The organism is uncultured Mucilaginibacter sp. (genome assembly GCF_903893715.1).
Taxonomy (GTDB): Bacteria; Bacteroidota; Bacteroidia; order Sphingobacteriales; family Sphingobacteriaceae; genus Mucilaginibacter.
In genome coordinates this window covers 1-43,157 of the sequence record NZ_CAITNG010000152.1, presented here as the reverse complement: position 1 = coordinate 43,157, position 43,157 = coordinate 1, and the positions used below count along the sequence as shown (strand labels likewise).

Here is a 43,157-nt window from a genome sequence, read left to right as displayed (position 1 = left end):
GGGCAGCTGATGGAGATGCCCAAGATTCAGGCTTATTTAAAGGAGCGCACGGCGCAAGCGGCGCAAAAACTGCAGGTGAGCCATGAAACGCTTTTGGGCGAATTGATGAAAGTCGCTTTTGCCAATATGGGCGATTATTTTGGGGATGATGGTCGCGTGAAGGCCATGCAGGATATAGTTGATGATAAAAAGAGCGCGATATGGAGTTTGAAGGTGAGCGAGGGGAAATATGGCACTACGGTACAACTACGGCTACACAACAAACTGGCGTCATTGGAAAAGATTGCCAAGCACATTAAATTTTACGAGGTGGAGCAAAAAAAGCCAGAACCACAGGAAGCCGTTTATGTGGATAAGGAAGACCTGAACGAGGATGACCGCTTTGAGGATGACAGCATTGACGCGTTGGATAAGGATCTGTACGATAAAAAGGTGAAGCTTGAAACACTGCAAAGAGAATTGTATTTAAAAGAAAGGGCTCTGAAGGAACGGGAGGCGGATTTGGCGACAAGGGAAACGACTGTTCGGGCCGCCTTGACAAATGCTACGGCGGCTGAAACGGCTAAACCGGTTGAAGTTGTTAAAAGCGCGGTGGCCGAGACCCCTAAACCTGCGCCGGGGCCTTATGATAAACCGGTAGCCGGTGCTGAAAAACCAGTCAATGTGAACTCCAATAAATTTAACGAGCCTATTGGTTACCGCCTGGAGCAGCAGCGAAATTTGAGCCGTGCAAAGCCGGAGAAGTATTATTTTGGGTGGAAGTTGTGATTTATTGGGTCATTGGTCATTGGGTCATTAAGTCATTGGATAGTGGGTTACTTGTCGCTTGGTTACCTGTTTGGTGGGGACAGATGGTTCATTGGTTCAATTGTTCATTAGTTCATTGGTCCTGTCTGGGGGTTATTTGGTGGGTGGGTTACCTGTCGGCGGGGACACGAGCGGGACGCTCGCGCCAGCGGAAGAAAAGCGAAAGAAAAAAATTGAAAACACCCATAAATACCGATAAGGTTGGTCATTGGGTCATTAGTCATTGTTAATTTGCACATGCGCACATTTACTCATCCGCACATTGAACGAATACCCATAAATACCCATATTTAACCCAACGCTGCTATGAAAAGAGCTTTATCTGAAACTATAGCCCATAGAAACGCTAACCGTTCGGTTGCGGAGGGTTGTGGTGTTTGAGAAGTAGAGGTTGGCCAGGCCCAAATCGTAACCGGCATCGAAGGCTATCTTTTTATTCAGTTGGATGCCGGCCAAAAAGTTGAGACCGTAATCGGGGTTTTGATAGCCGGGTTGGAGGTTAGCCGTATTGTTGTCGAACGTAATGCGGTTGGATGTGCCCGGATACGTTACGCGCGCATAAATGCCGGTGGCAAGATATGGGCCCAGGCCAAAGTGTACTGTGGTTTTGGGGCCAAGTTTACGCTTATAGAGTATGTCGACCGGGAGTTCGATATAGTCGAGTGTGTAATAGGCATTGTAGGTAGCCGTAGTGAAAGGGTCCGGGATATTGACGCGTTCGCCTTTGGTGGTGAAGAAAAGACCGGGTTGCAGGGTAAATTTGTCGAAATCGATAGCAGCGACGCCGCCGATGTTGAAGCCGACAATAGTTGAATTGTTGACATCGAAAAGTGCATTGCCCGTTTGTTGGGTAGATAGGTTGATGCCGCCTTTTACGGCAAAATGCACGATCTGCGAAAAACCGGTTGCAGCGAAGGGAAAGAGAATGATGGAAAGTAAGATTTTTTTCATGAGGTAGGTTTGAGGGGACAATTTAGTGAATTTTGGACATATTGGTTTATTGGCTCTTTTGGTCATTGTGTCATTGGTCATTAGTCATTGATCTGGATAGAGCTAAAATAATAGGATGCAACAGGTGCATTTTTTAATAAAAATTTAACAATTTGATAAAACCGGGAATTTTTGACTCGTGCATAACCGCTATTTTTTGTAGCGGTTGTGGATTTTGGTAAATGTTAATATCGGGACTAACCGGAACATAAATTGCTTATTTATAAAATTATGGAAGATTATTTTAAACAAATACTGTTGATAAAGCTGCAAATACGGTTGATAACCTGTTTATAAAAACAGTCATTTTTTTCTTGTGAAATCGCAAATATCACCCTACATTTAAATCAACAAGAACGAAGTACTTGGCAGCCTGGCAGATGACCGGCACTTAAATCGGGGGAGTCTTCTGACGAACTAAAGAAGAAGGAAAGGGAATCAAGCCGCATCGAAAACGAAAGAAATCCGAAAGGAAAGAAACTCAAATAAACGATCGGTGCCGACAAAGGTGTTACAGGCAGCATTCCAAAAGCCCCTCGGGGTGGCGAAGTGTTGCAGGTAAGAGGCCGCAGGTGGCAAAGTCCGCAAGGGCAGCGAAACACCGGGTCATGGTCAGCTACGGAGAACTTGATGCCACTGTGATGCTACGGCAAAGCAGCGGTTGGAAAACGGGAGATCAAATCGAAAGAGGCGGCTTCCGTTTTCTGTTTTTATACACATTCCTCATCCGTTATGATGTTTTGTTCGGGCAGTTTGAAACTAATTTTCTATTTTTAACCCGGTAATGAAAGAGGTTAAAAGCAAAGCCAACGGCAGGAGCAAAATATTTGTATTGGACACATCGGTCATTTTATACGACCATGATGCATTCCGCAACTTCCAGGAACATGATGTGGCCATCCCCATCCAGGTTTTAGAGGAACTGGACAACATGAAGAACGGGAACGAGACCCGTAACTTTGAAGCGCGAGGCTTTATCAGGCTGATGGATGAGTTTTCGAAAAACAACCTCATCAGCCACTGGCTACCGCTTGAAGGCGCCAACAAGGGGCATTTTAAAGTAGTGCTCGACAAAAAAACCGATACCGATGCCGAGGATATTTTTGGCAGCGACAAGGTTGACAACCGAATACTGAACGCGGCGTTGAGCTTACAGCACGATAACCCCGACAAGAAGGTTATCCTGGTATCGAAAGATATCTGTTTGCGGCTAAAGGCAAAAGCTTTGAACCTGCACGCTGAGGATTACGAAACGGGCAAGATAAAGAACCTCGAGCAACTGTATACGGGAAAGGCTATCATCAATAAGGTGCCCGATACCTTGCTGACCGAGTTTACCAAAAATGGTGTTTTAAGTGCCGATGTGCTACCCGGCGAACTGCAGAACAACCACTTTTATATTTTGCATGGCAAGCGCAAGTCGTTGCCGGCGTTTTATAACGGGCAGAGCAGGCAGTTGGAAGAGGTGGTTGAGCAGCCGGTGTTCAATATCAGTCCGAAGAACATAGAGCAGTCTTTCGCGATCCATGCTTTGCTGAACCCTAATATTAAACTGGTGAGCATACAGGGCAACGCGGGAACGGGCAAAACTTTATTGGCATTGGCCAGTGCTTTGGAGCAGCGCAAAAACTTCAGGCAGATATATGTAACGCGGCCAATTGTGCCGTTGAGTAATAAAGACATCGGCTTTTTACCGGGCGATGTAAAATCGAAGATTGACCCTTACATGGCCCCTATTTGGGATAACCTGAAGTTTATAAAGGACCAGTTTGGCGATGATGAGAAGATGCAGGGCAAGATAGATGAACTGGTTACCAACGATAAAATATCGATAGCACCGCTGGCTTTTATCCGCGGACGTACTTTGACAAAAATATTCTTTATTGTAGACGAGGCGCAGAACTTGACCCCGCACGAGATAAAGACCATCATATCGCGCGCAGGCGAGAACAGCAAGTTTGTTTTCACCGGCGATATATACCAGATAGACACGCCCTACCTGGACGCGGAAAGCAATGGCCTCTCCTACCTGATAGACAAAGCGAAGAGCCATCCGCTTTATGCGCACATCACCCTGCAAAAAGGTGAGCGCAGTGAGTTGGCCAATTTGGCTACCGAGTTGCTTTAGATAGAGTCAGGAATCAAGAACCGAGAATCAAGAAAGGGTGACCTGCCTTAAACCAAGATGGCGTCGGTTATCTTGGCGATATCGCCGCTCACTTTCGTGATGAACCCGAGTTGTTCTTTTAGCAGGTGCGAATCCATGGTGGCCTCGGGCGATGGGATGACGGTTACCGGCATTGCGCCCAATTTGGGAATTTCGGGGATATCGTTGTGCACCTTTTTTACGGTCTCGTTCAGGATGTTGATGGCCCGCTTGATGAGCTTTACATTTTCGGGATGGACGTGGTCGACAGGTTTGTTTAACAGCGTAGACGCCACCGTGCCGATATAAGAAGTGAGGATATGGTTGAGCACGACGAACTTGTGCAATTCTTTAAGGTGTTGCTGGCGTTTTTTGGGTTCGGATGTCATCCGCTCGAAAGCTGCCGAAAGGTTGGCTGATTTTACATAGATATCTTTACGGGCCAGTTTGTATTCGGTGGTATTGATGTTCTTACCCGACAGGGTTTCGGCAACTTTTAGCAGATAGTTGATATTGGCCACCAAAACGTCGCTCAGATTTTTGCGAATTTGGTCGAACTCCCAAGTGGGGAAAATAAAGTAGCTGGAAATAAATGCGGCTGCCGACCCGACGGCGGTATCCAGAATGCGTTCTTCAACCACGTTGCCAATGCCCAGAAACCTGAACAGGATGAGGACATAGGGTGTCATCAAAAAGACGCTAACCACATAGTTTACGCGTTGAAAGCTGTACGCACCTACCATACACACCGTGAGTATGATGAACAAGGCGGTGCTGTCTTTTACGAGATAGAGCGTGAGGAGCCCCAATACGCCACCGCCGATGGTACCTATGAGGCGTTGATAGTTGCGTTGTTTGGTAAGGCTGAAACCGGGTTTCAGGATAACGATGATGGTGAGCAATATCCAATAGCTGTGATGCCCTTGTGTGATGGTTTTTGCGGCAATGAAGCCGACGAGGCAAACAAAGGCCACCCTGATGGAGTGTTTAAAGATGGATGAACTGAGCGACAGGTTGTCGAGATATATCTGTGGGTCGTACTCCTGATGGTTGACGAAGCGGGAATACTCTACATCGTTTTTGGCATCTGTCAGTTCGACCGACTTGGAATCGTGGTAGTTGTAGATATTGATAACCTGTTGGTTAAGGTTGCGGATGTTGATGAGGATTTTTTTAAGCACCAGGGTACTTACCTCTTTATTGGCGTCGGCAATGGCATCAATTTTTGTTTTGAGGCGCTCAAGTTCAGGGTTAAGATCGGTTAGGTGCAGGTAACGGGTATTGGATTGTATGGCGAAGGCGATATTGTCCAACTCATCGGCCACATGTTCAATAGCTTTGCCCATTTGTTCGAGGATGCCTGTTTTTTCGAAACGTTGATGCAAGGCTTGATAGTCGTAGTGAGTGGCCATCATCGCCTCGAACATGTCAACCTCGTCGACAAAAGCGAGGATGAGCAAGCGGCCGGTATGGGTAGATTCTTTGACCATCATGCGGCTTTTGAACAAAAGTTCGCGCACGGCATCCTGGTTTTGGCTCACGTGTATTTGCTGCGATATCAGCTTGTGGTAGTTTTCGTCGATATCTGCCCCGGGCCTGTAAAAATCGGCTTTTATCCGGAGGAATTTGGCGACGTCCATGAGGTTTTCGCCAAGGGCCTGTTGTGCCGCGCGGTAAGGCCTGATGCTGAAGAAAGCAATGCTCAGCAACATATACCATACCCCGCCGGCCAAAATGGTTGCGCTGTAACCTAACACCTGCGTTGGCAAAAGGGCTTTGTCCATCATCAGTATCATGATGAGCAAACAGGCGGTGCCAACTGATGCCGCCCTGTTGCCATAAACAGTGAACATCGAAAAGATGAAAGCGAACGTCACGATTTCGGTACCCAAGGTGAATACGTTCATCCGGGCGAAGCCTGTAACTATCGCCACAACAAACATCAGCAGGTTGCACACCAGCATGCCGTTGCGTTTGTGATAAACGGGCCCGGGGTTGTCTGAACCGCTAACGCAAAGTGCACCTAATGAGAGGGTAAGGCCGGTTTCTAAATGGCCAAACCGGGCAAAAACGAGCGAAGGCAATAAAACGCCAAAGGTTATGCGCAGGCCATCAGAAAAATATTGGCTGTAAAAAAAGTTCTGAATGTTGCGCCCTTGTTTTTTCATATGTAATGATTGTACGAAGATATAACATCTTAGGTACCCGAAAAAAATATCAATTGATGGTAAAATCGATAAAAAGTATATTAATTTGGTAGCATTTATAAATAAAGCATTAAAATTTCAATCGTTTTAACTATTTTCAGCCTTTGTTACAAAAAGTGCAAAAAACAGACCCGATTACAGTCAAACTACTATCAGCTATATGACATCAGTTTTAAAACTCAGCCAAAAAGAAACCGCCTTTAATCAGGAAGTAGTTACCCGTTTTGAGTTGTATAACAGTCTGTTTTTGACCCTGCCCTTTTATCAGGTTAAAGACACCGGTATATTGTTGCCTTTTTTCAGTTCGCACTGCGAGCAAGGTGCGGCTGAAGAACTTTCGCCCGTAGCGATAATAAGAGGCTTTTTTGAAAAGTATGTACCCGATATAGACCGTGAAGAACGTTTGAACCGTTTGTTCCGCTTCATACAATATATTGAACGTCAGGTGGTATTGTTCGACTCAATTGAAGATGCTGCTTTTAGTAAATTAGGCTATACTGAAGATGGTGGTACGGTTAAAGGGTTGGTACAGCAAGCTACCGCCCGCGACCAGGTGCGCGCCAGCATCAGCGAAAAGCTGCAAAAATTCTCGCTGCGATTGGTATTGACCGCCCACCCTACTCAGTTCTACCCGGGTCCGGTATTAGGTATCATGACCGACCTTAGCGAGGCTTTGAAGCATGATGATATTAACTCGGTAAACCTGCTTTTACAGCAATTGGGCAAAACGCCGTTTTTCAATAAAACGTCGCCAACGCCGGTGGACGAGGCCGTTAGCCTTGCCTGGTTTTTAGAGAACATATTTTACTATGCCGCGGGTTCTATCCAAACCAGTTTGGACGAAGAATTTGACCTGCCTGAAGATGCCGGACACCAGACTATTGAGCTTGGTTTTTGGCCGGGCGGCGATAGGGACGGCAACCCGAATGTAACCGTTCAAAGTACAGAGGCTGTTGCGGCGCATTTGCGCAAAGCGCTTTTCAGATGCTATTACCGTGAGTTCAGGACGTTAAAAAAACGAATCACTTTCCGTGGAGTGAACCAAGCCATGAGTGCGCTCGAAAAAGTATTCTACCACAACGCGTATAATGATAACCCTAAACCTACCAATCAGCAAGCCGAAATTTTAGGCCACCTGTTTACGGTAAAGGAGGTTTTAACTAACGATAACTATTCTTTATTTGTTGAATTGGTCGACAGCTTAATACGTAAGGTGAGGTTATTTGGCTGTTATTTTGCTACGCTTGATATCAGGCAGGATAGCCGTATACTACGTAGCGTGCATAAATATTGCTTTGAAAAAGACCCCGAAGGTACCTTAGGCCAGCCAGGCTATTTTACACTTCATGAAGAAAACAAGCTAAAAGCTATACAGTTTACCGAAATCGACTTTAAGCCATCGGATGATGCCGATAGCATGGTAAAAGATACGTTGGGTACCATTCGGCTGATGAAAGAGATACAACAGGCCAGCGGCGAAAAAGCATGTCAGCGCTTTATCATCAGCAATTGCCAACAAGCATCGGATATTTTGCAGTTGATGAACCTCTTCCTATGGTCGGGATGGAAAAAAGAGACGCTGAGCGTTGATTTTATGCCCCTATTCGAGACGGTGAACGACCTCACGGTTGCTGCCAAAGTAATGGAGCGCCTGTACACTCATCCGTTCTACAAAGAACACCTGCAAAGGCGCAGAAACAAGCAAACTATTATGCTGGGCTTTTCGGACAGTACCAAAGACGGCGGCTATTTGATGGCCAATTGGTCGATATACAAAGCCAAGGTCGAGTTGACTGCCAAAGCGCTGGAATACGGTATCAGCCTGGCATTTTTCGATGGTCGCGGTGGCCCGCCTGCACGTGGCGGCGGCAAAACGCACCGCTTTTACTCGTCGATGGGAAAAGAAATTGCCAATGACCATATCCAGCTGACTGTACAAGGCCAAACCGTTAGTTCGCAATACGGTTCGTTGGATACCGCCCGCTTCAATATGGAGCAACTCATCAATGCGGGCATTGTATCAGCCTTAAACCCTGACACCAACGACCTGATTGATGACGCGCACAAAAGCCTCATCTCTAAAATGGCCGAAATAAGCCATGGCGCCTTCATGGAATTGCGCGAGCATCCCTTGTTTCTGCAATACCTTGAAAAGATGAGCCCGTTAAAGCTCCTCTCCAACATCAACATCAGTAGTCGCCCCACTAAGCGTAACGCCGGCACGGAATTGAAGCTCGAAGACCTTCGTGCCATCAGCTTTGTAACCTCCTGGAGCCAGTTAAAACAGAATATACCCGGTTTTTATGGTGTGGGCACCGCTTTACAGCATATGAAGGATGCCGGAAGCTGGGAAGGCTTAAAGGAACTGTATCGTGTATCGGGCTTTTTTAAGACCATGATTGACAACTGTATGATGTCGATGTCGAAGTCCGACTTCCGCATTACAGCTTATCTGGTCAACGACCCAACTTTTGGCGTGTTTTGGACTAAGTTAAAAGCCGAATTTGAACTCACCCGCGAGTTGCTGCTGTCGTTAACCGACAGCGACGTGCTAATGCAGGAATACCCGGTAGAACGCAAATCCATCGCCATACGCGAGAAGGTGGTATTGCCATTGGTAATACTCCAACATTTTGCCTTACAGCAATTGAATACCCTGCCACCCGACGACAAGTTCTACGCGGTATATAACAAGCTGGTTGTGAGGACTGTATACGGAATAGTGAATGCTGGCCGAAATCTGGCTTAAGCCAAAACCCCTTAAAAACGAAAACGGAAGCCGCATCTTTCGAGTTGAACTTCCGTTTCTTCTTCGCGGCTTGCCATAGCTCCCCGGAAGTTACCAAGTTTTGTGTGCTTAACCCAGATTCGATCCTGCTCTGTCCTTTCGGTCTTCGCGATCCGGCAATCATGCCTCCTTCTTTCACTGCTTTGCCCCATAGAGTGCTGCAATGTTTCCGTAGTGCCCTTATCGGCTATCTCATTTTTTGTAGGTGGCCTCACGGCTCCTGTTTCTTGTTCGATTTTGAATATCTTCTTTTGCTCCTTAGTTCGTCCGAAGACTCCCCCGATTCAATTTCTGATTTTCTTGCCAGGCTGTTAAAGTACGTCGTTCTTGATAATTCTAAGGTAGTGATTATATCCTTACCGTCAAGAAAAAAACGACTCGATTTATGAACCGGTTGTTAACACAAAAACTATAGTTATTAACAGCCTTTGTTAATAACTATAGGCCACAGCGCTCAAAAATCGGTCTTTTATCCCTTCAGCAAGAGCTTATCAACATCTATAAAAATCCACAATAGAATTGGTGATTTGAACGTTTTCGCTTGGTGTAAATTCTTGTTTTGAAAAAAAGTACTTGAAATTATTTCAAGCCGCCCCTTTTTCTACTTAAGACGCTACCACTTCCTCCAACTTCTTTCCCGGCCTGCCATTCTTAAACGCTTCCCTTGGTTTCAGGCCCAACAGTTCAAGCATGGCCATATCATCGCTAAAGCTTGGGTTGGGTGTGGTCAGCAGCTTCTCACCGGCAAATATCGAGTTGGCACCCGCCATAAAGCAAAATGCCTGCTCAACCGTGCTCATTTCGGTACGGCCGGCAGAAAGGCGTACTACCGATTTCGGCATAACTATCTTAGTCGTCGCTATCATCCGCACCATATCCCATATCGAAACACGGGGCTGATCCGCCAAAGGCGTTCCCTTTACAGGGACCAAGGCGTTGATGGGCACCGATTCCGGGTGTTGTGGCAGGTTTGATAAGGTTTTGAGCATCGATATGCGGTCGGCATCCGTTTCGCCTAAGCCAATGATACCGCCACTGCATACGGTGATATGCGCTTTGCGCACGTGTTCCAGGGTTTGCAAGCGTTCATCATAACTGCGGGTAGTGATAATGCGTTTATAATCTTCTTCCGATGTATCCAAATTGTGGTTATAGGCATATAAACCTGCATCAGCTAAACGCTGTGCCTGGCTTTCGGTTAGCATACCCAGGGTACAGCAAACCTCCATCTCCATTTCGTTAACGGCCTTTACCATATCAATCACTTTGTCGAAATCACGGTTATCGCGAACTTCGCGCCAAGCGGCACCCATGCACAGGCGCGATGCTCCACCGGCCTTCGCTTTTTGCGCTGCCGCAACTACCACTTCTTTGGGCATCATGGCATGTACGTCAACACCTGTGTTGTAACGGGCGGCTTGCGGGCAATATGCACAGTCTTCAGGGCAGCCGCCGGTCTTTATCGATATCAGCGAACTGATTTGCACCTCGGCATAATCTTTGTTTTCGCGGTGTATGGTTGCCGCGCGATAAACCAGGTCTAATAAAGGGCTATAGTATATTTCAGAAATTTCTTCGGTGGTCCAGTTGTGTCTAACTTCGGTCATGGTATAAAATTATGTAGCCTCAAAAATATAAAAAAAACTATGTTTCAATGTGCAAATGAGTAAATGTGCGTATGTGCTGATAAGGTAACGGCAAATTATAAACGCTATGGGTAATTATGGGTATATTTAGTTTTGTTTTTTCTTTCATCCTTGCTCCTTGTTCTTTTATCGGCAAATCAAGGCAACAGTTTCCATTCAATATCCGGGTGTTTCTCGCTCCCCGATTGTCTTGTTAAATTGGTCTTAAGTTTCGTAAAATCGTCAAAAAAGCCACAATTGCGCAAATAAAACAGGTTACCCTTTACCCCGCCGCTATAATCTTTACGGTAATTGATGTTGGCCGTGGCATCCCCTGTAAAAACAGCATCGGTTACCGGGAACCATTTACCCGAATCATCCACCATCCACTCATTGCCAAAAAACACCTTACGCGTAACATTGCCCATTTCGGGCTCAAAGTTCTCCAAAAAGGAGTGCAGGCCTTTTAAATAGGTTACTGTTTGCGGCCGCCTAAAGCTCGCCATTGGTTGCCAGGCACTTTCGGCTTTCTCTTTAAAATAGGCTGTAAATATCGTCGTCCTGGTAGCTGCATCAGGTTCGGCGTGCATCAAAAAGCAATAGGTTTTACCTGCTTTCCAGGGATACACCAGGTAGCTTTGTCCGCCCGACCCTTCGCCCCCAAACTCGCCCGAATGCACCAGGGCGCCCTTGGTCAGCATTTTTATTTTGAGACTGTCCGGCACTTTGTTTTTGTCGTCCGTACTAAACGGGCTCCACACCGAAAACAGCAGGCGCCGCTCGGTTGCCGAATTGACCTGCATCCCAAAATACCCAACCGAAAACCCATCGGCCATAAAATAAGAGCCGATTACGTCATCGCCCGGTTTTACCGTAACCTCGTTATAAAACCACTCCACCTTGCCCGTTGTGCCGGCCGGCACCTTATAGCTTAAATGCACCGAAGGCCCCCTGTGCCCCCAATAGTAATAATTACCCTCATTATTTTTTACGTACGCCGCGCCTTTTAATAAGGCCGTACCGCTCAATACAAAATCCGACACATCTGCAAAAACAGTACCTGTTTTAAATAGCCCCACCAATTTAAGCCGCCGGTAACCGGGTTGAACGACGGCAATCTTACCAAAATTAACAACCGTAGTATCCTTGCCCCTTACTGTTTTTATAAACCGCTGTTTACCTGCTATCAGCATCAGTTTACTTTGGCCATCGGGCACCAATAACCTTACCGATATATCTAAACTACCCGCAGCCTGCAGGTAAACATAAACACTCAACGTATCCCCTTTTGCCGACCAGCCGCTCAAACCCTTATCACCAATTACCGCCCTCGCGCCCTTGTTGAGCCAGCCATTGCCGCCAACAGGTACTTTAATAGCGCTATCGGGCTTTAAAACCGTTTCAGCTGACGCGTGCGCAGCAAACAAGAGTACAAGTATGAAACTGATTGACGCTTTAACCGATTTCCTTAACATCACTATGGGTATTTATGGGTGTTGATTGAATGTGCGAATGAGTAAATGTGCTCCCGATAGCTATCGGGATGCAAATTAAAAATGAATTAATGATCAATGACTCAATCACGAAATACATGGGTATTTATGGGTGTTGTATTAATGTGCGTATTTGTAAATGTGCAAATTAAAAATGACTTAATGCCTCGATGACCTAATGGCAAAAAATATGGGTAAATATGGGTGTTTCATTTTTTTCTTAATTCTCGGTTCTTGATTCTAAAATAACGCTTTACGCTCCGCTCCTTGCGCTCTGCGCCATTCCATACAATATAGCGAAAAATTTCCGCAAATAAAAATCCCGAATAGCAATTCGTGAATTTTTAACTATGTTTAACATAAATAACAATTTATGAAAAAGTACTTCTTACTAGCCATCTTACTTTTCGCCAATATCAGTTTGAAAGCGCAAAATACAGTTGCCATAACCGATACAAATGCTGTGTATACCGCCGTTGAGGTTCAACCTGTACCGACCAATGGCAGCGCAGCGTTTTACAAATACATTACCGACCATATCCAATACCCTGCAAGAGAAAAAGCGGACCATGTGCAAGGCAAGGTAATCATGCAAGTTGTCGTTGAAAGAGATGGCAGCCTGACGGATATTAAAGTAGTGCGCACGCCTGCCGAAGCGTTGGGCATAGAAGCTGTACGGGTAGTAAAGGCAGCCGGAAACTGGACACCCGGTACACAAGGCGGCATAAAACGGCGTGTGCAATATTTTATCCCGGTAAATTTTGTTTTATGATAGGATGAAAAAGTGTCTACTATTTTTGTTTTTTACCGGCATTTTGACCAGTACCCAAGCCCAATTGGCCATTATCAATGACCCCGACGGTTTTGTAAATGTAAGAAAAGGCAAAGGAGCAAATACCGAAATAGTTGACAAATTATATGAAAACCAAATATTTTCATACGACAGTGAAAGCATAAAAGACTTGTGGGTGAAAGTTCTCTTCGAAAACACTTGTTTTACAGATTATACTACCGGTAACATAAAAAAAGTAGGCAGTGCACCCTATGCACCCACTGAAGGTTACATTTACAGTAACAGGTTTATTCCGATTGAAAACCTGCCACATATAGATAAGGCGATAAATCACCGTCAGGTATCTATAAATAAAGTTATCATTAAAAACGACTCCCTGTTACTAACTTTAACAACTAAGGCCTTTATCGTTAAAGAGCATAAGATAACCAAAAGCGGTTCATGTTCAAATTGCGATGCGGGTATTGCAAAAATAGATGGCAGGCAGTTTTATGGTACAGACGAGAATATGCCACATAACGAATTAAGTGGCATATCTCTAAAAATACACGGACAGGTTGTCGACATACCGCCGTATAGCTACAACGACTTGTTTGAACCAAATATAAATAGTATGAATGTTTACTTTGATAAAAAGGGGAATATATACCTATATATGAGTCAAAATAGTGATGGAGCGGGTTCTTACAGCGCAGTTTGGCTGATAAAAAATCGAAAATTGGTCAGCCGTTATATCGACATCTCAAACGATTAAATGCCCCTCACCGCTTCCACTCGCTCAACGTCGTTTCTTCCTTCGCATCGGTCGGGCTTTCAAAATCAATCTTATAACCATCAGGGTCGGTAAAAGCGCATACCCACATACCGTTGCCTACAAAGGGTTCTTTAGGGTTTAGTCCTTTTGCAAGAGCATCATCATAAATGGCCAGCGCATCGGCACATTGAAAACAAACCGATACGCCTTCGCCCTTTTTGCCTAAAGGTTTAAAGCCGATAACGTGCTCCTGCAGCATAATGGCCGCCCCACCTATCGCCAGCCAGCACCAGGCCAGTTTGCCGTTGTTTATCCATTTGTTTTGCATCTCAAAACCCAGCCCATCCACGTAAAAACGCAGCGAAGCCTGTATATCGGCCACCATAAAAAAGGGTACGGCCTGCTTTACATTGCTGTTCATGATGTTTGTTTTTGTTGGATTAAAATTAGGTATTCAATATGATATTTTACATCCTGCGCTCGTTTGTAACGAGTGCTTATTATAGTTTAACGTTTTCAACGCCCCCTAATTTGTCGTAATCCACCCTTTTTTTTAAATCTATATTTCAATAAGTTTGTGCAATTAAACACCAATAACATGCGAAGATTAGTTTCATTTATGCACGTCTCGCTCGACGGGCGTACCAATAGCGCCACAGGCGGCCTCGAATGGGTAAACATCAGCGATGAATTGTTCGAATACTCCGAAAAGCAAAGCGCACAGTCAGACCTGGCCCTGTACGGCCACGGCACCTTCCAAATTATGGATGCTTACTGGCCCACCGCTGCCGACGCGCCCGATGCCAGCAAGCACGCTATCAACCATGCCGCATGGTACAAAACGGTCGATAAAGTCATCATATCCACAACGCTGCCCCCTTCCAACGACCCTAAAAAGACCGTTGTTAGCACCGACGTGCCGGCCTATATCAACAAACTAAAACAACAGCCCGGTGCCGATATCGTCATGTTTGGCAGCCCAACGCTTGTCCGCTCGCTAATGCAAGATAATTTGATCGACGATTATTGGTTGTTTTACAACCCCATCATCCTCGGTGTGGGCACTCCTCTTTTCGGGGATTTAAAAACGTCCATCAAGCTTAAATTGGCCGAAAGCGTAATGTTAAAAAACGGAGTGGTGGGTATGCACTATGTAAAGGAATAAGTCTAAAGAACCGGGTGGTCCTTCATTCATCTTCAGGTTAAAACAAAGAGGCTCGACAACTTTTAAAAAAGTTGTCGAGCCTTTAAATTATATATTAACTATTTGTCCGTTGAAACAACAATTACATCCTCGTCATGGTAATAACAGCGGTAGCTGCATCGGCCTGATAGGTTACACCATTGATGGTATAAGTTAACAAACCTGTAGCCGAAACACCTGAGCCGGTAAGCGTTACGGTATTATTGCTATTGGTAAAATTGGTTTGAAAGGTTTGTGTATACCCTTGGGCCGTCATGCTCAGGGTGGTGTTATTGTTCGACGAAAGAAAAGTGCCATCTGTTTCGGTATAGTTATTTGCTATAACATAGGTGTAATTGGCCAATACGCCGGTACTGCGAAACTCAACATAGTTATTGGTGTTAACCGGGATGCTTTTTTGAGCAACTTGCGCACCCGAAACAAATAAAGTAACCACTTCCGATTGTTGTTTCCAATCGCCCACTATCGGGTTGGCCGGATCGGGTTGAGTTAATACTATAGTGCCTTTATCGCACCCTGCAATAAGTACCGCGAAGAGCAATACTAATGGTAATAATCTTTTCATATCAATTGTTTAATTTTAAATAGGGTTTTAAATGGCTTGTTATACGGTATGATAAACGATATTGTTTCAACTACTATTCAGAAGCACGTTCCGGGTCATTTGCATCACGATAGCTATCGGGACACATTTAAACCTTTGCACATCCAGTGCAATCGTTCCCGTTAATAATTACGGTTAATCATGACAGTTATTCATTTCGCATTATTTACTTTTAGCGCCGTAAACCAATTATTTATACAAAATGCAATTGAATAAAAGCTCTTATCCGGCCTACAAAACATTCCCCGAAAAGGTATTACAATTTGGCGAAGGCAACTTTTTACGCTGCTTTGTCGACTGGATGTTTAACGAATTGAATAAAAAAGCCAACTTTAACGGCTCGGTAGTGGTAGTGCAGGCCATCCCTCAGGGTATGGTTGATATGCTGAACGAACAAGACGGTTTGTACACCCTTTACATGCGCGGTCTTAAAAACGGTAAAGCCGAAAGCACCCACGAAACCATCAACGTCATCAGCCGTGGTATTAAAGTATACGAGCAATATGCTGAGTATTTAAAAACTGCCGAAAACCCCGATATGCGCTATGTCATATCGAATACCACAGAATCGGGTATTGCTTACGATGACACTGACCTGCCAACAGCTACCCCGCCAAACTCGTTCCCGGCAAAACTGGCTGTTTGGTTAAAGCACCGCTACGATACCTTTAAAGGCGATGCATCAAAAGGTATGCACATTATCCCTTGCGAGCTGATCGAGAAGAATGCCGATAACTTAAAACGCATTATACTACAATTGTCAGAAAAATGGGGTTACGAAGCCGCTTTTGTAAACTGGTTAAACACAGCATGTACCTGGAGCAATACTTTGGTGGATAGGATCGTTCCCGGCTACCCACGCGAGCGCATGCCCGAAATTACTGCCGAATTAGGCTATACTGATAATCAGGTAGTTGAAGGTGAGCACTTCCACCTTTGGGTGATTGAAGCGCCTGAAAGTCTGCAAAAAGAACTGCCCTTCCCATCTATTGGTCTCAATGTGTTATACGTTAAGGATGTTACGCCTTACCGCACACGTAAAGTAAGGATACTGAACGGCGTACACACTACGCTGGTACCTGTTGCTTACCTTTACGGGATAGATACCGTGCGCGAAGCAGTAGAACACCCTGTAGTGGGTAAATTTATCAAAGCGGCAACGTTCGATGAGATATGCCCAACTTTAGATCTTCCTGACGAAGAATTACAGCAGTTTGCTGCCGAAGTAATGGACCGTTTCCGTAATCCATACATCAAACACTTGCTCATGAGTATTTCATTAAACTCATGGTCAAAGTTCGAAACCCGTGTATTACCGTCGGTTTTAGAGTATATCAAACGCAAAGGCACTATTCCGCAACATTTGGCGTTCTCTTTGGCATCAACCATCGCTTTCTACAAAGGCAAACGCGGCGAAGAAACCATCGCCCTGAACGACGACCCTACCCTCTTGGCTTTAATGAAAGATACCTGGGCAAAAGCCGATGGTAGCGATGCTTCGTTAAAAACCGTTGTAACCGATATTTTAGGTTTGGAAAAGAACTGGAAAATGGACCTGAACAAAGTTGCAGGCTTAACCGATGCGGTTACCAGACACCTCATCAATATTGAAAAATTTGGCATGCAAAAAGCCATCGAAATGATATAAGTAAAAAGAATGAAAGAACTCATTAAAATCAATTCGCGCGACAACGTTGTTATTGCTTTAAGAAACTTCACGGCAGGCGAAACTATCAACGTTGACGGCAAAAACATCGTTTTGTTGAACGATGTGGAAAAAGGCCATAAAATAGCCCTAACTGATATTGCCGAAGGCGGCGATATCACCAAATACGGCTATCCTATTGGTAAAGCTACTCAAGCCATCAAAACCGGCGAGCACGTACACGTACACAACGTACGCACCAAACTGGGCGAAGTATTTGATTACAGCTACAACCCGCATTTTGCCGAATTGCCGCATAAGGATAAACACCTTACCTTTAACGGCTACCGCCGTAAAAATGGCGAAGTGGGCATCCGTAACGAAATCTGGATTGTACCGACCGTAGGTTGCGTTAACGGTATTGCTGAACAAATTATCCGTGAGTTTAAAGCCGAGGTTAACCCTACCGGTATTGATGGCATGGAAGTGTTTAAACACAACTACGGCTGCTCACAACTGGGCGACGACCACGTAAACACCCGCCAAATTTTAGGCGATATTGCCATGCACCCCAATGCCGGCGGCGTATTGGTATTAGGTTTAGGTTGCGAAAACAACAAAATCGACGAGTTTGCCGACTCACTGGGCGATTTCGACCGCAGCCGCATCAAATTCATGTCAACCCAAAAGGTACAGGATGAAGTGAGCGACGCTATTGCCTTGCTAAAAGAGATTTATGCTGAGGTAAGCAAGGACGTACGCGAACCTGTTTCGCTATCCGAACTGAAAGTGGGCTTAAAATGCGGTGGCTCCGATGGTTTATCGGGTATTACAGCCAACCCATTGGTAGGTTATTTTTCCGATTTCCTGATCAGCCAGGGCGGTACTACCACTTTGACTGAAGTACCTGAAATGTTTGGTGCCGAAACCATCCTGATGGACCGTTGCATCAGCCCCGAAGTGTTCGACAAAACAGTACACCTTATCAACGATTTCAAACAATACTTCATCGACCTTAAACAACCCATCTACGAAAACCCTTCACCGGGTAACAAGGCAGGCGGTATCACTACCTTGGAAGATAAATCGTTAGGATGTACCCAAAAAGGCGGTATTGCCACTGTGGTAGATGTACTAAAATACGGCGAACGCCTGCATACCAAAGGTTTAAACTTGTTAAGCTCGCCGGGTAACGACCTGGTATCTACCACAGCTTTAGGGGCATCGGGTTGCCACATGGTATTGTTTACCACTGGCCGCGGTACACCCTTCGGTAGCTTTATCCCTACCTTAAAGATATCGACCAACTCCGAGTTGGCTAAGAACAAACCCCACTGGATAGACTATAATGCAGGCCCTTTGGCTGAAGACAAAACTTTCGACGAAGGCTTGGAAGAATTGGTCGACAAGATCATCCGTATTGCCAACGGCGAAAAAGCCAATCACGAGCGCGCCGGCTTCCGCGAAATCGCGATATTTAAAAGCGGTGTAACATTATAAAGGGTTTCAATCCTAAACCATTTTTTTTAGGGGCTGTTCCGTTTGGAACGGCCTCTTTTGTTAGTTATAAACATTTAAAATCCGACACAAAAAAAAATATTTACCTCTGAAATGCCTGGCTATAGATATGACAGCGGATGACTATATAACTAAAAAACATTAAACTTGTTCTTTCGTTTCAATCTTAGTATCAGCCAATATGAAAACACAACACGTTATAACCGGCCATGCCGATGAGAAAGTTTGGAAAGAGATTGGCCTCGACCTTAGCAAAGAAGAAAACCAATTTGAATACGATATTGTTATCGACAAAAACCACCATAAAGTCAATCTTGATATAGAAATTGATATTGGGGGTGGTTTTGAGAGCGGCTATTCATCAACCGTATTTGCAGCGCAACTGCCCGAAACAGATTTTAAGTTTGCCATGCACGAGGAGCATTTTATTGATGAAGTAGGCAAGTTTTTTGGTATGGAAGATGTTGTTATCGGCTATCCGGAGCTCGACAAGCACCTCATCATTAAAACCAACGACGCGGCTAAGATGAAATACCTTTTTAGCAATCCCAAGGCCCGGGCCGTATTCGAAAAGTTGACGAACTTTCATTTTGGTGTGGTAAAACGCCATATTATTCACGTCGAGCTCAAAATGCCCTGCCTCGAGTTGTTTATAGACGAAGCCATTACCGACCCGCCAACCTTAAAAAAGCTGTACGACGCCTTTTACAGTATCCTTGTTCATATTTAAATTAAATATCGAATATCGAACGCCGAAGTATTTCAAAATTCAGCATTCATTATTGGGTGTTCGATATTAAATTCTCTTCTCCTCCTTTAGTTGGCCGAAGGGGCTATTTAATCCACCCATTCGCTTTCATCCAATCCTGCGCACGGTCAATCCAATGGCCGGTATTGGTATCGTTAATGCCAAAGCCATGCCCGCCTTTGGGGTAAATATGCATTTCGGCAGGTATGCCGTTCTTTAACAGGGCCTGGTAAAACACAATACTGTTTTGCACTTTAACCGTACGGTCATCTTCGGCATGCACTATAAATGTTGGGGGCGTTTGTTTGGTAACCTGCAAATTGGCCGAGTACTCCCGCTGCAATTCGGGCGAAGGGTTTGGCCCAAGTAAATTATCCCTCGAGCCTTTGTGCATCAGGCTATCGCTCAAATCCATTACCGGATAGCCCAATATCATAAAACTGGGCCGCAGGTTGGTGTTTTCTTTGTTTTCGATAACGGGCTTGTTAAAATGTGTCCCCGCAGTTGATGCCAAATGCCCGCCAGCCGAAAAGCCTATTATCCCAACTTTAGCCGTATCAACCCCCCATTCCGCTGCGCGCATCCGTACTATTTTGATGGCGGTTTGCGCATCTTGTAAAGGGCCAATTGTTTTGTTTACCATATAGGCGTCGCTAGGTATCCGGTATTTCAATATAAAAGCCGCAACGCCCATTTTGTTAAACGCTGCTGCAATTTCGGTACCTTCATGGGTGTACGATGTATAGGTGTATCCCCCTCCGGGGCATATAATAACCGCTGTTCCATTGGCAATCTCTTTTGCGGGCAACCGCACCTCAAGTGTAGGTACCGATGTTTTAGCATTGCGCACATTGCCCCCTTTATCAACCGTTTTTACCTCCGGGTCGGGCACGTCAATCGAGTTGGGTATTTTTCCGCTGTAAAGCGGGATAACAGTTTGCGCAGTAGCGCTAAATATAGCGGTCGACATAAATGCAAATGCGATAATATAGTTTTTCATCGGGTTATAAAATTGGTGCTGCAAGCTAATTATTAAACCCCCAATTCGCAAATTTATGGCTTCAAAATATCCTTGTCGCGACTTAATGTACAGGCACATTACCTTTGCCGGCTTCCACATTATTTTTAATGTTACGCCTGCCAATCAATAAAATAAACAGGCCAAGTATGGATGATATGGTCATCACCGCAGCCAGCGGGACTAAGGAATAGCTTTTGGATATACCCTGCACCATCGTAGCCAACGAGCCGATACCCAACTGGATGGCCCCCATCAGTGCCGAAGCACTACCGGCGTTTTTGGCAAAGGGTGCTATGCTTAGTGCTGATGCATTCGAACTGATAAAGCCCAAACAGCATAAAAACAAAAACACAAAGGCTACCACCGTAGTCAGGTTCAAAAAACCACTTACCGCCAACAACACAAACACGATACCCGAAATTACCTGTACCGATAAGGCGGCAACAATGAGTTGTGCGCTGCTGTATTTACGCAAAGCCAGTGTATTAAACTGACTTGAAACCACAAACGCACCTGCCAGCAACGCAAACAGCAAGCTGAATTGCTGCTTGTTCAAATCAAAAATCTTCATGAATACCATGGGCGATGCGGCCACATACGCAAACAGCCCGGCAAATGCCAGGGCACCTGTAAGTGCATAGGTATAAAACTGCGGCACGGCCAATACCTTAATAAAATTGGCCATTATGGTATGCGGCTTTAACGATAGTTCGTGGTCTGGCTTGTAAGCGCTGGGCAAGCCATATATCACCGCAAAAAGTAGCAATATGGCAATGCCACCAAGTACAATAAAAACCGCGTGCCAGCCAAAAAAAGTAGTAACATAGCCGCCCACTGTCGGTGCAAGCAAAGGCGACAAGCCCACCACCAACATCAATAACGAAAATACTTTGGCATTCTCGGATATCGGGAACAAATCGCGAACCATGGCTACTGAGGTTACCGCAGCGGCGCAACTGCCCAATGCCTGCAACAGCCTTAACGCCACCAATTGATTGAGCGAAACCACAAATAAACACCCAAGCGATGCCACAATATAAATTACCAGCCCCACATACAAAGGCTTTTTCCTACCGAACCTGTCTAATAGCGGCCCATACAACAGCTGCCCTGCTGCCAAACCTATAAAATAACTGGTGAGCGATAACGATACTTCGTTTACCGTAGTATGCAGGTCTTTAGCTATCGCCGGAAATCCCGGAAGGTACATATCGATGGAAAATGGGCCCAAGGCAGTCAATAACCCTAATATCAGTATGCGAAAAAAATATTCGGCTTTAGTCATTTATACAGCCGACCAGAAAATTGCCGGCGGCACAAAGATGTAAAATATCCGTTAGGGCCTGTCTAAAAACAAGAATTTTTACACATAACGGGCAATATACTCCTGCTTCAGTTCGGCCAGGCATTTGGCGCAAAGGCAGCCATCAAATAGTTCGCTAATGTATTGCGTTTCGTTTAAATTGAGTTGTACAGTGGTACACTGGCATTTGGTGAAGGAGTTGGCCTTACATTCAAATGTAGTTCCGCAGCGGTCGCAGGCTATAATTTCATGTTTGGGATAATGGCTCATTGAGCGTTTTGGCGTTTAGAATACTTCGCCCAAATTTACGAAAAAGCCGCGCGAATTTTGTATGCCGAAACCATAGTCAACGCAAAGATTGGTATTGGAATGTTTATTGATTTTTACACGGGCACCCAGGCCGCCGGCAGGGATAATATTGTTCAAATTATCGGATGGCGCACCGGGGGCCGGGGGGATAATATTGGTAGAATAATTTGCGGCGTTGCCAAATATTACCCCGCCCAACAAACCGTTTCGTGTTATCCCAAAGCGGTATTCGGCCTCCAGGTACAGCATGTGTTTACCCCTGAACCGGTTTATCGGGTAGCCCCGGCCGGTGTTGTTGTACATATCGGCACCGGTACTTGGCAAGTCGAGATATGGGGGTTTACCATCCAGAGTCAACCAATCGTAAGTCCACAGGGCTATCACATCATTTTTATGCTTAGTCAGCTTGAAATATTTGCGCGCATCGAGTGTCACTGTCGAGTAATCGGAGTTACTACCCAAAAACATATAATTATTTCGGAAAATTACATCCACAAAAGCACCTCCCAACGAATTTTCGGGGTTTGTGCGACTATCGTATAAAAAATTAAAGGTATAGCCCGATGAGGTGGTATTTGGCGATGAGGTTGTTTTAACGCCGGCATATATTTCATACTCCGTCAATATTGGCGTTTTATTTTTTCTTTTGGCCTGAACAATATCTTCTACAATGTTGTAATGTATATCCAGATCATAACCAATGCCCACATAAAAATTCGAAACAACCTTTCGCAGCAAGGTTTGGTATAACCTCAAATAGTTATAGGTAATTGGATCGGGCCTTTGGCTCGTGGTGGTATCGCCCAAACCGTAGGTAATATCAGGGTATTTTTCTATGCGGTAATCCGAAACAAATTTATAATTGTCGTGATCGGCCCATAGATTCGATTGCATAAAAAAAATGTTCTGGCTATGTGCATCATGCAGCGCCTGCATGTTGATTGTCGAAATGTTTGAGCTATTGTCTTTTTGTGTATTAAACGTCGCCACGCCGCTAAACCCAAACACAAAACCTGTCGATAAGGTATAACCTAACGTAGGTATCAATGCAATATTCACCCTTTTTGGCAATTTTCGTTCGTCGGGGTTTTTTACTTTGTCAAATAAACCATGAAAAATATCGATAATGTCACGTTGACGGGTAGAATCCAAAAGGAAATCAACGGAGCCACCAGAAGTTGAAGCAGTATGCCCGGAAGTAGCAGAAAACGATTCCTGTGCGGATGCGCGACCAATTAAAAGGAAGAAGAAAATCAGTAAAAATCCAACGCGCATAAATGTCTAATCAAATATAAATTTTTAAGGGAGCTTAATTAATTTGTGAGGAAAACGATCGCAAAACTATAAAAGTATTTGTAATCGTATTGTAACAAACTAATTATCTATTATCTGACTGTTTACGCACAATTTGGTTTAATGTTGCGGGGAATAATAGAGCTTTTTATAATTCGGCTCATACGGTTGACTGGTTTTTATAAGAAATTTCCTACCTTTGCACCCTCTAAATTCAAATAGTACAACGGAATGAATATCACACAGGAAAAAATCGACAGTTTAAACTCCATCGTTACCATAAAGATCCAACCCGAAGATTACCAACCCAAGGTTGACAAAGCCATTAAAGAAAATGCTAAAAAAGCAAAAATAGCCGGCTTCCGCCCGGGTATGGTCCCTCCTGCCCACATCAAAAAAATGTACGGCAAAAGCATTTTGGCAGATACCATAAACAACCTGCTGAGCGACTCACTTAACAATTACATCACCGAAAATAAAATAGAGGTTTTAGGGCAGCCATTGCCTAAAATTGATGATAACACCAACTTGAATTGGGATTTTGCTGAAAACTTTGAGTTTAACTACGAAGTGGGTTTGGCCCCCGAGTTTGAAGTAAACTTTTCATCGGCCGATAAACTGACCCAATACGAGATCAAGGTTGACGATGAAACACTTGCCGCCCGTATCAAAAACATACGCCGCAGCTATGGCAAAATGACAAATCCTGACGTATCGGCAGACGATGATGTGCTTTACAGCGAATTGAAACAACTTTCGCCGGATGGTTCTGTTTTTGAAGGTGGGATAAGCAATACCACATCGGTACGTTTGGACCAGATAAAAGACGAGAAAATAAAAAAATCGTTGATTGGCCTGAAAAAAGAAGATGTGTTAACATTCGATATCCAAAAAGCATTTGATAATGACGCCGCCAAAGTTGCCGGCCTTTTAAATATCGAAGAAGATGAAGCTGCCGACCTGAAATCAAAATTTCAGTTAACAGTGAAAAATGTAAACCGACTGGAAGAAAGCGATTTGAACCAGGAGTTCTTTGACAAGTTATTTGGAGCAGGTGTGGTTACCACCGAAGAAGAGTTTAAAGCTAAAATAACCGAAGAAGTTGAAGCGATGAGCGCCCAGGATGCTGAACGCAGATTGCAAAACGACTTATACAACTACGCTTTAAACAAAATTCAATTCGATTTACCCGATGAGTTTTTAAAACGCTGGTTAAAAGCCACCAACGAAAAACTGACCGACGAAGAATTGGACAAGGATTACGACAGTTTTGCAAAAAACCTGAAGTGGACACTGATTGAAAACAAAATCATTAAGGAAAACAGCATCGAAATAAAATACGAAGATGTGTTTGAATTAGCAAAGCAACGTTTAGATGCCCAGTTCAGGATGTACAGCCCGCAGCCGTTAGCCGAAGAGCAATTGGCGCAATACACCGTACAATACCTGCAAAACAAAGAAAATGGCAACAAAATTTTTGAAGAAGTTAAAGCAGTTAAAACTTTAGACTTTTTAAAAGGCATTGTTACCTTGGATAAAAAACAAATAAACCACGACGAGTTTTCAAAGCTAAGCGCATAGAGCAAAGCGCATAGCGTAAAGTTAAGAAAGCGCCTGTGGTATAATGTTTTGCATTGTACTTCAGGCGCTTTATCTTTATCTGAAAAAACATGAAATTTCGTTTTGAGGATTTGAAAATATGGCAAAAAGCCATTGAGGTATCAAATGAACTTTTTGACCTTGCCGACCAGTTAGAAACAAATAAACAATTCCGTTTCGCAGAACAATTCAGGTCTGCGACGTTGAGTATTTCTAACAATATAGCAGAAGGATCGGGCTCTCGGTCTGATTCTGATTTTAAAAACTTTCTTAATTTTTCACACCGGTCAACTTTCGAAGTAGTTAATATGCTTATTGTATTTGAAATACGTAAGTATATTTCACCTGCCATGTTAGAGAAGAAAAAAGAAGAGTTGGATCATTTATCAAGAATGATCATGGCTTTTTCAAAAACTTTGTGAACAAATATAAAAGGAGCGGTCGCATAATGTATTTGTAAAAATTTTACTCTTTGCACTATGCACCTTGCACTATGCCAAAAAAACACTAATTTTCACCCCAAACTAAAACGCTTTGCGCCATGCGCTTAGCACTATGCAAAAAACCCAAAGACCATGAATATTGACAAAAATGAATTTCGCAAATATGCTGTAAAGCATCACCGTATAAACAGTCTCGCTGTCGACAGTTTTATTTCACGTGTCGATAATGCACGTATACCTACCGGCATGACGCCATACATCATCGAAGAGCGCCAACTAAACGTAGCCCAAATGGACGTTTTCTCACGTCTGATGATGGATCGTATCATATTTTTAGGCGATGCCATTTATGAGAATATTGCCAACATCATCCAGGCGCAGCTATTGTTCCTGCAATCAACCGATGGTAAACGCGATATACAAATCTATATCAACTCTCCGGGTGGTTCGGTTTATGCCGGTTTGGGTATCTATGATACCATGCAATTCATCACTAACGATGTAGCCACCATCTGTACAGGTATGGCCGCCTCGATGGGTGCCGTATTGCTTTGTGCAGGTACCGCAGGTAAACGCGCCGCTTTGCCTCACGCCCGTGTTATGATACATCAGCCGTCAGGCGGCGCGCAAGGTCAGGCTTCGGATATCGAAATATCTTACCGCGAAATCACCAAGCTGAAGAAAGAGTTGTACGAAATTATAGCCGACCACAGCGGAACCAGCTACGAAAAAGTTTGGGAAGCATCAGACCGTGATTACTGGATGATTGCCGAAGAAGCAAAAGAATTTGGCATGGTTGACGAAATATTACGCGGCAACGCAAAGAAGTAATTAATAGTTAACAAATTATAACATAATAGTTAAAGGATGTAAACCTTTTGCATCCTTTAACCGTATTATGGTTAATTGTTGATTAATCATAGATTACTACCTTTTGAATTATTTTTTGTATTTTTGATACAAAGCCATTGTGATGACTAAAAACAGTAAAGACATAAAGTGTTCATTTTGTGGTGCCGGTAAGCAAGACTCGTTGATGCTGATAGCCGGTTTGGACGCTCACATTTGTGATAAATGTGTTAACCAGGCCAACGAAATATTGGCAGAAGAACTGAAGGTGCGCAAGGTAAAAAGCCCGGGCCAGGCGGGCTCTATATTAAAACCACTCGAAATAAAAACCCACCTCGATCAGTATGTTATCGGTCAGGACGATGCCAAAAAGGTACTTTCGGTAGCTGTTTACAACCACTACAAACGTCTGAACCAAAAAATCGAGAAAGACGAAGTTGAAATCGAAAAATCGAATATCATTATGGTTGGCGAAACCGGCACAGGCAAAACCTTGCTGGCCAAAACCATCGCCAAAATATTGAACGTTCCCTTTTGCATTTGTGATGCTACCGTATTAACCGAAGCCGGGTATGTAGGCGAAGATGTGGAAAGCATTTTAACCCGGCTGCTGCAAGCTGCTGATTATGATGTAGCTACCGCCGAACGTGGTATTGTTTATATCGACGAAGTAGATAAAATTGCCCGCAAAAGCGATAATCCATCCATCACCCGTGATGTATCGGGCGAAGGCGTACAACAGGCTTTATTAAAAATATTGGAAGGCACCATGGTGAACGTACCACCGCAAGGCGGTCGTAAACACCCCGACCAGAAAATGATTACGGTGAATACCAGCAATATCCTGTTCATCTGTGGCGGCGCATTTGATGGTATCGAGAAAAAGATAGCTAATCGCCTGCGCACCCAAACCGTTGGTTATAAGTTTAAAAACGAAGACCACGACGTTGACCTGAAAAACCTGTACAAATACATTACCCCTCAGGATTTAAAGGCCTTTGGCTTGATACCCGAGTTGATTGGCCGTTTACCGGTACTCACCTACCTGAACCCGCTCGACAGGGGTGCGTTAAGGAATATATTGACCGAGCCTAAAAACTCGCTGTTAAAGCAATACACCAAACTGTTTGAATACGAAGGCATCAAGTTAACTTTCGAGCCGGAAACATTGGAGTTTATTGTTGACAAAGCGATGGAATTTAAATTAGGGGCACGTGGTCTCCGCTCGATATGCGAAGCCATTATGATTGATGCTATGTTCGAGTTCCCATCTAAAAAAGATGTAAAGAGCCTTACGGTTACAATAGATTACGCTTTAGAGAAGTTTGATAAATCGGATTTGAAAAAACTAAAGGTGGCTTAACAAAATACCGTACAAATAATTAAAAGGAGCTCCGGTATTTATCGGAGCTTTTTTGTATCTATATAATTTCGTTACTTAGCATAAAGCGGGGTAACCTATAACCTAAATATCATGAACGAAGAAAAAGACGTAAACAAAGACATCCATACTACTCCCACCGATAAAAAACCAAGAGAAGTACATTCACCCATCCGCTCGGGCTTAAAAACAAAAGAAGCCATTGTGGCCAACTGGTTACCACGTTATACAGGCAGGCCGCTCGAAGATTTTTCTGACTACATCATTCTTACTAATTTCTCCAAATACCTGCAAATGTTTTCGGAGTGGAACGATAACGCGCCTATTATGGGTCTGGATAAGCCCATGCAAAGCGTTTCGGCAAATGGCATCACCATTATCAATTTCGGTATGGGCAGCGCATTAGCTGCTACGGTGATGGATCTACTCACGGCCATACACCCTAAGGCAGTTGTATTTTTAGGCAAATGTGGGGGGTTAAAGAAAAAGAATAATGTTGGCGACCTGATACTACCCATAGCTGCCATACGGGGCGAAGGTACATCGAACGATTATATGCCAGCCGAAGTACCAGCCTTGCCTTCTTTTGCCTTACAGAAGGCCATATCGACCACCATACGCGATTATGGTCGCGACTATTGGACAGGTACCTGCTACACCACCAATCGACGCGTTTGGGAACATGATAAAGAATTTAAAAAATACTTGAAAACATTGCGTGCCATGGCCATCGATATGGAAACTGCCACCATCTTTACCACCGGTTTTGCTAACAAGATACCTACAGGCGCATTGCTCCTGGTATCTGACCAACCCATGATACCCGAAGGCGTTAAAACCGCAGAAAGCGACTCGAAGGTTACCGAAAAATATGTGGAAACGCATTTACACGTCGGTATTGAATCGTTAAAGCAATTGATAAACAACGGCTTAACCGTAAAACACCTTAAATTTTAAAAAAAATATTTATTTAGCGCAGGTTTTTGTTTTAGATGACGTCAAACATCCAAACTAAACCTTATATGGCTATTGAAGGCGAAAATTCCGCGAATAACAACGAACCAAAACCGATTTCGGACCAATTGTTAAACGACATCAGGGACGGAAAAGCTCCCGAAGAAATTGTACAGGCGATACTGGATAAATACGACCGCGACCCTACCCAATTTGAACAGGATTGGGATGGCCTGATGACCCAGTTAAAAAACGCGAATCTATTGGATAACGATTAATGGTCGTTTAAAGGTAATCCCAGGCGCTGAAAGTCCTTCCAGTTTAAATACTCCGGGCCTTTGCGGTGCTCCACCATGGTGATACAGCAATCAACAGGGCAAACCAGTTGGCACAGGTTACAGCCTACACATTCTTCCTCTTTTATAGTGTATTTATTGTAGGGTTTGCCATAATCAAGATTAATGGATTGGTGCGAGGTATCTTCGCAGGCGATATAGCATAAGCCGCAATGCACACATTTATCCTGGTCGATATTGGCTACAATGTGGTAGTTAATGTCCAAGTCTTCCCAATTGGTTAAGGTTGGTACCGATTTCCCGATGAAGTCATCGAGTTTTTTGAAGCCTTTGTCATCCATCCAATAGCTCAAGCCTTCGCAAAGGTCTTCAATGATGCGGAAACCGTGTTTCATTACCGCGGTACAAACCTGTACGTTAGATGCGCCCAGCAACATAAACTCAACAGCGTCCTTCCAGGTGCTGATGCCACCAATGCCTGATACAGGAACTTTACTCGTCGTAGAGTTCTGGCTGATGGTAGCCAGCATTTTCAAAGCAATAGGCTTAACCGCAGGTCCGCAATATCCGCCAAAAGCCGTTTTACCGGCTACATTAGGGTTAGGCACAAAAGTATCCAGGTCGATACCCGTTACCGACTGTATGGTATTGATCAGCGACAAGGCGTTTGTACCCGCCTGTACCGAAGCTAAACCCGTTGGCACTACCGAATGTACGTTGGGGGTCAATTTGGTGATAACGGGGATAGTAGCCGCTTCCATTACCCATTCCACTACCATGCGGGCAATTTCAGGGTCCTGACCAACGGCTGCGCCCATGCCGCGTTCTGTCATACCGTGCGGGCAGCCAAAGTTAAGCTCCAGGCCATGCGCGCCGGTATCTTCTACCTGTTTTATCAGTTCGTGCCAGCTTTCCTTGGTATTATCCGCCATCAGCGATACCACCATGGCCCTGTCGGGAAATTCCCTTAAAACTTCTTTTATTTCGCGAAGGTTGATATACAGCGGCCTGTCAGATATCAACTCGATATTGTTAAAGCCCATTACCCGGCTGCCATGGTAATCGACCGCCGAATAGCGCGAGGATACATTTTTCACCTGAGTACCCAATGTTTTCCATACCACACCACCCCAGCCTGCCTCAAAGGCACGCAAAACGTTCAATTTTTTATCCGTTGGCGGCGCGCTGGCCAGCCAAAACGGGTTAGGCGATTTGATACCTAAAAAATCTGATGATATGTCGGCCATTTTTTAATTGCTTGGTGGTGAAGGGTTCATGGTTGATGGTTCATAGTTCATGGTAAAACCGCCCAGTCAACATTTATCTTCACTATAATTTTAATTTCCTATTGCTCTCTTACTATGAACCATGATCTATGAACCCAAATACGTTAGTATTCCTCGCGCCCCATCTTTCCCTGCTTGAACGGCATCTACTACCTCTTTGCCGCCATTAACGCAATCACCACCAGCGAAAATGCCATTAATATTGGTTACACCGTTGCTATCGGTAACTATTTTACCATACTTGTTAGCCAATTGGTTATCGGCTACCAAAGCTTCAAAAGGCATTTGCCCGGCCGCTTTGATCACCATATCCACATCGAGGGTAAATGTTTCCCCGGTATCCACCGGCGAGCGGCGGCCGCTGGCATCGGGTTCGCCCAAAACCATGCTGCTGCAAACAATTTGCTTTACGTGACCATCTTCTCCTAAAACCTCTTTCGGCGCGGCCAGCCAAACTATCCGGCAGCCATCTAACTTGGCTATATCTAATTCAACCTGGGTGCAAGGCATTTCCTCCTGTGTACGGCGGTACAACATGGTTACTTCTTTGGCACCTAAACGTTTGGCTTGTGTGGCGGCATCAATGGCCGTCATACCCATACCGATTACGGCTACTTTATCGCCAACCTTAACCTGGTCATATCCTTTGCAGCGGATATCATGGATAAAACTGATGGCATCTACTACGCCTTCCAGGTCCTCGCCGGGGATGGCTAATTGCCGCGCCAGGCCCACACCGATACTTAAATAAACCGCGTCATATTGCGCTTTTAATTCACTCAGCGACAAATTTTTACCCACTTCCTGGTTGTACTTGATGTCGATACCGCCTAAAGAAAGGATATAGTTCACTTCATCCTCGCAAAACTCAGGGGTAACTTTATAAGCGGCGATGCCATAAGTCATTAAGCCACCGCCTTTTGCTTCCTTTTCGTAAATGGTGACATCAATGCCTTCGCGGGACAATACATGCGCGCATGACAGACCCGCCGGACCGGCACCGATAACCGCTACCTTTTTGCCCGTGGACGGTTTGCGTGTAAATAGCGGCCATTTTTCTTTGATGGCAATCTCTGTAGAATAACGTTGCAGGCGGGCTATTTGTATCGGCTCTTCCTCCATCAGGTTGTACACGCAGGCGCCTTCGCACAGCTTTTCAACCGGACAAACCTTTGAGCAACCCCCACCCATAATATTGGATGTGAAGATGGTATGTGCCGAACCCTTAATATTTTCTGTAGCTATCTGTTTGATGAATTTGGGCACATCGATACTCGTCGGGCACGATTTCATGCAAGGCGCATCGTAGCAAAAAATGCAACGGTTAGCCTCCACCAGTGCCGCCGTCAGGTTTTCAAACGGCGGGTGTATATCGGCAAAGTTGGCCTCGTATTCTTCGGTTGTCAGCTTGAAATTACTAATCGACATATTTTTAAATGTGCAAATGAGAATATGTGTCCCGATAACTATCGGGATGCAAATGCCTGTCGCGCAGTTCCCTTTTTATCTTGATTCCTGATTCTTGACTCTTGATTCTATAATTCTGTTATCTTGCCGTAAGTCTCCGGCCTACGGTCGCGGAAGAATTGCCAGGTACTCCTCACCTCGTCTATCACATCCAGATCGAACTCCGATACCAGCAACTCATCCTTATCTTCCGATGCCTGCGCGAATATCTGCCCTCGTGGGTCCACAAAATACGATGAGCCATAAAATTTACCGATACTCCACGGTTTTTCTTCGCCTACACGGTTAATGCAACCCATAAAATAGCCATTGGCCGCCGCGTGGGCCGGTTGCTCCAGTTTCCACAGGTATTGCGAAAGGCCGGCTACCGTAGCCGATGGGTTGTACACGATTTCGGCACCGTTTAACCCTAAGCAACGCGCTCCTTCAGGGAAATGCCTGTCGTAACAAATATAAACGCCTACTTTGGCGTATTTGGTTTGGAAAACCGGGTAACCGAGGTTACCGGGCCTAAAAAAGAACTTTTCCCAAAAGCCATTGGTATGCGGGATATGGCTTTTTCGGTATTTGCCCAAATAAGTACCATCAGCATCAATCACTGCCGCGGTATTGTACAACACGCCCGCCTGTTCCCTTTCGTAAATGGGTACGATGATGACCATGTTGTATTTTTTGGCATAGGTGGCCATCAGGTCGGTTGTGGGGCCGGGTACAGACTCGGCCGAGGCATACCATTTGGCATCCTGACCCGGACAAAAGTACGGCGTACTGAAAATTTCCTGCAAACAAAGTATCTGTACGCCCTGCTCGCCCGCTTTTTCGATATACGGGATATGCTTCTGTATCATGGCGTCCATAATTTCCTTGATCGTTCCTTCGCCTTCCGTTTTTGGAAGGCTCATCTGTATTAAACCAGATTTGATTATTCTTGGCATCTTATTGATTTGTAGTTTTTTATGTCTTATATTATGTTCGATACTTTATTCCTCTTAATGAACTGCCCGTTACCTTTGCCCACCTTACATTCCCCGTTATCTATCACTGTTTTACCGCGCAGCAGCACTGTTTTTACTTTACCTTCAACCTCCCAGCCTTCGTAGCCTGAGTAATCCACGTTCATGTGGTGCGTTTTGGCGCTTAGTTGATGTTTAGCTTTGGGGTCGAATATCACGATATCGGCATCGCTGCCCACCATGATGGTGCCCTTACGGGGAAACATGCCGAATATTTTGGCGGCATTGGTACTGGCAACCTCCACAAACTTGTTCAGGCTGATCTTCCCTTTCGCCACCCCTTCCGAATACAGCAGTTCGATGCGGTTTTCAATAGCAGGGTGCCCGTTTGGTATCTTACTGAAATCATCCTTACCCATCAGCTTCTGCTCCCACATAAAGGGGCAATGGTCGGTAGCCACCACCTGTAGCGTGCCCTGGTTTATGCCGCCCCAAAGCGAGGTTTGGTCCTTTTTTTGGCGTAACGGCGGGCTCATCACCCATTTAGCGCCTTCAAAATCCTTTTCGTACAGCGAGGCATCCAATAGGAGATATTGTATACAGGTTTCGGCCAGCACCCGATAATTGCGTTTGCCCGCATCGCGCACGGCGTTTAAAGCACCCTCACACGTTAAGTGAACAATATACGCCGGACATCCTGTATACTGCGCCATTTGCGCGAAACGGTTGGAAGCCTCGGCCTCGGTAACTTCGGGTTGCGATAGATAGTGGTAAAGCGGCGCCATTTTGCCTTCGCTGCGGTGCTTGGCTACCAAAAAGTCTATCATATCGCCATTGGTGGCATGCGCCGTAACCATACCGCCCTGTTTTTTCACTTCCTGCATCAGGCCGACCATCTGGCGGTCGTCGACCATCAATGCGCCCTTATAAGCCATAAATGTTTTGAACGAGGTTATCCCCTCATCTTCGACCATTTGTTTGATCTCGGCTTTTGTATCGTTGTTAAAATCGGTAACTGCCATGTGGAAGCTGTAATCGCCCACGGCATTGCCCGTAGCGCGCGATTGCCAATCGGTTAAAGCTTCTTTTAAACTATGCCCCTGGGTTTGCAAAACAAAGTCGATAACGGTAGTGGTACCGCCATATAATGCCGCCCGGGTACCCGTTTCATAGGTATCGCTCGAGAAAGTCCCCATAAAAGGCATCTCCAAATGCACGTGCGGGTCTATTCCACCGGGAAAGACCAACATGCCTTTGGCATCAATTTCTTTATCGGCTTTTACATTCAAGTTTTTACCGATGGCCGAAATGGTTTCGCCTTCGATAAAGATATCGGCAATGGCATCGCTATCGGCGGTTACCACCCTGCCGTTCTTAATTAATACTGACATTCAACCCTCCTTCCTGTAAACCGGCTTCGGCTGTTTCACCGGATTTGCCCATCATGATGAGATAAGTCAAGCCCGAAATAAAGAACCCCGCGAACCAAGCATAATTATAAATATACACTACCCAGGGCCAAACGGCATCCTTCGGCAATACGCCGATGATGGTAAAAAAGCCCGGAGCATTAGGTAAGATACCTAATATTAAAGCAATAATAGCCAGCTTGTTAAACCCGCTGCCAAAAGTGTATCTACCGCCAAAACTGTACAGCTCTTTGATGTGTAGTTTTTGCTTGCGGATGAAATAGTAGTCGGCAATCATGATACCTCCTATAGGTCCGAGCAGACCCGAGTAGCCTACCAGCCAGGTAAAAATATAGCCCGAAGGGTCGGCAATCAATTTCCATGGAAAGATACAGATGCCGATGATACCGGTGATGTAGCCACCTGTTTTAAAGTTGATCTTCTTTGGCGACAGGTTGGCAAAATCATTTGCCGGGCTCACAATGTTGGCCGCGATATTGGTTGCCAACGTGGATAGCGCTACGGCTATCATGGCGATGCTCACCAATAGTTTACTATCGAACTTTCCGGCCAGTACAACCGGGTCCCAAATGGTTTTACCGTAGATGATGAACGTTGCCGATGTAACGACCACGCCAATGAATGAAAACAAGGTCATGGACGATGGCAGGCCGATGGCCTGGCCCCACTCCTGCGCCTTTTGGCTTTTGGCATTGCGGGTAAAATCGGGGATATTGAGCGACAAGGTGGCCCAAAAACCCACCATCCCCGTTAAGGATGGAAAAAAGTACAGCCAAAACTCACCTGTCGATTTAAATTTTGAGGGCTGGGCCAGTATCGGCCCCAAACCGTGCCCGGCAGACATCGCCCAGAATAACAGGGCCAAAGCCGCTGCCGGTAAAAAGAAAGCTTTAAATACCAGTAATTTTTTTATGCTATCCACACCTAAATACACCACATACATGTTCACCAACCAAAACAGCAGGAACATGAGCGCCGGCCCGGTTTGCAGCGACCATGACGCCGGAAATATCTGCGGAAGTGAATCGATGGATGGTATCCACAGCCTCACCATTTGATATAAAGCAAAGCCCCCTATCCAGGTTTGTATCCCAAACCAGCCGCAGGCGATAACCGCTCTCAGCATGGCCGGGATATTGGCGCCTTTCAATCCAAAACTGGCCCTCGCCAAAACGGGGAAAGGGATACCGTATTTGGCACCTGCGCGACCGTTCAATATCATGGGTATCAATACAATACTATTGCCGATAAAAATGGTAACGATAGCCTCCCACCAGTTCATGCCACCTTCAATAAGGCTGCTCGCCAGCATATAGGTTGGGATACAAAGGCTCATGCTGATCCACAGCGCGGCGTAATTCCATGTGCCCCAACTGCGCTTATCAGCGGGTATGGGTGCAAGGTCTTCGCTGTAGTATTGAACGTCCTCTATTAGTTCGGCGGTTGTTTTATTTGGCATGGATAAATTTATCAATAAACATATTCATCCGCAATAGCGATAGCCTGCGATATGATGGCCAAACCTTCGTCAACCTGTGCCTGTGTAATGCTTAACGGCGGCGCGATGAACACATAGTTCCAACGTACAAAAGCGTACATGCCTAATTCCTTGATCTTTGCGGCCACTTTGTTCATGATAGCCATTTCATCGGGTTTGGCATTGTATGGTGCCATGGGTTCTTTGGTATTGCGGTTTTTTACTAATTCGATACAACCCAACAAGCCCGTATTCCTGAAATCGCCTATGCTTGGGTGTATCTTTTTCAGTTCGTTAATGCGCATATCGATATAATGTCCCATCGCGGCGGCGTTTTCAATTAAATGCTCGTCCTCGTAAATTTTCAATACCTCTACCCCTGCCGCGCAGGTTACCGGGTGTGCCGAGTAAGTTAAACCCAGCATCAAGGGTTTATCATCAAATGTATCAGCAATTTTATCGGTTACGATGAGCGCGCCCAATGGCAAATAGCCAGCGGTAATGCCTTTGGCTGTCGCGATCATATCGGGCACTACGCCGCCATGGTTATCCACGCCAAACCATTTGCCGGTACGCCCAAAACCGCTCATTACCTCGTCGGCGATGAGCAGGATGCCATGTTTATCGCAAAGGGCGCGTATTTTTTTTAGGTAATCAGGCGGGTACTTGATACAGCCCGAGGTGCCGCTTTCGCCTTCCATTAATATGGCGGCTATGTTTTCAGGGCCTTCAAAGTCGATGACACGCTCAATATGGCTTACGCACTCGCGGTTGCAGGTGTTCATTTCTTTTCCCCAAGGGCAACGGTAGCAATAGGGGTCTTCCACGTGCACAAAATTGGGTGCCTGTTGCGCATCTGCAGCCAGCTTACGCGGATCGCCACCGGCTGTCATGGCACCGTATGATGAACCATGGAATGCCCTGTAACGGGTGATGATCTTATGCCGGCCCGTATATATCCTCGCCAGTTTTATCGCGTTCTCGATAGCCGTAGCGCCACATACGGTGAACAAGGTTTTGGTCAAGTTGCCCGGACTGATCTCGGCTAATTTCTTGCCCAATTCGCCACGTGCTTTGGTAACGCAGCTTGGGGTAACGTAGCTTACCTGCTGCATTTGCTCCATTACGGCCTGCGTTACGCGCTGGTTACCATGGCCTATGTTCACGTTCATCAATCCAGATGAAAAATCGAGGTAGCGTTTGCCCTCGTAATCGTACAGGTAAACCCCTTCGGCATATTTTACCGCGATGGGATTGATACCCTTTTGCTTGCTCCACGAAAACAAGGTATAGTCGAAGTTATTTTGTAGGATTTCTTCGGTTTCGGTCATTAGTTCATTAGTTGATTTGTTCATCGGTTCATTGGTCTTAGCAATTCAACATCTTGTTCATTAGTTCATTCGTCATAGGTTCATTGGTTCATTGGTGGCAGGGGTTCATTATTTTTAGCGGCAACCTACTAATAAACAATTGAACTAATGAACCAATGAACTGCTTTAACTCATCCAGTTAACCCCCGCTTCCGGGTTCCATTTGGTGGTCGATTTTTTTAGTTTCGTCCAAAACTCTATGGAGCTTTTGCCGGTGATATCTCCCACGCCGAATTTGCTTTCGTTCCAGCCACCAAATGAGAACGGCTCGCGGGGAACGGGTACGCCCACATTTACGCCCACCATACCAGCGCTTGCATTATTGATCACATAGCGTGCCGCGCCTCCGTTTTGGGTAAATACGGATGCCGCGTTGCCATAAGCATTGGCATTTTCGATAGCCAAGGCCTCATCCAATGTTTTGGTGCGCATAATGCTGATCACCGGGCCAAAGATCTCCTCTTTGGCTACATCCATGTCGGGCGTTACAAAGTCTATTACCGTAGGGCCAACATAATAACCGTTTTCTTTGCCAGGAACGTTGGGCTGACGGCCATCCAATAATATCTTGGCACCTTGCTTTTCGGCGCTGGTGATGTAAGCTTCTATTCTTTCTTTCGATTCTTTGCTGATCACCGCACCCAGGTTTTGACCGGGAACAACCTTTTGCGCCTCGATCACTAACTGGTCGATGATATGGTCCACATTGCCTACCCCAACCATAGCCGATGCCGCCATACAACGTTGCCCTGCGCAGCCGCTCATACTCGCGGTGATGTTTTGTGCCGTCATACCCGGAATAGCATCAGGTAAAACCAACAAATGGTTTTTTGCACCGCCTAAAGCAAGGCAGCGTTTAAGGTTTGATGTAGCACGTTTGTAAACGATCTTGGCCACTTTGGTCGAGCCGACAAAGGATACCGCTTCAATGCCGGGATGGTCGCAAATGGCTTCAACTATCGCGCTATCGCCATGAACAACGTTCAATACGCCATCAGGCAAACCGGCTTCTTTTAGCAATTCGGCCAAGCGGCCAACGCTTAGCGGCACCTTTTCGGATGGTTTCATGATCATGCAGTTGCCCAAAGCAATGGCATTGGGGATGGTCCAGTTGGGCACCATGCTCGGGAAATTGAATGGCACAATTGATGCCACCACGCCCAGGGGTACATATTCCGTGCGGCACTCGATGCCTTTGCTCACTTCCAGCAGTTCGCCGGTGATGAGCTGAGGTAATGAGCATGCAAATTCTGTCAGTTCTATCGATTTCTCTATTTCGGCAACAGCCTCGGTATATGTTTTGCCATTTTCTTCTTCTACCAGTTTGGCCAGTTCGACGAGGTTTTTTTCCAACAGGGTTTTATACCTGAAAAATACCTGCACCCGTTCTTTTATCGGTGTGGCCGACCATTTTTTGAAGGCCGCTTTAGCGGATTGCACAGCAAGGTCGAGATCGCTCGCCTCGGACATCGGTACTTCCGACAATAGTGAGCCGTCAACCGGCGAAATTACCTGCATAATTTTACTGGTTTCGCTCTCTACAAAAGCTCCGTCTATAAAATTCTTAACCGGACCATATTTCATCGTCTGTATCATAAAATTATCTTATTCGATGCCCGAAAAAATATCGAGCGTTTTTTGTATTAAAGCTTCCATAGTTGCCTGCGCTTTATTAGAGAAAGCACCGGTTACCCGGTTGGCAATGATGGCATTGAGGCTGATGACTTTATGCCCTAAGGCGTTGCCCAAACCGTATATACCCGCTGTTTCCATTTCAAAGTTACTTATCCGGAGACCATTATGGTTAAACTCGGATAACTTATCTATAAACCCGGGGTTACTGAGACCTAACCTTAACACCCGCCCTTGCGGACCATAAAAACCGGGACAAGTAACCGTTATGCCCTTGTAAAAACCTTCGTCAAACCGTTTTAACAGGCCGGAATCGCAGGCGTTGATATAGGGTGCCGATACTTTGCCCAACAAACCCGTCTGTGTTATAAAAGCATCAATAATCCCCTGTCCCTCTTTATTTTCCGCCACAGCGTAAAAGTTCATCAGGTTGTCGATTCCCAGGCCATGTGTCGATACCAAAAAACTATCCACCGGGATATCCTTTTGTAACGAACCTGATGTTCCTATACGTATGATATTGAGTTGCTTTAATTTTTTATTAACCGTTCGCGACGCAAAATCAATATTTAATAACGCGTCGAGTTCATTAAAAACAATGTCGATATTATCAGTACCTATGCCTGTCGAAACCACCGACACCCGCTTTTTGCCCAAATCGCCTGTATGTGTTACAAATTCGCGGTGCGCGCGCTTTACTTCAATGGTATCAAAATGTTTGCTTACTTCCCCAACCCGGTCCGGGTCGCCAACGGTGATAATGTTGGTTGCTATTTCATCGGGTGTTACGTCCAGGTGGTAAATGGCACCACGCGGGGTTATTATCAGTTCAGACTCGGCTATACGGTTCAATTCAGATGGTTTTGACTTCTACTTACCTCCATTTTTAACAAATTAAGATTAAAAATAAATAGAATAAAATAAAAAATGCAATTATTTGATTAAATTTTGCAAAATATGCTTTTCTCTCAAAGGCTATCTCAGCAGCTAAACCTTTATACGAAGGTACGCTTATCTTAACGAACCCAGGTCGGGTTGCGCTAATTTTATCACTTTAAAATACATATCCGTTTTGGTTTGGTACACCCCTTCAATACAGCTGATATGCTCGTTGATCAGCTCCACCAGATGCGTATTATCGCGGCACATTACATCAACCTCAATATCAAAATCGCCTGATGTGGTGGCCAAAAAGCTTATTTCGGGCAAATGCACCAATTGTTCGGTTACTTTTTCGATCAGGTTCGCAGGCCTTACCGATACCTTGATGTGCGCATAAGCATGAAATCCCACTTTCTCGGGGTTTACCCGGCCCACTATCTGGATGGTTTTATCTTCTATCAGTTTACCTACCCGCATGCGTATGTTACTGATAGACACGCCTAATTTTTCGGCCATTACAGTGAACGACATACGGCCGTCTTGCTGCAGGAGCATTAATATCGAAAAATCGAGGTCGTCGAGCGAGCCATTTTGGTTGTTATTGGATGACATTTTATTATATACTAACCGTTGATATTTAACTTAACATAAAATTTATCAAATATGCGAATTATAATAACAGGTTATATGCCAAATTCAACGTTTAACAAAGTTTTTTGCCCGTTTACCATGACTAATACAGCAGAATTTTTGTCAGAGATTTTATAACTGTTTGCAGTCAGCACATAAATGCCGTTGCCTGTCTTTTGATTTGCCTAATATTAATGCCGACAATCGTTTTATATGCTATTGTTACCTTAGCTCAAACAATCCCGGCCCCACCCTGTTGAAGCATCATAATTTGTTTACAATTAAATTACATGTTTAAACATCTATTGTGTTTATATTTGCACAGTAAAAACAAAAAACACTAAAAAAATTAAATATCATGGCAACAACAAAATGGGTGTTAGACCCAATGCACTCAGAAGTACAGTTTAAGATCAAGCACCTCGTTATTTCAACCGTAACAGGGTCATTCAAGACATTCGAAGGCTCGGTAACTACCCAAAGCGATAGCTTTGAAGGCGCAGAGGCAGAGTTTTCGTTAGATGTTGACAGCATCGATACCACCCAGCCGCAACGCGACGGCCACTTAAAATCGGCTGAGTTTTTTGATGCAGAAAAATACCCCAAGATCACTTTTAAATCAACCTCGTTTGATGGCTCGAAACTGGCGGGTAACCTTACCATTAAAGATGTTACCAAACCCGTAATCCTGGATGTTGACTTTGGCGGTACCGCTACCGATTTTTATGGTAACCTTAAGGCAGGTTTTGAAATAACAGGCAAAATAAACCGTAAAGAATTTGGTTTAGTTTGGGATGGCATTACCGAAGCCGGCGCCGTAGTAGTTGGCGAAGATGTAAAACTGATCATTAACGTTCAGTTTGCAAAACAAGCTTAATAGAACGTGATATATAGCATAAAAAGCCATTCGGTAACGGATGGCTTTTTTTATTTGCTTAGTTTTGCGCACAAATTAAAAGCGCGTTTGTTGCAACAAATACCATGCTCATCAGAATATATCCCGAAAACCCGAACGAAAAAGCTATTGAACAGGTTGTTGAGGTTTTGCGCAAGGGCGGCATCATCATCTACCCCACCGATACCGTTTATGGCATGGGCTGCGATATTACCAACCACCGTGCTATCGAGGCCATTTGCAAATTGCGCCACATTAAACCCGAAAAAGCCAATTTCTCGTTTGTATGTTATGATCTGAGCCATATATCCGATTATATCAAACCCATCGACAACGAAACATTCCGGGTACTAAAAAAAGCTTTGCCGGGGCCCTTTACTTTTATTTTTAAGGCCAATGCCAATGTGCCCAAACTGTTAAGCTCCAATAAAAAAACCGTGGGTATCCGCGTGCCCGATAACAACATTGCCCGTGCCATTGTAAAAATATTGGGCAACCCTATCCTGTCCACCTCTATCCACGATGACGACGAAATCATGGAATATTCCACCGACCCGGAACTCATCCACGAAAAATACGAAGACCTGGTGGACCTGGTGATAGACGGTGGTTATGGCGATACCACCCCCTCAACCGTGGTGGATTGCACCGAAGGCGATTTTGAAATTATCCGTGAAGGCAAGGGTGAGTTGGAATTGTACCTTTAGGTAGACTTAAGAGGCAAGAATCAAGAATTAAGACTTTTTCTTGTTTGATAAAATATTGATGCCAATATAACTCCCAATATTGTACCCAAAATTGCGGTTACCAAAATATTCCAGTATTGATGAAAACCAAGACTAAACGTAAGCCTTGATGCAACAACCACCAATGCAACTCCAATTGCAATAAACCAGTAGGGCCATATTCTGTCGGATTTTGATATTTTTTCAACGGGCATTCGACAAACTACCACAATAATCACCGCTCCGCCAACTATTGTACTAATGTGTTGAATCATTTTGTACAATGGTATTTGCATTCCAAATAAGCTTGCCTGCCATACTCCACTTTACTACAAAATAACCGTTTATATGAGTAAAGCTATCCCAAAACAAATGCGATGCGCCGCCAATCAGTATAGAGATGATAACAACAGGAACGTTTTGTACAAAATATTGATTCCAGTTGAATTTATTGAATTGGGAAAAACGCATATGCAGTGCATTTGGTAAATTGTTTATAAATGGCACCCTTACGATATCGTGATAAACAAAAGTAAGTAAAATGGCCATCGGCAAATCGAACCAAAACAACCCCGTCCATGTATGACTATAAATGCTAAACACCTTCATCCTGATAAAGTATTCAAAATCCGGCACTACGCTGCCAACAATCAAACCTGTAAGCGATACCCAACGTTTAGGCAGGTAATTTAAAGGCAGTACGATTGCCGGGTGTGAGAAAGTTAAAGGCATTTTTAGAATTTATAAACGTCTTTTCGATGACCTACCTTTAAAACGTGGATTATAAGCACATTATCTTCAATACTATAAACGACACGATAATCACCAAGACGCATCCTGTAAAGATTCTTAAAGCCACTAAGCTTTCTAACCCCATTTGGACGTGGATTTCTTGATAGGTTAGTGAATTCCTTGTATAATTTCTCAACAATCGGCAAAGGAAGGTTAGCGATTTCCTTTTCTGCTGATTTCTTAATGATGAGGATATATTCAGCCATTCCCTTTTTTCGACTGGATTATCCTGTCCATTACGGTTTTATATTCTTCGCCGGGTTCATTTAAACGTTGTTCGGCTTCCAACCCATCTAAAAAATCTTCTAATTGTTCGCCATAGGTTTTAAGGTCGATGACTACTGCCGATTTTTTACCTTCGTCATCTGTAATGTATTGTATGCCTTTCATATGATAAATTTACAAATTATTTCAACAAAGAACAATATCCTAAAAAACACCCTTGACCAAACCGGCAGTTTGGCTAACTGTTCTACCTACCTTCGTCTTTCCCATTCAAAACTAACAGCTCCTCAGCTTAACTTGTAAGTTTTTCAAAATACAAAGCTATAGAAAAGTAGCCCTCATCTCTAATTAAATGGGAACCCAAATTTGCAGATTCCACTAAAAATCGCGATATTGTATCGACCGATGAACAATTAACAGTAAATGGTGTGCGAGAGAAAAGACTTTTTAAAAACACCCATAATTACCCATGTATTTTGGTTCTGTCCCGTCCTAAAATAGGTTGACTAAAAAGAGTCAACAAGATGGAGAATGAGAGCGTTAAATTAAAAAGGAGAACCCCGGCTGTACATTACAGCGAAGGGTTCAAAAAGCGGGTAGTACAGGAATATGGCCGTGGGCTG

General features: G+C 44.7%; 38 protein-coding genes and 1 pseudogene. 17 read left to right on the top strand and 22 right to left on the bottom strand.

Translation table 11 applies throughout. The features are described 5' to 3' along the window. On the top strand, positions 1-768 hold a 768-nt coding region (locus QZX97_RS18125), incomplete at its 5' end, for a terminase small subunit (protein ID WP_295664890.1). Positions 769-1,125: 357 nt separating this feature from the next. Here QZX97_RS18125 and QZX97_RS18120 read toward each other — a convergent pair. Further along, entirely contained in the window at positions 1,126-1,758 is a 633-nt protein-coding gene (locus QZX97_RS18120; protein ID WP_295649331.1) for a porin family protein, read from the bottom strand. Positions 1,759-2,581: 823 nt separating this feature from the next. Here QZX97_RS18120 and QZX97_RS18115 point away from each other — a divergent pair. After that, positions 2,582-3,925 carry a PhoH family protein gene (locus tag QZX97_RS18115; RefSeq protein ID WP_295649329.1) on the top strand — a complete coding sequence of 448 codons (1,344 nt, stop codon included), beginning with the start codon at positions 2,582-2,584 and terminating at the stop codon, positions 3,923-3,925. Between the two features lie 47 nt (positions 3,926-3,972). Here the strand turns inward: QZX97_RS18115 and QZX97_RS18110 are convergent, their stop codons facing one another. Next, positions 3,973-6,111, bottom strand: a complete 2,139-nt coding sequence (locus QZX97_RS18110; RefSeq protein WP_295649327.1) for an FUSC family membrane protein — start codon at positions 6,109-6,111, stop codon at positions 3,973-3,975. A gap of 199 nt (positions 6,112-6,310) precedes the next feature. Between QZX97_RS18110 and QZX97_RS18105 the strand changes: the two genes are divergently transcribed. Continuing rightward, the gene (locus QZX97_RS18105; protein WP_295649324.1) at positions 6,311-8,899 is read left to right on the top strand and encodes a phosphoenolpyruvate carboxylase; all 2,589 of its coding nucleotides are present in this window, start codon (positions 6,311-6,313) and stop codon (positions 8,897-8,899) included. 644 nt (positions 8,900-9,543) lie between these two features. Here QZX97_RS18105 and bioB read toward each other — a convergent pair. Both bioB and QZX97_RS18095 read right to left on the bottom strand, forming a co-directional pair. Beyond that, positions 9,544-10,545, bottom strand: a complete 1,002-nt coding sequence (gene bioB / locus QZX97_RS18100) for a biotin synthase BioB (protein ID WP_295649322.1) — start codon at positions 10,543-10,545, stop codon at positions 9,544-9,546. Positions 10,546-10,721: 176 nt separating this feature from the next. After that, positions 10,722-12,038 carry a DUF3472 domain-containing protein gene (locus QZX97_RS18095; protein ID WP_295649319.1) on the bottom strand — a complete coding sequence of 439 codons (1,317 nt, stop codon included), beginning with the start codon at positions 12,036-12,038 and terminating at the stop codon, positions 10,722-10,724. A gap of 391 nt (positions 12,039-12,429) precedes the next feature. On the opposite strand from QZX97_RS18095, the gene QZX97_RS18090 reads away from it, so the two are divergent. Both QZX97_RS18090 and QZX97_RS18085 read left to right on the top strand, forming a co-directional pair. Further along, the gene (locus tag QZX97_RS18090; RefSeq protein WP_295649317.1) at positions 12,430-12,828 is read left to right on the top strand and encodes an energy transducer TonB; all 399 of its coding nucleotides are present in this window, start codon (positions 12,430-12,432) and stop codon (positions 12,826-12,828) included. A gap of 4 nt (positions 12,829-12,832) precedes the next feature. Further along, on the top strand, positions 12,833-13,603 hold the full coding sequence (locus tag QZX97_RS18085) for a hypothetical protein (RefSeq protein WP_295649315.1): 771 nt from the start codon (positions 12,833-12,835) through the stop codon (positions 13,601-13,603). Between the two features lie 7 nt (positions 13,604-13,610). Here the strand turns inward: QZX97_RS18085 and QZX97_RS18080 are convergent, their stop codons facing one another. Next, positions 13,611-14,024, bottom strand: a complete 414-nt coding sequence (locus QZX97_RS18080; RefSeq protein WP_295649312.1) for a VOC family protein — start codon at positions 14,022-14,024, stop codon at positions 13,611-13,613. Between the two features lie 177 nt (positions 14,025-14,201). Here QZX97_RS18080 and QZX97_RS18075 point away from each other — a divergent pair, with 177 nt between their 5' ends. Continuing rightward, positions 14,202-14,768: a dihydrofolate reductase family protein gene (locus QZX97_RS18075; protein ID WP_295649310.1), complete on the top strand. Its 567-nt coding sequence runs from the start codon at positions 14,202-14,204 to the stop codon at positions 14,766-14,768. A 121-nt stretch (positions 14,769-14,889) separates the two neighbouring features. On the opposite strand, the gene QZX97_RS18070 is transcribed toward QZX97_RS18075, so the two are convergent. Continuing rightward, on the bottom strand, positions 14,890-15,372 hold the full coding sequence (locus QZX97_RS18070) for a hypothetical protein (RefSeq protein ID WP_295649308.1): 483 nt from the start codon (positions 15,370-15,372) through the stop codon (positions 14,890-14,892). Between the two features lie 241 nt (positions 15,373-15,613). On the opposite strand from QZX97_RS18070, the gene QZX97_RS18065 reads away from it, so the two are divergent. The 3 genes from QZX97_RS18065 (at position 15,614) to QZX97_RS18055 (ending at position 19,304) form a co-directional block, all read left to right on the top strand. After that, complete coding sequence (locus QZX97_RS18065; RefSeq protein WP_295649305.1) at positions 15,614-17,059, top strand: tagaturonate reductase; 1,446 nt, start codon at positions 15,614-15,616, stop codon at positions 17,057-17,059. 9 nt (positions 17,060-17,068) lie between these two features. Then, positions 17,069-18,556, top strand: a complete 1,488-nt coding sequence (locus QZX97_RS18060; RefSeq protein ID WP_295649303.1) for an altronate dehydratase family protein — start codon at positions 17,069-17,071, stop codon at positions 18,554-18,556. A 199-nt stretch (positions 18,557-18,755) separates the two neighbouring features. Continuing rightward, positions 18,756-19,304, top strand: a complete 549-nt coding sequence (locus tag QZX97_RS18055) for a hypothetical protein (protein ID WP_295649301.1) — start codon at positions 18,756-18,758, stop codon at positions 19,302-19,304. A gap of 103 nt (positions 19,305-19,407) precedes the next feature. Here QZX97_RS18055 and QZX97_RS18050 read toward each other — a convergent pair whose 3' ends face one another. The 4 genes from QZX97_RS18050 to QZX97_RS18035 form a co-directional block, all read right to left on the bottom strand. Beyond that, positions 19,408-20,322 (bottom strand): alpha/beta hydrolase, encoded by a 915-nt coding sequence (locus tag QZX97_RS18050; protein ID WP_295649299.1) that lies wholly within the window; start codon positions 20,320-20,322, stop codon positions 19,408-19,410. A gap of 82 nt (positions 20,323-20,404) precedes the next feature. After that, complete coding sequence (locus QZX97_RS18045) at positions 20,405-21,628, bottom strand: multidrug effflux MFS transporter (RefSeq protein WP_295649296.1); 1,224 nt, start codon at positions 21,626-21,628, stop codon at positions 20,405-20,407. 78 nt (positions 21,629-21,706) lie between these two features. Continuing rightward, positions 21,707-21,916 (bottom strand): cysteine-rich CWC family protein, encoded by a 210-nt coding sequence (locus QZX97_RS18040; RefSeq protein ID WP_295649294.1) that lies wholly within the window; start codon positions 21,914-21,916, stop codon positions 21,707-21,709. 15 nt (positions 21,917-21,931) lie between these two features. Beyond that, positions 21,932-23,230 carry a BamA/TamA family outer membrane protein gene (locus tag QZX97_RS18035; RefSeq protein WP_295649292.1) on the bottom strand — a complete coding sequence of 433 codons (1,299 nt, stop codon included), beginning with the start codon at positions 23,228-23,230 and terminating at the stop codon, positions 21,932-21,934. A 249-nt stretch (positions 23,231-23,479) separates the two neighbouring features. Between QZX97_RS18035 and tig the strand changes: the two genes are divergently transcribed. From tig to QZX97_RS18005, 6 genes are all read left to right on the top strand, one after another. Next, on the top strand, positions 23,480-24,829 hold the full coding sequence (gene tig / locus QZX97_RS18030) for a trigger factor (protein ID WP_295649289.1): 1,350 nt from the start codon (positions 23,480-23,482) through the stop codon (positions 24,827-24,829). Positions 24,830-24,918: 89 nt separating this feature from the next. Further along, complete coding sequence (locus QZX97_RS18025; RefSeq protein WP_295649287.1) at positions 24,919-25,269, top strand: four helix bundle protein; 351 nt, start codon at positions 24,919-24,921, stop codon at positions 25,267-25,269. A gap of 153 nt (positions 25,270-25,422) precedes the next feature. Next, positions 25,423-26,121 carry an ATP-dependent Clp endopeptidase proteolytic subunit ClpP gene (clpP, locus tag QZX97_RS18020; protein WP_295649286.1) on the top strand — a complete coding sequence of 233 codons (699 nt, stop codon included), beginning with the start codon at positions 25,423-25,425 and terminating at the stop codon, positions 26,119-26,121. A 142-nt stretch (positions 26,122-26,263) separates the two neighbouring features. Then, positions 26,264-27,502, top strand: a complete 1,239-nt coding sequence (gene clpX / locus QZX97_RS18015; RefSeq protein WP_295649284.1) for an ATP-dependent Clp protease ATP-binding subunit ClpX — start codon at positions 26,264-26,266, stop codon at positions 27,500-27,502. Positions 27,503-27,613: 111 nt separating this feature from the next. Next, positions 27,614-28,477 carry an AMP nucleosidase gene (locus QZX97_RS18010; RefSeq protein WP_295649283.1) on the top strand — a complete coding sequence of 288 codons (864 nt, stop codon included), beginning with the start codon at positions 27,614-27,616 and terminating at the stop codon, positions 28,475-28,477. Positions 28,478-28,512: 35 nt separating this feature from the next. Beyond that, positions 28,513-28,752 carry a PqqD family protein gene (locus QZX97_RS18005; protein ID WP_295649281.1) on the top strand — a complete coding sequence of 80 codons (240 nt, stop codon included), beginning with the start codon at positions 28,513-28,515 and terminating at the stop codon, positions 28,750-28,752. On the opposite strand, the gene preA is transcribed toward QZX97_RS18005, so the two are convergent. From preA to QZX97_RS17960, 9 genes are all read right to left on the bottom strand, one after another. Next, positions 28,749-30,017, bottom strand: a complete 1,269-nt coding sequence (gene preA, locus QZX97_RS18000; RefSeq protein ID WP_295649278.1) for an NAD-dependent dihydropyrimidine dehydrogenase subunit PreA — start codon at positions 30,015-30,017, stop codon at positions 28,749-28,751. The two genes, QZX97_RS18005 and preA, sit on opposite strands and share 4 nt — an antisense overlap. A gap of 126 nt (positions 30,018-30,143) precedes the next feature. Beyond that, on the bottom strand, positions 30,144-31,484 hold the full coding sequence (locus QZX97_RS17995; RefSeq protein WP_295649276.1) for an NAD(P)-dependent oxidoreductase: 1,341 nt from the start codon (positions 31,482-31,484) through the stop codon (positions 30,144-30,146). 107 nt (positions 31,485-31,591) lie between these two features. Further along, positions 31,592-32,458, bottom strand: a complete 867-nt coding sequence (locus tag QZX97_RS17990) for a nitrilase-related carbon-nitrogen hydrolase (protein ID WP_295649273.1) — start codon at positions 32,456-32,458, stop codon at positions 31,592-31,594. 26 nt (positions 32,459-32,484) lie between these two features. Further along, positions 32,485-33,867 (bottom strand): dihydropyrimidinase, encoded by a 1,383-nt coding sequence (hydA, locus tag QZX97_RS17985; RefSeq protein ID WP_295649270.1) that lies wholly within the window; start codon positions 33,865-33,867, stop codon positions 32,485-32,487. Beyond that, complete coding sequence (locus QZX97_RS17980) at positions 33,851-35,365, bottom strand: NCS1 family nucleobase:cation symporter-1 (RefSeq protein WP_295664888.1); 1,515 nt, start codon at positions 35,363-35,365, stop codon at positions 33,851-33,853. Before QZX97_RS17980 ends, hydA begins: the two co-directional genes overlap by 17 nt. 11 nt (positions 35,366-35,376) lie before the next feature. Then, entirely contained in the window at positions 35,377-36,738 is a 1,362-nt protein-coding gene (locus tag QZX97_RS17975) for an aminotransferase class III-fold pyridoxal phosphate-dependent enzyme (RefSeq protein WP_295649265.1), read from the bottom strand. 141 nt (positions 36,739-36,879) lie between these two features. Continuing rightward, positions 36,880-38,349 carry a CoA-acylating methylmalonate-semialdehyde dehydrogenase gene (locus QZX97_RS17970; protein WP_295649263.1) on the bottom strand — a complete coding sequence of 490 codons (1,470 nt, stop codon included), beginning with the start codon at positions 38,347-38,349 and terminating at the stop codon, positions 36,880-36,882. Positions 38,350-38,358: 9 nt separating this feature from the next. Continuing rightward, positions 38,359-39,237, bottom strand: a complete 879-nt coding sequence (locus tag QZX97_RS17965; RefSeq protein WP_295649261.1) for a nucleoside phosphorylase — start codon at positions 39,235-39,237, stop codon at positions 38,359-38,361. 159 nt (positions 39,238-39,396) lie between these two features. Next, positions 39,397-39,879: an Lrp/AsnC family transcriptional regulator gene (locus QZX97_RS17960; protein WP_295649258.1), complete on the bottom strand. Its 483-nt coding sequence runs from the start codon at positions 39,877-39,879 to the stop codon at positions 39,397-39,399. A 376-nt stretch (positions 39,880-40,255) separates the two neighbouring features. Here QZX97_RS17960 and QZX97_RS17955 point away from each other — a divergent pair, with 376 nt between their 5' ends. Together QZX97_RS17955 and QZX97_RS17950 are read left to right on the top strand one after the other, a co-directional pair. After that, positions 40,256-40,774 carry a YceI family protein gene (locus QZX97_RS17955; RefSeq protein WP_295649253.1) on the top strand — a complete coding sequence of 173 codons (519 nt, stop codon included), beginning with the start codon at positions 40,256-40,258 and terminating at the stop codon, positions 40,772-40,774. A 104-nt stretch (positions 40,775-40,878) separates the two neighbouring features. Beyond that, on the top strand, positions 40,879-41,499 hold the full coding sequence (locus QZX97_RS17950; protein ID WP_295649250.1) for an L-threonylcarbamoyladenylate synthase: 621 nt from the start codon (positions 40,879-40,881) through the stop codon (positions 41,497-41,499). A gap of 20 nt (positions 41,500-41,519) precedes the next feature. On the opposite strand, the pseudogene QZX97_RS19155 reads toward QZX97_RS17950, so the two are convergent. The 3 genes and pseudogenes from QZX97_RS19155 to QZX97_RS17935 all read right to left on the bottom strand — a co-directional run bounded on the left by QZX97_RS19155 (position 41,520) and on the right by QZX97_RS17935 (position 42,699). Beyond that, positions 41,520-42,249 (bottom strand): annotated as a pseudogene (locus QZX97_RS19155) (DUF4184 family protein). A 2-nt stretch (positions 42,250-42,251) separates the two neighbouring features. Then, on the bottom strand, positions 42,252-42,515 hold the full coding sequence (locus tag QZX97_RS17940) for a type II toxin-antitoxin system RelE/ParE family toxin (protein ID WP_295649244.1): 264 nt from the start codon (positions 42,513-42,515) through the stop codon (positions 42,252-42,254). Then, positions 42,508-42,699: a hypothetical protein gene (locus tag QZX97_RS17935; RefSeq protein WP_295649241.1), complete on the bottom strand. Its 192-nt coding sequence runs from the start codon at positions 42,697-42,699 to the stop codon at positions 42,508-42,510. Before QZX97_RS17935 ends, QZX97_RS17940 begins: the two co-directional genes overlap by 8 nt. Between the last annotated feature and the right edge of the window lie 458 nt (positions 42,700-43,157).

What these genes read in the sequence shown, in the direction of transcription:
- QZX97_RS18120 (WP_295649331.1), bottom strand. Translation starts at nt 1,758, where the DNA reads ATGAAAAAAATCTTACTTTCCATCATTCTCTTTCCCTTCGCTGCAACC.
- QZX97_RS18080 (WP_295649312.1), bottom strand. Translation starts at nt 14,024, where the DNA reads ATGAACAGCAATGTAAAGCAGGCCGTACCCTTTTTTATGGTGGCCGAT.
- QZX97_RS17935 (WP_295649241.1), bottom strand. Translation starts at nt 42,699, where the DNA reads ATGAAAGGCATACAATACATTACAGATGACGAAGGTAAAAAATCGGCA.
- QZX97_RS18115 (WP_295649329.1), top strand. Translation starts at nt 2,582, where the DNA reads ATGAAAGAGGTTAAAAGCAAAGCCAACGGCAGGAGCAAAATATTTGTA.
- hydA (WP_295649270.1), bottom strand. Translation starts at nt 33,867, where the DNA reads ATGTCAGTATTAATTAAGAACGGCAGGGTGGTAACCGCCGATAGCGAT.
- QZX97_RS18050 (WP_295649299.1), bottom strand. Translation starts at nt 20,322, where the DNA reads ATGAAAAACTATATTATCGCATTTGCATTTATGTCGACCGCTATATTT.
- QZX97_RS17995 (WP_295649276.1), bottom strand. Translation starts at nt 31,484, where the DNA reads ATGTCGATTAGTAATTTCAAGCTGACAACCGAAGAATACGAGGCCAAC.
- QZX97_RS17950 (WP_295649250.1), top strand. Translation starts at nt 40,879, where the DNA reads ATGCTCATCAGAATATATCCCGAAAACCCGAACGAAAAAGCTATTGAA.
- QZX97_RS18010 (WP_295649283.1), top strand. Translation starts at nt 27,614, where the DNA reads ATGAACGAAGAAAAAGACGTAAACAAAGACATCCATACTACTCCCACC.
- QZX97_RS17955 (WP_295649253.1), top strand. Translation starts at nt 40,256, where the DNA reads ATGGCAACAACAAAATGGGTGTTAGACCCAATGCACTCAGAAGTACAG.
- QZX97_RS18060 (WP_295649303.1), top strand. Translation starts at nt 17,069, where the DNA reads ATGAAAGAACTCATTAAAATCAATTCGCGCGACAACGTTGTTATTGCT.
- QZX97_RS17975 (WP_295649265.1), bottom strand. Translation starts at nt 36,738, where the DNA reads ATGAACAAATCAACTAATGAACTAATGACCGAAACCGAAGAAATCCTA.
- clpX (WP_295649284.1), top strand. Translation starts at nt 26,264, where the DNA reads ATGACTAAAAACAGTAAAGACATAAAGTGTTCATTTTGTGGTGCCGGT.
- QZX97_RS18110 (WP_295649327.1), bottom strand. Translation starts at nt 6,111, where the DNA reads ATGAAAAAACAAGGGCGCAACATTCAGAACTTTTTTTACAGCCAATAT.
- QZX97_RS17940 (WP_295649244.1), bottom strand. Translation starts at nt 42,515, where the DNA reads ATGGCTGAATATATCCTCATCATTAAGAAATCAGCAGAAAAGGAAATC.
- QZX97_RS18090 (WP_295649317.1), top strand. Translation starts at nt 12,430, where the DNA reads ATGAAAAAGTACTTCTTACTAGCCATCTTACTTTTCGCCAATATCAGT.
- QZX97_RS18035 (WP_295649292.1), bottom strand. Translation starts at nt 23,230, where the DNA reads ATGCGCGTTGGATTTTTACTGATTTTCTTCTTCCTTTTAATTGGTCGC.
- QZX97_RS18105 (WP_295649324.1), top strand. Translation starts at nt 6,311, where the DNA reads ATGACATCAGTTTTAAAACTCAGCCAAAAAGAAACCGCCTTTAATCAG.
- QZX97_RS18040 (WP_295649294.1), bottom strand. Translation starts at nt 21,916, where the DNA reads ATGAGCCATTATCCCAAACATGAAATTATAGCCTGCGACCGCTGCGGA.
- QZX97_RS18065 (WP_295649305.1), top strand. Translation starts at nt 15,614, where the DNA reads ATGCAATTGAATAAAAGCTCTTATCCGGCCTACAAAACATTCCCCGAA.
- QZX97_RS18055 (WP_295649301.1), top strand. Translation starts at nt 18,756, where the DNA reads ATGAAAACACAACACGTTATAACCGGCCATGCCGATGAGAAAGTTTGG.
- QZX97_RS18095 (WP_295649319.1), bottom strand. Translation starts at nt 12,038, where the DNA reads ATGTTAAGGAAATCGGTTAAAGCGTCAATCAGTTTCATACTTGTACTC.
- QZX97_RS17980 (WP_295664888.1), bottom strand. Translation starts at nt 35,365, where the DNA reads ATGCCAAATAAAACAACCGCCGAACTAATAGAGGACGTTCAATACTAC.
- QZX97_RS18070 (WP_295649308.1), bottom strand. Translation starts at nt 15,372, where the DNA reads ATGAAAAGATTATTACCATTAGTATTGCTCTTCGCGGTACTTATTGCA.
- clpP (WP_295649286.1), top strand. Translation starts at nt 25,423, where the DNA reads ATGAATATTGACAAAAATGAATTTCGCAAATATGCTGTAAAGCATCAC.
- QZX97_RS17960 (WP_295649258.1), bottom strand. Translation starts at nt 39,879, where the DNA reads ATGTCATCCAATAACAACCAAAATGGCTCGCTCGACGACCTCGATTTT.
- QZX97_RS17990 (WP_295649273.1), bottom strand. Translation starts at nt 32,458, where the DNA reads ATGCCAAGAATAATCAAATCTGGTTTAATACAGATGAGCCTTCCAAAA.
- QZX97_RS18045 (WP_295649296.1), bottom strand. Translation starts at nt 21,628, where the DNA reads ATGACTAAAGCCGAATATTTTTTTCGCATACTGATATTAGGGTTATTG.
- QZX97_RS17970 (WP_295649263.1), bottom strand. Translation starts at nt 38,349, where the DNA reads ATGATACAGACGATGAAATATGGTCCGGTTAAGAATTTTATAGACGGA.
- QZX97_RS18075 (WP_295649310.1), top strand. Translation starts at nt 14,202, where the DNA reads ATGCGAAGATTAGTTTCATTTATGCACGTCTCGCTCGACGGGCGTACC.
- preA (WP_295649278.1), bottom strand. Translation starts at nt 30,017, where the DNA reads ATGGCCGACATATCATCAGATTTTTTAGGTATCAAATCGCCTAACCCG.
- QZX97_RS18025 (WP_295649287.1), top strand. Translation starts at nt 24,919, where the DNA reads ATGAAATTTCGTTTTGAGGATTTGAAAATATGGCAAAAAGCCATTGAG.
- QZX97_RS18005 (WP_295649281.1), top strand. Translation starts at nt 28,513, where the DNA reads ATGACGTCAAACATCCAAACTAAACCTTATATGGCTATTGAAGGCGAA.
- tig (WP_295649289.1), top strand. Translation starts at nt 23,480, where the DNA reads ATGAATATCACACAGGAAAAAATCGACAGTTTAAACTCCATCGTTACC.
- bioB (WP_295649322.1), bottom strand. Translation starts at nt 10,545, where the DNA reads ATGACCGAAGTTAGACACAACTGGACCACCGAAGAAATTTCTGAAATA.
- QZX97_RS18085 (WP_295649315.1), top strand. Translation starts at nt 12,833, where the DNA reads ATGAAAAAGTGTCTACTATTTTTGTTTTTTACCGGCATTTTGACCAGT.